Origin of the sequence: Halorubrum sp. 2020YC2 (genome assembly GCF_018623055.1) — an archaeon.
Classification (GTDB): domain Archaea; phylum Halobacteriota; class Halobacteria; order Halobacteriales; family Haloferacaceae; genus Halorubrum.
Genome location: NZ_CP076019.1, coordinates 1,745,210 through 1,800,766, shown reverse-complemented (window position 1 = coordinate 1,800,766; position 55,557 = coordinate 1,745,210). Strand labels below are relative to the sequence as shown.

At 66.5% G+C, this 55,557-nt stretch carries 53 protein-coding genes, 3 tRNA genes and 3 pseudogenes; 21 read left to right on the top strand and 38 right to left on the bottom strand.

The window, feature by feature from the left end; all coding sequences use genetic code 11:
* Positions 1–179 precede the first annotated feature (179 nt).
* Positions 180–563, bottom strand: coding sequence for a glycine cleavage system protein GcvH (gene gcvH / locus KI388_RS08910; RefSeq protein ID WP_215086306.1), 384 nt, complete (start codon positions 561–563; stop codon positions 180–182).
* Between the two features lie 267 nt (positions 564–830).
* Entirely contained in the window at positions 831–1,808 is a 978-nt protein-coding gene (fen, locus tag KI388_RS08905) for a flap endonuclease-1 (RefSeq protein ID WP_215086305.1), read from the bottom strand.
* 136 nt (positions 1,809–1,944) lie between these two features.
* On the opposite strand from fen, the gene fer reads away from it, so the two are divergent.
* On the top strand, positions 1,945–2,601 hold the full coding sequence (gene fer, locus KI388_RS08900) for a ferredoxin Fer (RefSeq protein WP_215086304.1): 657 nt from the start codon (positions 1,945–1,947) through the stop codon (positions 2,599–2,601).
* Positions 2,602–2,655: 54 nt separating this feature from the next.
* On the opposite strand, the gene KI388_RS08895 is transcribed toward fer, so the two are convergent.
* The 3 genes from KI388_RS08895 to KI388_RS08885 all read right to left on the bottom strand — a co-directional run bounded on the left by KI388_RS08895 (position 2,656) and on the right by KI388_RS08885 (position 6,293).
* Entirely contained in the window at positions 2,656–3,237 is a 582-nt protein-coding gene (locus KI388_RS08895; protein WP_215086303.1) for a DoxX family protein, read from the bottom strand.
* 171 nt (positions 3,238–3,408) lie between these two features.
* On the bottom strand, positions 3,409–5,607 hold the full coding sequence (locus KI388_RS08890) for an OB-fold nucleic acid binding domain-containing protein (protein ID WP_215086302.1): 2,199 nt from the start codon (positions 5,605–5,607) through the stop codon (positions 3,409–3,411).
* Between the two features lie 74 nt (positions 5,608–5,681).
* On the bottom strand, positions 5,682–6,293 hold the full coding sequence (locus tag KI388_RS08885; RefSeq protein ID WP_215088770.1) for a YIP1 family protein: 612 nt from the start codon (positions 6,291–6,293) through the stop codon (positions 5,682–5,684).
* A 173-nt stretch (positions 6,294–6,466) separates the two neighbouring features.
* Between KI388_RS08885 and KI388_RS08880 the strand changes: the two genes are divergently transcribed.
* On the top strand, positions 6,467–6,934 hold the full coding sequence (locus KI388_RS08880) for a type IV pilin (protein ID WP_215086301.1): 468 nt from the start codon (positions 6,467–6,469) through the stop codon (positions 6,932–6,934).
* 47 nt (positions 6,935–6,981) lie between these two features.
* Here the strand turns inward: KI388_RS08880 and KI388_RS08875 are convergent, their stop codons facing one another.
* Both KI388_RS08875 and KI388_RS08870 read right to left on the bottom strand, forming a co-directional pair.
* A complete protein-coding gene (locus KI388_RS08875; RefSeq protein WP_215086300.1) occupies positions 6,982–8,115 on the bottom strand; it encodes a Gfo/Idh/MocA family oxidoreductase in 1,134 nt (377 codons plus the stop codon).
* A gap of 24 nt (positions 8,116–8,139) precedes the next feature.
* Complete coding sequence (locus tag KI388_RS08870) at positions 8,140–9,111, bottom strand: sugar phosphate isomerase/epimerase (protein WP_215086299.1); 972 nt, start codon at positions 9,109–9,111, stop codon at positions 8,140–8,142.
* Between the two features lie 131 nt (positions 9,112–9,242).
* Here KI388_RS08870 and KI388_RS08865 point away from each other — a divergent pair, with 131 nt between their 5' ends.
* A complete protein-coding gene (locus tag KI388_RS08865) occupies positions 9,243–10,139 on the top strand; it encodes a PspA/IM30 family protein (protein ID WP_215086298.1) in 897 nt (298 codons plus the stop codon).
* Positions 10,140–10,213: 74 nt separating this feature from the next.
* On the opposite strand, the gene KI388_RS08860 is transcribed toward KI388_RS08865, so the two are convergent.
* The 3 genes from KI388_RS08860 to KI388_RS08850 all read right to left on the bottom strand — a co-directional run bounded on the left by KI388_RS08860 (position 10,214) and on the right by KI388_RS08850 (position 13,156).
* A complete protein-coding gene (locus tag KI388_RS08860) occupies positions 10,214–11,260 on the bottom strand; it encodes a dipeptide epimerase (protein ID WP_215086297.1) in 1,047 nt (348 codons plus the stop codon).
* Positions 11,257–12,315: a DUF1611 domain-containing protein gene (locus KI388_RS08855; protein WP_215086296.1), complete on the bottom strand. Its 1,059-nt coding sequence runs from the start codon at positions 12,313–12,315 to the stop codon at positions 11,257–11,259. The genes KI388_RS08860 and KI388_RS08855 overlap by 4 nt, the downstream gene beginning before the upstream one ends.
* A gap of 523 nt (positions 12,316–12,838) precedes the next feature.
* On the bottom strand, positions 12,839–13,156 hold the full coding sequence (locus tag KI388_RS08850; protein ID WP_215086295.1) for a DUF5785 family protein: 318 nt from the start codon (positions 13,154–13,156) through the stop codon (positions 12,839–12,841).
* Positions 13,157–13,355: 199 nt separating this feature from the next.
* On the opposite strand from KI388_RS08850, the gene KI388_RS08845 reads away from it, so the two are divergent.
* Entirely contained in the window at positions 13,356–15,761 is a 2,406-nt protein-coding gene (locus tag KI388_RS08845) for a methyl-accepting chemotaxis protein (RefSeq protein WP_215086294.1), read from the top strand.
* Positions 15,762–15,822: 61 nt separating this feature from the next.
* A complete protein-coding gene (locus KI388_RS08840) occupies positions 15,823–16,290 on the top strand; it encodes a hypothetical protein (RefSeq protein ID WP_215086293.1) in 468 nt (155 codons plus the stop codon).
* A gap of 444 nt (positions 16,291–16,734) precedes the next feature.
* On the opposite strand, the gene fdhF is transcribed toward KI388_RS08840, so the two are convergent.
* Complete coding sequence (gene fdhF, locus KI388_RS08835) at positions 16,735–18,876, bottom strand: formate dehydrogenase subunit alpha (protein WP_215086292.1); 2,142 nt, start codon at positions 18,874–18,876, stop codon at positions 16,735–16,737.
* A gap of 267 nt (positions 18,877–19,143) precedes the next feature.
* Here fdhF and KI388_RS08830 point away from each other — a divergent pair, with 267 nt between their 5' ends.
* Positions 19,144–20,313: a glutathione-independent formaldehyde dehydrogenase gene (locus tag KI388_RS08830; protein ID WP_215086291.1), complete on the top strand. Its 1,170-nt coding sequence runs from the start codon at positions 19,144–19,146 to the stop codon at positions 20,311–20,313.
* Between the two features lie 55 nt (positions 20,314–20,368).
* Here KI388_RS08830 and KI388_RS08825 read toward each other — a convergent pair whose 3' ends face one another.
* Positions 20,369–20,536: a hypothetical protein gene (locus tag KI388_RS08825; RefSeq protein ID WP_215086290.1), complete on the bottom strand. Its 168-nt coding sequence runs from the start codon at positions 20,534–20,536 to the stop codon at positions 20,369–20,371.
* Positions 20,537–20,673: 137 nt separating this feature from the next.
* Between KI388_RS08825 and KI388_RS08820 the strand changes: the two genes are divergently transcribed.
* Positions 20,674–20,826: a hypothetical protein gene (locus tag KI388_RS08820; protein WP_203229782.1), complete on the top strand. Its 153-nt coding sequence runs from the start codon at positions 20,674–20,676 to the stop codon at positions 20,824–20,826.
* A 10-nt stretch (positions 20,827–20,836) separates the two neighbouring features.
* Here the strand turns inward: KI388_RS08820 and KI388_RS08815 are convergent.
* Positions 20,837–21,963: pseudogene (locus KI388_RS08815) on the bottom strand (GTP-binding protein).
* A 90-nt stretch (positions 21,964–22,053) separates the two neighbouring features.
* Between KI388_RS08815 and KI388_RS08810 the strand changes: the two are divergent.
* Positions 22,054–22,668: a hypothetical protein gene (locus tag KI388_RS08810; RefSeq protein WP_215086289.1), complete on the top strand. Its 615-nt coding sequence runs from the start codon at positions 22,054–22,056 to the stop codon at positions 22,666–22,668.
* A gap of 2 nt (positions 22,669–22,670) precedes the next feature.
* Here KI388_RS08810 and yqeC read toward each other — a convergent pair whose 3' ends face one another.
* Positions 22,671–23,402 (bottom strand): selenium cofactor biosynthesis protein YqeC, encoded by a 732-nt coding sequence (gene yqeC / locus KI388_RS08805; RefSeq protein ID WP_215086288.1) that lies wholly within the window; start codon positions 23,400–23,402, stop codon positions 22,671–22,673.
* Between the two features lie 126 nt (positions 23,403–23,528).
* Between yqeC and KI388_RS08800 the strand changes: the two genes are divergently transcribed.
* Entirely contained in the window at positions 23,529–25,523 is a 1,995-nt protein-coding gene (locus KI388_RS08800) for an aldehyde ferredoxin oxidoreductase C-terminal domain-containing protein (RefSeq protein WP_215086287.1), read from the top strand.
* Positions 25,524–25,549: 26 nt separating this feature from the next.
* Here KI388_RS08800 and KI388_RS08795 read toward each other — a convergent pair whose 3' ends face one another.
* The 4 genes from KI388_RS08795 to mvk all read right to left on the bottom strand — a co-directional run bounded on the left by KI388_RS08795 (position 25,550) and on the right by mvk (position 28,865).
* Positions 25,550–25,900, bottom strand: coding sequence for a hypothetical protein (locus KI388_RS08795; protein WP_215086286.1), 351 nt, complete (start codon positions 25,898–25,900; stop codon positions 25,550–25,552).
* Entirely contained in the window at positions 25,897–26,940 is a 1,044-nt protein-coding gene (locus tag KI388_RS08790) for an Mrp/NBP35 family ATP-binding protein (RefSeq protein ID WP_215086285.1), read from the bottom strand. Before KI388_RS08790 ends, KI388_RS08795 begins: the two co-directional genes overlap by 4 nt.
* Positions 26,941–27,021: 81 nt before the next feature.
* Positions 27,022–27,744: an isopentenyl phosphate kinase gene (locus KI388_RS08785; RefSeq protein WP_251133260.1), complete on the bottom strand. Its 723-nt coding sequence runs from the start codon at positions 27,742–27,744 to the stop codon at positions 27,022–27,024.
* Positions 27,745–27,848: 104 nt separating this feature from the next.
* Positions 27,849–28,865, bottom strand: coding sequence for a mevalonate kinase (gene mvk / locus KI388_RS08780; RefSeq protein WP_215086283.1), 1,017 nt, complete (start codon positions 28,863–28,865; stop codon positions 27,849–27,851).
* Positions 28,866–28,991: 126 nt separating this feature from the next.
* Between mvk and KI388_RS08775 the strand changes: the two genes are divergently transcribed.
* Together KI388_RS08775 and KI388_RS08770 are read left to right on the top strand one after the other, a co-directional pair.
* Entirely contained in the window at positions 28,992–29,567 is a 576-nt protein-coding gene (locus tag KI388_RS08775; RefSeq protein ID WP_215086282.1) for a mechanosensitive ion channel domain-containing protein, read from the top strand.
* Positions 29,568–29,652: 85 nt separating this feature from the next.
* Complete coding sequence (locus KI388_RS08770) at positions 29,653–29,991, top strand: DUF4870 domain-containing protein (RefSeq protein WP_215086281.1); 339 nt, start codon at positions 29,653–29,655, stop codon at positions 29,989–29,991.
* 83 nt (positions 29,992–30,074) lie between these two features.
* Here the strand turns inward: KI388_RS08770 and rpsB are convergent, their stop codons facing one another.
* From rpsB to KI388_RS08705, 13 genes are all read right to left on the bottom strand, one after another.
* On the bottom strand, positions 30,075–30,896 hold the full coding sequence (gene rpsB / locus KI388_RS08765) for a 30S ribosomal protein S2 (protein WP_215086280.1): 822 nt from the start codon (positions 30,894–30,896) through the stop codon (positions 30,075–30,077).
* 16 nt (positions 30,897–30,912) lie between these two features.
* Entirely contained in the window at positions 30,913–32,115 is a 1,203-nt protein-coding gene (gene eno, locus KI388_RS08760) for a phosphopyruvate hydratase (RefSeq protein WP_215086279.1), read from the bottom strand.
* Positions 32,115–32,291 carry a DNA-directed RNA polymerase subunit K gene (locus KI388_RS08755; RefSeq protein WP_215086278.1) on the bottom strand — a complete coding sequence of 59 codons (177 nt, stop codon included), beginning with the start codon at positions 32,289–32,291 and terminating at the stop codon, positions 32,115–32,117. Before KI388_RS08755 ends, eno begins: the two co-directional genes overlap by 1 nt.
* A gap of 3 nt (positions 32,292–32,294) precedes the next feature.
* The gene (locus tag KI388_RS08750) at positions 32,295–32,489 is read right to left on the bottom strand and encodes a DNA-directed RNA polymerase subunit N (RefSeq protein WP_006628058.1); all 195 of its coding nucleotides are present in this window, start codon (positions 32,487–32,489) and stop codon (positions 32,295–32,297) included.
* 12 nt (positions 32,490–32,501) lie between these two features.
* The gene (locus tag KI388_RS08745) at positions 32,502–32,900 is read right to left on the bottom strand and encodes a 30S ribosomal protein S9 (protein ID WP_004595258.1); all 399 of its coding nucleotides are present in this window, start codon (positions 32,898–32,900) and stop codon (positions 32,502–32,504) included.
* Positions 32,894–33,343, bottom strand: a complete 450-nt coding sequence (locus tag KI388_RS08740) for a 50S ribosomal protein L13 (protein ID WP_006628060.1) — start codon at positions 33,341–33,343, stop codon at positions 32,894–32,896. Before KI388_RS08740 ends, KI388_RS08745 begins: the two co-directional genes overlap by 7 nt.
* Entirely contained in the window at positions 33,340–33,693 is a 354-nt protein-coding gene (locus KI388_RS08735) for a 50S ribosomal protein L18e (protein ID WP_004595256.1), read from the bottom strand. The genes KI388_RS08740 and KI388_RS08735 overlap by 4 nt, the downstream gene beginning before the upstream one ends.
* A 39-nt stretch (positions 33,694–33,732) precedes the next feature.
* Positions 33,733–33,817 (bottom strand) — tRNA-Leu (locus KI388_RS08730).
* A 149-nt stretch (positions 33,818–33,966) separates the two neighbouring features.
* Positions 33,967–34,719 (bottom strand): DNA-directed RNA polymerase subunit D, encoded by a 753-nt coding sequence (locus KI388_RS08725; protein ID WP_215086277.1) that lies wholly within the window; start codon positions 34,717–34,719, stop codon positions 33,967–33,969.
* Between the two features lies 1 nt (position 34,720).
* The gene (locus KI388_RS08720; RefSeq protein WP_004046448.1) at positions 34,721–35,110 is read right to left on the bottom strand and encodes a 30S ribosomal protein S11; all 390 of its coding nucleotides are present in this window, start codon (positions 35,108–35,110) and stop codon (positions 34,721–34,723) included.
* Positions 35,111–35,116: 6 nt separating this feature from the next.
* On the bottom strand, positions 35,117–35,644 hold the full coding sequence (locus KI388_RS08715; protein ID WP_215086276.1) for a 30S ribosomal protein S4: 528 nt from the start codon (positions 35,642–35,644) through the stop codon (positions 35,117–35,119).
* On the bottom strand, positions 35,641–36,162 hold the full coding sequence (locus tag KI388_RS08710; protein WP_215086275.1) for a 30S ribosomal protein S13: 522 nt from the start codon (positions 36,160–36,162) through the stop codon (positions 35,641–35,643). The genes KI388_RS08715 and KI388_RS08710 overlap by 4 nt, the downstream gene beginning before the upstream one ends.
* A 56-nt stretch (positions 36,163–36,218) precedes the next feature.
* Positions 36,219–36,304 (bottom strand) — tRNA-Ser (locus tag KI388_RS08705).
* A gap of 192 nt (positions 36,305–36,496) precedes the next feature.
* Here KI388_RS08705 and KI388_RS08700 point away from each other — a divergent pair.
* The 6 genes from KI388_RS08700 (at position 36,497) to KI388_RS08675 (ending at position 40,967) form a co-directional block, all read left to right on the top strand.
* Positions 36,497–37,537, top strand: coding sequence for a zinc-binding dehydrogenase (locus tag KI388_RS08700; RefSeq protein ID WP_215086274.1), 1,041 nt, complete (start codon positions 36,497–36,499; stop codon positions 37,535–37,537).
* Positions 37,527–37,922, top strand: a complete 396-nt coding sequence (locus tag KI388_RS08695; protein WP_215086273.1) for a hypothetical protein — start codon at positions 37,527–37,529, stop codon at positions 37,920–37,922. The genes KI388_RS08700 and KI388_RS08695 overlap by 11 nt, the downstream gene beginning before the upstream one ends.
* A gap of 99 nt (positions 37,923–38,021) precedes the next feature.
* A complete protein-coding gene (gene cmk / locus KI388_RS08690; RefSeq protein WP_215086272.1) occupies positions 38,022–38,600 on the top strand; it encodes a (d)CMP kinase in 579 nt (192 codons plus the stop codon).
* 17 nt (positions 38,601–38,617) lie between these two features.
* Positions 38,618–39,619 carry an RNA-guided pseudouridylation complex pseudouridine synthase subunit Cbf5 gene (locus tag KI388_RS08685; protein ID WP_215086271.1) on the top strand — a complete coding sequence of 334 codons (1,002 nt, stop codon included), beginning with the start codon at positions 38,618–38,620 and terminating at the stop codon, positions 39,617–39,619.
* Between the two features lie 22 nt (positions 39,620–39,641).
* The gene (locus KI388_RS08680; RefSeq protein WP_215086270.1) at positions 39,642–40,850 is read left to right on the top strand and encodes a succinylglutamate desuccinylase/aspartoacylase family protein; all 1,209 of its coding nucleotides are present in this window, start codon (positions 39,642–39,644) and stop codon (positions 40,848–40,850) included.
* Positions 40,851–40,896: 46 nt separating this feature from the next.
* Positions 40,897–40,967: transfer RNA gene (locus tag KI388_RS08675), tRNA-Pro, on the top strand.
* Between the two features lie 434 nt (positions 40,968–41,401).
* Here KI388_RS08675 and KI388_RS15640 read toward each other — a convergent pair.
* A pseudogene (locus KI388_RS15640) lies at positions 41,402–41,686 on the bottom strand (hypothetical protein); the annotation flags it as partial.
* 128 nt (positions 41,687–41,814) lie between these two features.
* Here KI388_RS15640 and KI388_RS08670 point away from each other — a divergent pair.
* Complete coding sequence (locus KI388_RS08670; RefSeq protein ID WP_215086269.1) at positions 41,815–43,713, top strand: methyl-accepting chemotaxis protein; 1,899 nt, start codon at positions 41,815–41,817, stop codon at positions 43,711–43,713.
* 391 nt (positions 43,714–44,104) lie between these two features.
* Here the strand turns inward: KI388_RS08670 and KI388_RS08665 are convergent, their stop codons facing one another.
* The 6 genes from KI388_RS08665 to sufB all read right to left on the bottom strand — a co-directional run bounded on the left by KI388_RS08665 (position 44,105) and on the right by sufB (position 52,164).
* Positions 44,105–44,992 (bottom strand): HAMP domain-containing sensor histidine kinase, encoded by an 888-nt coding sequence (locus tag KI388_RS08665; RefSeq protein ID WP_251133259.1) that lies wholly within the window; start codon positions 44,990–44,992, stop codon positions 44,105–44,107.
* Positions 44,917–45,933: a PAS domain S-box protein gene (locus KI388_RS08660; RefSeq protein ID WP_215086267.1), complete on the bottom strand. Its 1,017-nt coding sequence runs from the start codon at positions 45,931–45,933 to the stop codon at positions 44,917–44,919. The genes KI388_RS08665 and KI388_RS08660 overlap by 76 nt, the downstream gene beginning before the upstream one ends.
* Entirely contained in the window at positions 45,930–47,471 is a 1,542-nt protein-coding gene (locus KI388_RS08655) for an ATP-binding protein (protein ID WP_215086266.1), read from the bottom strand. Before KI388_RS08655 ends, KI388_RS08660 begins: the two co-directional genes overlap by 4 nt.
* A gap of 50 nt (positions 47,472–47,521) precedes the next feature.
* The gene (locus KI388_RS08650; RefSeq protein ID WP_215086265.1) at positions 47,522–49,000 is read right to left on the bottom strand and encodes an ATPase domain-containing protein; all 1,479 of its coding nucleotides are present in this window, start codon (positions 48,998–49,000) and stop codon (positions 47,522–47,524) included.
* A gap of 301 nt (positions 49,001–49,301) precedes the next feature.
* Positions 49,302–49,982 (bottom strand): hypothetical protein, encoded by a 681-nt coding sequence (locus KI388_RS08645; RefSeq protein ID WP_215086264.1) that lies wholly within the window; start codon positions 49,980–49,982, stop codon positions 49,302–49,304.
* A gap of 751 nt (positions 49,983–50,733) precedes the next feature.
* A complete protein-coding gene (sufB, locus tag KI388_RS08640) occupies positions 50,734–52,164 on the bottom strand; it encodes a Fe-S cluster assembly protein SufB (protein ID WP_215086263.1) in 1,431 nt (476 codons plus the stop codon).
* 651 nt (positions 52,165–52,815) lie between these two features.
* On the opposite strand from sufB, the gene KI388_RS08635 reads away from it, so the two are divergent.
* The 3 genes and pseudogenes from KI388_RS08635 (at position 52,816) to KI388_RS08625 (ending at position 55,483) form a co-directional block, all read left to right on the top strand.
* Positions 52,816–53,613: a sulfite exporter TauE/SafE family protein gene (locus KI388_RS08635; protein ID WP_215086262.1), complete on the top strand. Its 798-nt coding sequence runs from the start codon at positions 52,816–52,818 to the stop codon at positions 53,611–53,613.
* Positions 53,614–53,729: 116 nt separating this feature from the next.
* Positions 53,730–53,985, top strand: a pseudogene (locus KI388_RS08630) (hypothetical protein); the annotation flags it as partial.
* Between the two features lie 28 nt (positions 53,986–54,013).
* The gene (locus KI388_RS08625) at positions 54,014–55,483 is read left to right on the top strand and encodes an aldehyde dehydrogenase family protein (RefSeq protein ID WP_345777400.1); all 1,470 of its coding nucleotides are present in this window, start codon (positions 54,014–54,016) and stop codon (positions 55,481–55,483) included.
* Positions 55,484–55,557 lie beyond the last annotated feature (74 nt).

Here is a 55,557-nt window from a genome sequence, read left to right as displayed (position 1 = left end):
GTCCCCGAGCCGTCGCTCGGTCGTCGTTCGGTTCTCGGTTCGCGGCTCGTCGGTCGGAACGTGGCGTTGTCATGGTCGGGTCGGGCGGTCGAGTTCGGTGTCCGCAGTCGGTCGGACGGTCGGTGTCCGCAGTCGGTCGGACGGTCGCGGTCGGTATCGCGCCGGCCGCGTCCGCGCTGTCAGGCGATCTGGTCGTCGTACGCGTCGGCGTCGAGCAGCCCGTCGGCGTCGCCGCCCTCGACGGGTTCGACCTCGAGCATCCACCCGTCGCCGTACGGGTCCTCGTTGACCAGTTCCGGGCGGTCGAACAGCTCTTCGTTGACCGCGACGACCTCGCCAGAGACGGGCGCGTACAGGTCCGAGACGGCCTTGATCGACTCGACGACGCCGAACGCCTCCCCGGCGGTGACCTCGCCGCCGACCTCGGGGAGCTCGACGAACACCACGTCGCCAAGCTCGTCCTGCGCGAAGTCGGAGACGCCGATCCGGACGGCCTCGCCGCCGGTCGTCGCCCACTCGTGCGATTCCAAGTACCGTCTGTCGTCGGGAACGTCGAAGCTCATTGGTCAGGGTCGCCGCGGGCCGCCCGGGTCCCCGCCCGCGGGAGCCGCGCAGTCGGCGCCGGCAGCGGATCCGGCTCGCCGGGCGGCTGCGGGCGGCGTCTCCGGTCGAAAGGCGGTCCGCGACACGTGTGTTTCACCCTTTCCACGACGAGGAAATAAAAGGTGTGTTCGCGGCCGTTGCGCCGACGGACGCCCGGCGGAACCCGGTCGGTCGCGTCCGGTCAGGTCCGCCGGTCGTGGCCAGTCGGGTCCGGCGGTCCGCCCCCGTCAGGTCCACCGGTCCAGCCCGGTCTGGACCTGCGACTCCGCGACGCGCTCGAACCCCCGCTCGACCTCGTCGGCGGCGACCCCCCACTCGTCGACGACGTACTCGCGGGCGGCCTCGACGTCCGGGTTCACGTCGGCGTCGACCGCGACGTCCTCCGCGGGCGGGTCCATGAACAGCTCTCGGATCGCCGCCGCGTTCGGGATTTCGGCGTCTCGGGCTTCCAAGACGCTCCACAAATCACCGTGTTCCCGTACCTCCGTCACCGCGGTCTTCGGGCCGATCCCGCGGACGCCCTCGTTGAAATCGGTGCCGCAGAGCATCGCGACGTCGACGAGCCCCTGCCGGTCGAGGTCGAGGTCCGAAAGCGTCGCCGCGAGGTCCATCATTTCGGGGTCGCCCTTGCTCGTCAGCTGACGGAGCGTCGTCGTCGCGCCGAACAGGAGGGTGTCGTAGTCCTCGCTACCCGCGTGGTCGACGGTCCCGGTCGCGGCCATGTGCGCGCACTGGGCTTCCCCCTCCGCGGGCGCCTCGACGACCGGCACGTCGAGCAGTTCCAGCAGCTCGCGGGTCGTCTCCTGTATCGTGTCCGTGAGCCGCTGGGTCCGGGCCTCTAAGCGCGCGGCCTCGACCGCGTCGCCGCGATCCTCCGCGGCCGCCCGCCGCTCCTCGGCCGCCTCGCGCTTCTCGCGGCGCTCCGCCACCTCGTCGGCCTTCAGGTCGGTGACGGCGCCGTCGAACACCATCACGGGGATCAGGTCGTGCTCGAAGAACTTCGGGAGCCCCTGGACGACGCCGATCAGGTTCGCCACCTCGACGCCGTCGGCGGTGGTGTACTTCTCGTCCGAGGTCCACTTCACCGTCGTCGTGAGGTAGCGGTACAGCCAGTTGTGCGCGTCGACGGCGACGACGCTCCCCTCGATCTCCGCGAAGGAGACGTCGCGGATCGACGCGAGGTCGCGCAGGTCGGCGTTTCCCATTACCGGTCTCTGGGGCGCGGCGCTCTTAAACGCTGACCGGTCCGCGGCGGTCCGGCCGCCCGCCGGCTCGCCCCGTGATCCGCCTGCCGACTTCTGGGCAGTTTATGTGCCTCACGCGCGTACGGTAGGTAACCGGATGGTCTCCCCGTTCGAGGTGTTGGACGTCGACGAGGACGCCGACGACGACGCGGTCGAACGGGCCTACCGCGAGCGCGTGAAGCGCGCCCACCCCGACCAGGGGGGTTCGACCGAGGAGTTCCAGCTGGTCCGCCGCGCCTACCGAGAGCTGTCGGAGCGCGACGGAGACGGCGACGGGGGCGACGACGAGGTCGACCCGGCGGACGTCGACCTCTCTCAGGGGGGCGACGCGCGGGAGCCGCGCTCGACCCGCGTGGAGTTCCTCGACTACGAGGCCATCGTCGACTACGGCTGGTCGCTCGACGACGACGAGCTGTTCCGGAAGGCCGCCCACGCCGACCTCGGCCCCGACGCCCACGGTCGGCTGCTCGTCCACCCCGACGAGAGCCTGCTGGAGGCGGCCGAGCGCAGCGGCTTCGCGTGGCCCTTCTCGTGTCGCGGCGGCGCCTGCGCGAACTGCGCGGTGTACCTCGCGGAGGGGGAGCTCTCGCAGCCCACCGACCACATCATGCCCGACGACCTCGCGGAGCGGGGGTTCCGGCTCTCCTGTAACGGTTACCCCCTGACCGACGAGCTGTCGGTCGTGTTCAACGTGAAACAGCGACCCGAACTCGACGACCTCATCCTCCCGCCCGGACCGTTCACACGCCGGTGACTGGGCGGGCACCGACCGACGGCAAAAATCTCGCAGCGGGTCGCCGCCGACTCCTCACCCGAGCAGGAACCGCAGCCACGGGGCGTTCTCGACCAGTTCCGTCTCCTCTAGCGCTCGGTCGACCCCGACGATCCGGCCGGCGCCCCACGCGCCCAGCCCGAACAGGATCAGCATGTACACGAGCGAGCTGTCGACGAAGTAGCCGTGCGCGACCGGGAACCCGTCGGTGAGCCCGCCCTGCCAGGCCGCGGTCCAGAACATCGACATCATGATCGCGCCCATCAGCGCCGCGAACCGGAAGAGGACGCCGAAGAGCAGGGCCAGCCCGATCAGGATCTGTCCGAACACCACCATCGGGTCGATGATCGCGGCGAAGTCCGCGAAAAAGAGGAACAGCCCCTGAAGCGGGTTGGCGTCGGCGATCGCGTTCTGGAGGAACCCGACGGAACTCCACGCGAGGGGGTCGGCCAACCCCCCCTCGAACAGCTTCTCTAACCCGGCTTGGAGGAACACCCACGCCATCACGACTCGGAGGCCGAGCATCGAGTACGCGAGCCACGTCTCCGAGTAGCTGAAGTCCACGTTACGGCCGAGCAGCTCCGCGCGGAGCGTTCGTTCCGAGGGTCGTGTAGCCATCTTGTGACACCAGTCTGAGGGAGTGTCACACACCAGCAAGAATCCACCGGCCGGTTCGATTCCCGCCAGTTCTCAACCGCGAGTGAAATAAAACTACAGCGCATACCCTTGCGGAGCGGAGGAGAGGTCCGCTCGGGGTCGTCCCTCGAACTCCCGCGACGAGCGGCCGCCTCAGAACGCCTCTGCGACGGCGGCGACGACGGCGTCCTCGACGGCGTCGCGCTCGCCCGAGAGGAACTCGATCTTCCCCTCACGGACGCCCGCGATGGCGATGTCCGCCTTCGGCGCGATCTCGGCCGCGCGCTCGGCCACGTCGCGGACGGAGACGTCCGCGGTCGTTCGGACGTACAGTTCGTCGGTGCCGACCCCGACCGTCGCGAACGGCTCGCCGTCGGCGCGCCGGCGGTGGAGGTCGTCCAAGATGAGCGCCGTCGGCGGGAAGTCGTAGCGGTGCGTGTAGCCGTCGGTGTCGAGTAGCGCGAACTCGACGCCGTCGACCGCCTCGGTCACCACGTTCGCGTCCGCAGTCTCGATTTCGGTCTCCAGCTTCTCTCTGAACTGCTCGGAGACGTGCGCCGCGAGGTTCCCGTCGTCCGAGAACAGGAGATCCGCGATCAGTTCGCGTTTGTCCTGATACGACTGGTAGTACGCCTCCAGCGCGACCGCCTCGCGGAGCTCCGCGACGCGCTCGGCGTCGTAACCCGCGTCGCGCGCGAGGTCGACGTACCGCTCGGGGACGTCCGCCCAGTAGCTCACGGCCGGCAGGTGCCGGAGGTCGGCGCGGACCTCGTCGTTGATCGCGGACGCCAGCGAGGCGACGAGCGCGCCTGTCGAGAGCGTCTCGTCGCCGTCGCCGTCGGCCAGCTCCGGCGAGACGAGCGTGTCGACCGCGTCCCGGGCCTCTGGGTCCGCGACCGCGGCGTCGACGACGACCGCGTCGACCCCGTACACCGACAGCAGGTCGATGCCGTCGGCGGACTCGGTCGTCGAACCGGCGCCGACGAGCAGGAAGAGTGGGAGCTTCTCATCGTGGCGGTCCCGGTCTTGGAGCATCCGGGTCGCGTCGTTGGTGGCCGCGTCCATCCCGTACACCGGCTCGTCGAGCGGACGGCGGGTGAAGTAGTGGTACTCCGCGTCGCTCTTCGCGTGCTCGTCGCGGATCAGCGGGAGGACGGCGCGCTCGACCGCGGCGCCCGCGACGTAGCCGTCGGCCGTCGCCGGGTGACGGACGACGATCGGTCGCGACTCGAGGACCGCGCGGCGGACCGCCTCGGCCGCGTCGAGGAGGCCGTCCGCGAGCGCCGCGACCGTCTCGTCGCCGCCCAGCGGCTGAAGCCCCTCGGGGCGGGCCTCGTCGGTGAGCGCCTCCGCGATCCGGCGGCGGACCGTCTCGGCCCCCTCGCCGTCGAGGAGGACGAGCGCCTCTGACTCCACCTGAACGTCGCCGCGGTGGCTCTCGACCTCGCCGTCGACCCGTACCGCGTCGCCAACCTCGACGTCCGGGTGCGCTCGGACGCCCGGTTCGACGAACGCGGCCACGTCGACCGCGCCCGTCTCGTCGCTGACCTCGAACACCGTCGGCCCGCCGGTCTGGCGGACGCCGACGACCTCGCCCTCGATCCGGACCGACTCGCCTATCGCGTCTTCGAGGGTCGCGATCGACACGCGCTCGGGCTCCTCGTCGGAGCCGCCGACCGCGTCGTCGCCGGAGGCGGACGCCGCGTCGACGTCGCCGGGCTCCCCGTCGTCGTCGGTCGCCTCGGCCTCGCTTTCGTCGGCCTGCGCGACCTCGCCGGACATCGTCTCACCGCTCGGGTCGGGGTCGGCATCGGACTCGACGACGTTGTCGCCGGCGGGCGCCTCGGACTCGACCGCGTCGTCAGACCGCTCTTCGTCCCCGTCCTCTTCGGTCGATTCGTCGGGTTGAACCTCGTCTGTCGCCCCCTCGTCTGTCGCCTCCTCGGATTCGTCGCCCTCGCTCGCCTCCTCGTCCGGGAGGTGTTCGCCGGCGGACTCCTGCACGAGGACGCCGCGGAATTCGCGGTCGGCCTGTCGGATCGACCAGCCGAGGTCGACGTTGCCGTTGTCGCGGACGCCCTTCACCTGGACGAACACGTCGTCGCCCGGCTCCCAGTCGAGGCTGTCGAGGCGGCGGTCCAGCTCTGAGCGGTGGAGCAGTCCGGTGACGCCCGGCGCGAGGTCGACGAACACGCCGAACTCGGCGTACCCGTCGACGACGCCCCGGTAGAACCGGCTCGGAACTAGGTCGTCGGGGGAGTTGCCGCGGAAGTCGAACACGACGTCTTCCTGGTGCGAATCGCAGACGCGACCGCCCCCGACGTCGGTGCCACAGATGATACAGGATCCCATTTGAATACACCGAGAGTCTCGGGCCTAAAACGGTTGTCGAAAGCCCGCTGGGGCCGCGACGAGGCGCCGACGCGTCACGCGCCGAACAGCGTCCGCGCCGCGGCCACGGCGCGGTACCCCACGCCGTAGCCGAGCGCGGCCGGCGGGAGCGCGGCCACGACCGTTCGGACCGGTCCAAGTCCGTGGACCGCCCGGAGCCCGACGAACAGAAGCACCGCGGCGTACGCGCCGCAGACGACTCGCAACTCCGGAATCGCCGGGCCGGCCAGCGCCATCGGGGAACTGGCGTACGCGACGGCCTGAACGGTCTCGCTCACGCCCCCGCGGTCGCGCAGCGCGAAGCGTCCGTCCGCGACCTCGACGCTCGCGACCACGACCGAGACGGTCGCGACCGCGGCGGTCAGGTGGAGGCCGACCGGCAGCCCGACCACCACGACGACGACGAAGACGACGAGCGCCGTCAACGCCGGAGAGGAAGGGACGACGCCGGGGATCGCGGCGGGGTCCGTCGCGATCAGCCCGAGCGTGAACGCCGCGGCGACCGCGACCGCGAACGTCAGCGCGGGCGCCTGATCGCCGGGCGTGATGCCGTTCGCGAACGCCTGCCGCGGCCGAACGAGCACCGCCGCCCAGGTGCGCGCGATGCCGCGAAGCCCGCGGGGGCGCCCGCCCGTCGAACCGTCGATCCGGAACGTCACGGTCGGAGTTCGGTCGCGCGAAATAACCCGTTTCCGGTTCGGTCCGGGGGTCCGAGGCGGCGCCTCGGCCCGCGCGTCCGGTCCCCGGCGCTCTCGGATCTTATCAGCGCTGATACGCGGCGCGGAAAGACTTATATTGCCGCCGTCTGAGTGATGCTTGAATGGTCGCGTTCCGGAACGACGAGCGAGGGTTCACCCCGCTGGCGGGCACGGGACTGCTCGTCGGGATCGTCGTGCTGCTGCTGGCGATCGTCGGCGCGGCGGTGTTCGGGCTCATCGACGGCGTCGCCCCGCCGGACGCCGAGTTCGAGGGGCAACAGGAGAACGGCTCGCTCGTCGTCGTCGCGCTCGGTCCCGAACCGGTCCCCGCGGAGGAGCTGTACGTCCGCGGCGAGGACCCGGACGGCAACGTCCAGTTCGGCGCGTGGCCCGGCGAGGGCGTCGTCCGGCCGGGCGACCGGGTGCCCGTTCCCAACGCCACCGGCAACGAGAACTTCGAGGTCGTCTGGGAGCCGGTCGCGTTCGACACCCGCGAGACGCTCGGCAGCTACGACGGCGAGGACTCCGCCATCGAGGAGTGGAGTGAGGAGAACGGCGGCAGCACGCCGGGCGGCGGCGTCGGCGTCTGAAGCGGAGCGGGCGGGCGACCCGACTCACTCCCCTCCGCCGCGGGCGCTCACTCGACGGCGACCCGCTCGCCGCGCTCGTCCGCCTGTTCGATCGCCGCGAGCACGCGCTGGACCTCGTAGCCGTCCGCGAACGACGGCTCGAACGACCCCCCCTCCGCGACCGCCGAGAGGAACTCGTAGCCCTCGTGCACGAACGTGTGCTCCCAGCCGATCACGTGACCGGGCGGCCACCAGCGGTCGACGTAGGGATCCGTCTCCTCGGTGACTAACACCGTCTCGTAGCCGCGGTTCCCCTCGCGGAGCACCTCCAGTTCGTTGAGCCGCTCCAGAGAGAACGTCAGGCTCCCCCCCGTCCCGTGGACCGCGACCGTGTGGTCGTTCTTGTGCCCCTCCGCGACGCGACTGGCCTCGAAGCTCCCGGTCGCGCCCGACTCGTAGGCGACCTGCGCGGAGTAGGCGTCGTCGACCGTCACGTCGCGGTACTCCGCGACCTCTCCCTCGTCGTCGTAGACGGGGCGCTCGTCGACGAACGTCGTCAACTGCCCCGAGACGCGGTCGATCCCGCCGACGGCGTCCCCGACGAGGAAGTTCGCGAGGTCGATCGTGTGCGCGCCCAAGTCACCGAGGGCGCCGGAGCCGGCCATCTCGGCGTCCATCCGCCACGCCCACGGCGCCTCGGGGTCGACGAGCCAGTCTTGGAGGTACCGCCCGCGGACCTGCCGGATCTCGCCCAACTCGCCGTCCTCGATCAGCCCCTTCGCGTACCGGATCGCCGGGACGAACCGGTAGTTGAACGCGGTTCCGGCCGGCACGTCCGCCGCGGCCGCGGCGTCGCGCATGGCCGCGGCCTCCTCCAGCGTCGGCGCGAGCGGTTTCTCACAGAGGACGGGAATCCCCGCCTCGAGGGCCGCGATCGACGGCTCCGCGTGGACGTGGTTCGGTCCGAGGTTGTAGAAGACGTCCACCTCGTCGAGCGCGGCCTCCCAGTCCGTCGCGGCGTGCGCGAAGCCGAACCGCTCGGCCGCGTCCGCGAGGGCTTCCTCGTCGCGCCCGACGAGCGTGTGTCGCTCGATTTCGGGCGCGTCCGGGAAGAACATCGGGAGCCGCGCCATCGCGTTCGCGTGCGCCTTGCCCATGAATCGATACCCCAGCACGCCGATCTTCAGCGGTTCGTCGGTCATTGTCCGTGGTCCGCGGTCGTCATCTCATTCCGCCCAGTACGCGTCGCCCGGTTCCGTCTCGAAGACCGCGCGCTCCAGCACGTCGACGGCCTTCTCTAACCCCTCTCGCGCGGAGGTGAGCGAGTCCTCGTGTTCGATCGACAGCGCGCCCTCGTAGCCGACCATCCGGAGCGTCGAGACCACGTCCTTCCAGTGCTCTTCGCCGTGGCCGTAGCCGATCGAACGGAACAGCCACGAGCGGTCGGCCTCCTCGGCGTAGCCCGTCGTGTCGAGGACGCCCTTCACCCGGGCGTTCGCCTCGTACACCCTCGTGTCCTTGGCGTGGACGTGGTGGATCGCGTCTTGCTCGCCCAGGAAGCGGATCGCCTCGGTCACGTCGATCCCCTGCCAGTAGAGGTGCGAGGGGTCGAAGTTGGCGCCGATCCGGTCGTTCGTCGCCTCGCGGAGCGCGAGTAGCCCGGTCGGCTCGTACACCAGCATGTTCGGGTGCATCTCGATCGCCACGTCGACGCCGTGACGCTCGGCGTGGGCCGCCAGCTCCGTCCAGTACGGGACCGCGACCTCGTCCCACTGGTAGTCGAGCGCGTCGGCGTGTTCGGCCGGCCACGGCGCCGTGACCCAGTTCGGCGTCGAGTCGCCGGGCGCGCCCGCGGGAAGCCCGGAGAAGCAAGTCACGGCGTCGACGCCGAGCAGGTCGGCCAACTCGATCGCCTCGCGCAGTTCGCGGTCGGCCGCGGCGGCCCGCTCCTCGTCGGGATGAAGCGGATTGTTGTGCGTCGCCAGCGCGGAGATCCGCAGGCCGTGGTCGTCGAGCAGCGCTCGGAGGGTTTCGCGCGCGCCCTCGTCGTTGAGGAGCGTCTCGCGGTCGACGTGGTCCTCGTCGGGCCACCCACCGACGCCGAGTTCGACGGCGTCGACGCCGAGACCGTCGAGGTACGCGGCCGCGTCGTCGATCGCTTCGCCGCCTAAGGGAACTGTTAGCACGCCGATATCCATGCGCGGTCGTACGGCCACACCGCGAATAAGTGTTCAGGAAGCGCCGCCGCGGCCCTCGCTCCCGCCGCGAACCGCCCGTTCCGCCGACGAACCGCATGAGGTTTTAACGGGTGGAACGCGTACGACGTGGTATGGGAATCCTCTCGCGCGCCTCCTACGTCATCCGTTCGAAGGTGAACGCCCTCCTCAACCGGGCGGAAGACCCGACCGAATCGCTCGACTACTCGTACGAACAGATGCGCGACGAGCTTCAGGACGTCAAACAGGGGATCGCCGACCTGACGACCCAGAAGAAGCGTCTGGAGATCCAGAAGCGCAAGCTCGAAGAGAACGTCGAGAAGCACAACCGGCAGGCCCGCGAGGCGGTCCAGCAGGACCGCGACGACCTCGCGCGGAAGGCGCTCGAAAAGAAGAAGTCGAAGATGACCCAGATCGAGGAGTTGGAGGGTCAGATAGCGAAGCTGAACGACACGCAGGACCAGCTCGTCGAGAAGAAGAACAAGCTCCAGAACCGCATCGAGGAGTTCCGCACGAAGAAGGAGACGATGAAGGCCCGCTACGAGGCCGCGGAGGCGTCCACTCGCGTCTCGGAGGCGATGACCGGCGTCGGCGACGAGATGGAGGACGTGAGCCGCTCGATCGAACGCGCCGAGGAGCGGACCGAGGAGATGGAGGCGCGCTCGGAGGCGATGGACGAGCTGGAAGACTCCGGCGCCTTCGAGGACGCGCTCTCCGACAAGGACAGCATCGACCGCGAGCTGGAGGGGCTGTCGACGAACAGCGAGGTCGACGCCGAGCTGGAGACGCTCAAAGGCGAACTCGGCAAAGGCGAGTCGTCGAGCGGCGACGCCGACGTCAGCGACGAGGAAGTCGACGACGAGCTTGCCGACATCGAGGCGGAGATAGACGGCGCCGACCTGGAGGCCGACCTCGACGGCAACGGCGGCTCCGGGGACGCCGACCTCGACGAGGAGCTCGACGTCGAGTTAGAGGAGTCGGAGTCCGAGGCCGACGAACCGCGGAACTGAGCCCCGTCCCGGTCCGGGTTCGGTCCCCGCGGTCCCCACCGCCTCCACGTGTCCCCACCCCCGACCCCGACCGCTCACTCCGACGCCGGGCGCGCGCCGGTCCCCGCGAGGTCCTGCTCGTCGAGTCGTATCGCTCCGTCCGTGAGGTCGACGCCCTCGTACGGGTCCTCCGCGAGCAGCAGCGAGCCGTCGATGTCGGCGTAGTCCAACAGGGGCGCGAGCTGCGCGGCCGCCGCGATGGAGGCGTTCGACTCGACCATACAGCCGCACATCACCTCCAGCCCGTGCGCCCGCGCGGCGGCGATCAGCCGCCGCGCCTCCAGCAGGCCGCCGGTCTTCATCAGCTTCAGGTTCGCGACGTCACAGCGGTCGGCTATCGCCGGCACGTCCGCCGCGGTCACGCAGGACTCGTCGGCGGCGATCGGTAGCTCGGAGCGCTCGTAGACGTATCGGAGCCCCTCCGGATCGTCGGCGGAGACGGGCTGTTCGACGAACTCCACGTCGCGGTCGGCCAGCCACGCGCTCTTCGCCACCGCCTCCTTCGGCGTCCACGCCTCGTTGGCGTCGACGCGGAGCCGCGCGTCGGGCGCGGCGTCGCGGACCGCGTCGATCAGCTCTCGGTCGCGGTCGGTCCCGAGCTTGATCTTCAGCACGGAGTGGCCCGCCTCGACGGCGTCGACCGCCTTCTCCCGCACGCGGTCCGTCTCGTCGAGGCCGACCGTGAACGACGTCTTCGGCGCGTCGCTCGGGTCGAGTCCCCACAGGCGGTAGAGGGGGACACCGAGCCGCTTGGCCGCGAGGTCGTGGACGGCGACCGAGACGGCACAGCGGGCGGCGGGGTTGCCGTTCACGACCCCTCGTAGCTCGGCCTCGACCGCGTGGAGCGCGTGGGGGTCACCGACGCGCTCGACCGCGTCGAGCAGGTCCGGCAGCACCGCCTCGACGGTGTCGGCCGTCTCGCCGTAGTGCGCCGAGGGGGCCGCGCCCCCGACCCCGGTCATCCCCGCGTCGTCGGTCACGCGGACGACCACGTTCTCGGCCGCCGTCTGGGTCCCCCGCGAGATGGTGAACGGGTTCGCCAGCGGCAGCGAGACCCGTTCGAACCCGGTTTCGAGGCTCATTCGCCGCCGAGCCCCGCGTCGACGATTCCGTCCACGATCCGGTCCGCGCCGTCCCGGACCGGGTCGGCGGCCGGGGCTCCGATCTCGCTGCCGAAGTCGGCCACGGCGTCCGCGGCGGCCGCGTCGTCGGCCACGTCCTTCGTGTTGAGCGCGCCGGCGACGACGCCCGTCTCGTGGACCGCCCCCGCGAGTCCCTCGTAGAGGTCGACGTAGTCGTCGAGGGGCGGGAGGTCGAACGACTCGTAGCCGTGAACGACCTCGCGGCCCGCGGCGTGACAGAGGACGAGACCGTCCGCCATCGAGCCGTGGAGGATGCCGCAGGTGACCGCGGAGTAGGCGGGGTGGACGATGCTCCCCTGCCCCTCGACGACGAGGAGGTCGCGGTCGTCGCCGGCCTCGACGAGCATCTCCTCGACCGCGCCCGCGGCGAAGTCGGAGACGACGCGGTCGATCGGGTTCCCCCAGCCGGCGATCATGATCCCGGTCTGTCCCGTCGGGACGAACGCGGCGTCGATCCCGCGTTCGCGGGCGGCCGCGACGACCTCCAGCGAGGCGGTCATCTTCCCGACCGAGCAGTCGGTGCCGACCGTACACACTACGTCGGCGTCGACGTCGCCGGACGCCCCGGTCGCGACCGTGAGGTCGTCGTCGGGCTTGCGGACATCGACGAGGTCGACGCCGTGCTCGTCGGCCAGCGCGGCCAGCGTCTCGTCCTCGTTCAAGAAGTAGTGGAGGCCACTCACCACGTCGCAGCCGGCCTCGACCGCGGCCTCGACGTCCGACCGCCACGACTCGTCGAAGCCGCCGCCGATCGGCGCGATCCCGACGTAGAGCGCGTCGAGGTCGCCGTCGGCGGCCGCGTGCGCGTCCGCGAACGACGCGACGATCGGCGCGTCCGCGATGTCCGGGACGTGGTCGCTCACTCGGTCGCCGGCGCGGTCGCGGTCGAGGACGGCCCGGACGTCTTGGTCGCCGTAGCGCATCACGCCGAGCGCGGTCTTCGCGCGGTCGGGGAACTTCTCGTGGGCGAGGACGGCGATCCGCTCGTGGTCCATGGTGGGTCGCTCGCTCCGGGAGTTCTTAAAAGAGTCGAGGGCTGGTCGAGGGGTCGGCTCGACCGTACCGATTCCATCTGACGAGACCCCGACCATCGCTGCGGCATTTATAAATAAACGCTGTGCGGTGGCGCGTGCCTGCGAGCGCCCATCGGGCGCGAGACAGCACGCGCGAGGGAGTCAGCCGGCCGGAGCGAAGCGGAGGCCGGCTGACGAGGCTGGGGAGGCGTGAGGTGCGGTGCGGTCGCTGTGCGGGGCGGGACTCAAAGGGGCAGCCGGGAGGCGGGCGCAGGCGACGTAAGCACCGCAGGAACGAGCGAAGCGAGTGACGAGGAGCGCAGCGAGCGTGCGCCCGCCTCCCGGCTGGGGCTTTGGAGGAAGTCACCGCCGATCCACGGTCAGTCATTTATAAGTAAGCGGCTGGGGCTTTGGCGGTGCTTGCCGTCGATCTGTCAGCAGCCATTTATAAGTGATCGGCTAGAGCTTCGTCTAAAAGAACCACACCGAACTCAAAAAACGCGTATCAAGCGCTGCCGTCGACGAACTGGTCGGCGCCCTCGTAGAACCAGTAGCCGTTCTCGCGCATCGCCCGGCCGAGTTCCTGATGGAACTCGACGAAGTCCGCGAACTCCTCCTGTTCGACGTGCTCGAAGATCTCCTCGACGGAGACGACCGTCTCGTAGTCGATCCGGATCGGGTGGTCGCCGTACTGCTCGACGTACTCCGCCGCCGTGAGCGGGAAGTCCTCCTCCTCGTCGATCTTCTTCGCGAGCACGGCGTGGCCGTACTGCCGCATGCCCTCGCTCCCCTGCTCGCCGTCGGGGTCGTGTGGCCAGTCCATATCGAACGATCCGCCGGATCGGGGATAGTGGTTTCGGATGGGGCGGTCGGGCGGGGTCGCGGGTCGATCCTCCCGACCGTCCAGTTCGACCGCGCGCACCCGGGGTCGAACGCGACGCCCGTTCGGCGTTCCGACCTCAAATTATCAATATCGATGTCTAATCACCGACGTTTATTAACGGCTATGTGAAGAGCGAATCATGCCCGCTGACGACCGACGCAACGTCTTTCGACGTCTCTCCGATCGACTTCGTAGTCGCTATCTGTTCAAAATCGCGACCGCGGTCATCGTCGTGTCCGCCGTGCTGCTCGGCACCGGCGCGCTCGCCGTCGATCAGGTTCAGGGGAGCGTCGAGTCGGACGCCCAAGAGACGATGCTGAGCGCCGCCGAACGAGAGGCCGAGGGGATCGACGGGTTCATCGACGACATGAACGGGTACGCGCTCCGCGTCTCGTCGTCGTCCGGCGTCCAGTCGTCCAGCGAGGGGCGGATCCGCGACGAGCTTCGGCGGAACGCCGACATGCTCCCGGAGTACGTGGTCGACGTTCACTACTACGACACCGTGTCGAACGAGGTCACCGTGAGCACCTCTCCGATGGCCGAGGGAACGACGTTCTCCGAGGACGAGCGACCGTGGGCGGTCGGACCGGCGGCGTTCGCCGGTCCGGACGAGGTCCGCTCGTTCGAGCCGTACAAGGCGGACGGCGAGAACCGACTGGGCTTCGTCAGCCCGATCAACGGCGTCTCCGACCGCGCGGTCGTGATCACCGTCGACCTGTCGGAGCGGGGCTCGCTCCTGACCGCCCCCGTCGACGGCGGCGACATGCAGGTCGTCTCCACCGGCACCGGGCAGGTCGCGCTGGCGTCGGACAGCGACGTTATCCTGGACGACTACTTCCTGATCGAGGAGCTGTCGCACCTGAGAACCGACGTCAGCGAGCCGGTCGCGGTCGACGTCACCGACGACGAACAGACCGTCGTGAACGGGTCGGCGGTCGCCACGGCGACCGCGCCCATCGAGGGGAAGTCCTGGGCGGTCGTCGTCGCGGCCCCGGAAGACGCGGTGTACGGCACCGTCGGTGACGTGACCCGGACCGTGCTGCTTTTGATCGCCATCTCGGTCGTCGGCCTGCTCGCGGTGGGCGCGTTCGTCGTCCGCGACGTGAACGGGTCCGTCGACGACCTCCGGGAGTACGCCGAGGCGATCGAAGCCGGCGAGTTGGACATCGACATCGAGCACGAGCGCGCCGACGAGTTCGGCCAGCTCTCGGCGCTGTTCGACCGCATCCGCGAGACGATGCGCGAGCAGATCGAGGCGGTCGAGGCGTCCGCCGACGAGGCCGCCGCGGCGCGCGAGGAGGCGGAGTCGCTCTCCGAGCACTTAGAGGCGAAGGCCGACGAGTACGAGACCGACATCGACGCCGTCGCGGAGGGGGACCTCACCCGCCGGCTCGACCCGGAGAGCGAGAGCGAGGCGATGACCGCCATCGCGGAGTCGCTCAACGAGACGCTCGACCGGCTGGAGGCGCTCGTCGTCGCGATCCAGGACGCCGCCGAGACGGTCGGGGAACAGAGCGACGAGGTGACCTCCGCCGCCGCGGAGGTCGAGTCGACGAGCGTCGACGTCGCGGAGAGCGTCGAGGAGATATCGGTCGGCACGGAGCGACAGGAGGAGACGCTCGCGACCGCGGCCGCCGAGCTGGACGACCTCTCGGCCACCGTCGAGGAGATAGCCTCCTCCACGGACGAGCTCGCGGAGCGGTCGGCCGCGACCGCCGAAGCGGGCGAGGCGGGCCGCGAGGAGGCCGGCGAGGCGATCGACCGCATGGACCGGATCGACGACGAGGTCGGCCAGACCGTCGACGAGATGCGCGACCTGCGCGACGAGGTCGAGCGCATCGGCGAGGTGGTCGAGCTGATCGACGACATCGCGGAGCAGACGAACATCCTCGCGCTCAACGCCTCCATCGAGGCGGCCCGCGCGGGCGAGGCCGGGGAGGGGTTCGCCGTCGTCGCCCGCGAGGTGAAGGACTTGGCGGAGGAGACGGCCGAGGCGACCACCGAGGTCGAGGAGCTGATCGCCGGCGTCGAGGGGTCCACCGAGTCGGTCGCGGACGGCCTGTTCTCGATGGAGGACGACGTCGAGGCCGGCCGAGCGGTCGTCGAGGAGACCGTCGCGACGCTCGAATCGATCGTCGAGGACGTCGAGGACGCCAACGCGGGAGTCCAGTCGATCAACGACGCTACCGACCAGCAGGCCGAGTCGACTCAGGAGGCCGTCTCGATGATCGACGAGGTCGCGGAGGTGAGCGTCGAGACCGCGAGCGAGGCGCAGAACGTCTCCGCCGCCGCCGAGGAGCAGACCGCGGCGATTGGACAGATCTCCGCGAGCGCGGAGTCGCTGTCGTCGCGCGCCGACGACCTCCGGACGCTCGCGGACGAGTTCGAGGCGCGCGAGGAGGCCGCCGCCGAGGCGGACGCCGTCGACCTCGGAGGCGTCGAGACCGGGGACGCTCCCGACGAACCGCCGGAGGCGGACACCGAGACCACCGAGTTCGAGTTCGGTGCGGACGGCGACGGCGAGGCCGCGCCCGGCGACGACTGATCCGCGGCGCTCCCCGGCCGGCCACAGAAGACACTTCACGGCGCTCCGCGTGGCTCGCGACATGCGCCGCAGAGCCCTCCTCGCGTCCGTGGCCGCTCTCTCGACCGCCTCGCTCGCTGGCTGTCCGACTCCGTCGCGGACCGACGACCCGACGGCGATCGACGGCGCCGAGGTGACGTTCCGGCGAGAGTACGACGGCGACCGACCGGGTCCCGATCACGGTCCCGTCGACGCCGCCGAGCTACGCGGCGACCTCGACGCGGATCCGCCCGGACTAGTCGTCGCGGGGCGGATCCTCGAGGGCGCGCGGGAGTGTTACCGGCCCGCCCTGATCGACGCCGCGCTTGACGAGGGAACGCTGACGCTCCGCGTCGAGACCAGAAACGACCCGGAGTGGGAAGGGGAGGCCTGCCCGGACGTGGCACAGGAGCACCCGTACTCGGTCGCCGTCGCGTTCACCGAGGCGAGTGTCCCGAACCGCGTCGCCGTCCGGCACGGCGACGAGACGACACTGGAAGAAACCGTGTGACCTCCTCCCCGTCGTAAACGACGAGGCTTCCCACGGTACCGCACCGCTGAGTTGGGATATTTGCTGGTTGACGACTCGTCGGCATGACGAGCCGATGGCGTTCACGAGAACGCTGTTCTCGTGCAGCCCATCAGAAATCTTCGATTTCTGAGGACGGGGCCACACCGCCGTTACTCCTATCCCCCGGCAGGGGGGACTCGGAGTTATCTTGACCGAGACACCACAGCGGTTCGAGAGGGTGTCTCGAACGTTCTGATTCTCGGAGTCCCGATATTGTGTATTTAGGTGGCGGTGAAACCGCCTCGGTGTACGTCATGCTCCGACGTGACGCTACATAAATATCCGCATCAGCGTCAGAACGTGGTCTGTAGAGGGCTTGTCGGATTCACTCCCGCCGTAAACGGCGGGATTCTCTCCTCGAAGAAAGATAGCGACCGCCGCCGATCAGTCGTCGGCGGACGCCGCGTCGTCGCCCGCAGTCTCGATGTCGACCTCGATCTCGGCGGAGGCGGCCTTGTACTCGGGGATCTTGGCGCGCTCGTCGAGCACGTCGTTGGTGAGGCGGTTCGCGGAGGCGGCCGCGAAGTGCGGCGTGGTCCAGACGACGCCCTCCTTGATGTCCTCGGTCACGTCGGCGCGGACGGTGATCTCGCCGCGTCTGGACTTCAACACCACGTCCTCGCCGTCCTCGATGCCGTACCGCTCGGCGTCGTTCGGGTGAACGTCGACGAAGTTCTCGGGGTGCTGCTTCGAGAGCGTGGGCGACCGGCGGCTCATCGTCCCGGTGTTGTAGTGCTCTTCGAGCCGCGCCGTGGTCAACACGAGCGGGTACTCATCGTCGGGGACCTCCTTCGGCTCCTGATGGACGACGCCCTCGATGCGGCCGAGACCGTCCTCGGTCTCGAACTCATCCTCGTAGAGGAACGGGTCACCCTCGTCGCCCTCCTCGTAGCAGGGCCAGTGCAGCCCCGTCTCCCCGAGCGCGTCGTAGGTCATCCCGTGCATGATCGGGCAGACCTCGCGCAGCTCCTCGAACACGTCCTCGGGACCGTCGAACGCGAACTCGTCACCGCCGAACAGCCGCGTCCCCACCTCACAGAGGATGTCGAGGTCGTGACGCGTGTTCTCGTGGACCTTGTGGACGCCGCGCATTCGCTGGACGCGGCGGTCGGTGTTGGTGACGGTGCCGTCGCGTTCGGCCCACGTCGTCGCGGGGAGGACCACGTCCGCCAGCTCGGCGGTCTCGGTCATGAAGATGTCTTGGACCACCATGAAATCGAGGTCCTCGCGGAACCGCTCCTCGGTCCGGTTGCCGTCCGGCTCGCTCATGATCGGGTTCTCGCCCATGACGTAGAGCCCGTGGACGGTGTCGCCGATCGCGTGGGATATCTCGACGTTCGTCAGCCCCGGCTCCGAGGGGATATCGAAGCCCCACACGTCCTCGACGGACTCGCGGGCCTCGTCGTCGTCGACGAGCTGGTACCCCGGGAGGACGTTCGGCATCGCGCCCACGTCGCAGGTGCCCTGGACGTTGTTCTGCCCGCGCAGGGGGTTGACGCCGGTACCCGGGCGACCGAGGTTCCCCGTGATCAGCGCGAGGTTGATCTCGTTTTGGACGTTGTCGACCCCGCAGGTGTGCTGGCTCATCCCCATTCCGGTGAAGATGGCCGCGTCGTTCGCCATCGCGTACTTCTCGGCGGCGAGTTCGATGTCCTCCAGCGGGACGCCGCACTCCTCGGCGGCCGCCTCCACGTCGAAGTCCGCGAGGGTCTCTTTCAGGTGGTCGATACCCTTCGTGCGCTCCGCGACGAACGCCTCGTCGATCCAGCCCGCGTCCGGCTCCTCCTCGTGGCGCTCCAGTATCGTCTTGAGGACGATGTTAAGCAGGGGAATATCGGTGCCGGGCTTCAGCTGGAGGTGCATGTGCCGGTCGGTGTCGTCTATCTCGAACGACCGGGTGGTCTTGTTCGCGTGCGGGTCGACCTGGATGACGGTCGCGCCCTCCAAGACGGCCTGCCGGAAGTACTGGCTGTTGGCGATCGGGTGCTGCTCGCCCGGGTTCGCGCCCTGGATCCACAGCACGTCCGCGGAGTCCTCTAGGTCGGCCATGCTGTTCGTCATCGCGCCCATCCCGAGGCTGGTCCGGAGCGCCCAGACGGTGGAGGCGTGACACATCCGCGTACAGTTGTCGACCTGGTTGGTGCCGTACCGCCGCGCGAGCTTCTGGATGAGGTAGTTCTCTTCGTTGAACGTCTTCGAGGAGCCGAAAAAGCCCATCCCGTCCGGACCGTGCTCCTCGCGGATCGACTCCATCTCGTCGACGACGCGGTCGAGCGCCTCTCCCCAGGTCGCCTCGCGGAACTCGCCGTCCTCCTTGATCAGCGGCTCCGTCAGCCGGTCCTCGTGGTCGACGACCTGCGTCGCCGCGCCGCCCTTGATGCAGACGCTCCCCTCGTTCACCGGCGCGTCGCCCCACGGCATGAAGCGCATCTCGCCGGGCTCGTCCCCCTCGAGGACGCGGATCCCGCAGCCGACGCCGCAGTACGGGCAGATCGTCTTCGTCGCGTCGTCCGGCTCACTGGACATCGGTCTCACCGCCCCTCTGTGTGCTCATACCACATGATCTATCGTCGCAGTCAATGAGTGTATCGGTGACCCTCGCGGATCCGTCTGTTATCCGATACCGGGCGTTTCGAAGCCGCTAAACGCAACTTTCGGGTATCTACTCCCCTCGTCCGAGCGACGTTTTCACGATCCCGTACCGTTAACATGTTGCTGATAAGTGTTATTAAACGTAAATATAATGGAAAAACATTTACTACGGTTTGGTAACTCCTTACAATCGGAATCAACATGAGAGCAGTTGTCTATCAAGGCCCGTACGACGTGGCCGTCGAGGACGTGGACGAACCGGAGATAGAACACCCGAACGACGTCGTCGTCGACATCACGACCTCGTGTATCTGCGGCTCCGACCTCCACATGTACGAAGGGCGGACCGCGGCCGAGGAGGGGATCGTCTTCGGCCACGAGAACATGGGGATCGTCAGCGAGGTCGGCGAGGCGGTCTCGACGCTGGAGGAGGGCGACCGCGTGGTCATGCCCTTCAACGTCTCCTGCGGCTTCTGTCAGAACTGCGAGGAGGGGTACACCGGCTTCTGTACCAACGTCAACCCCGGCTTCGCGGGCGGCGCGTACGGCTACGTCGCCATGGGCCCGTATCCGGGCGGACAGGCCGAGAAACTGCGCGTCCCGTACGCCGACCACAACGCGCTGAAGCTGCCGGAGGGCCGGGAACACGAGGACGCGTTCTCGCTGCTCGCGGACATCTTCCCGACGGGCTGGCACGGCACCGAACTGGCGAACCTCCAGCCGGGCGAGTCGGTCGCCATCTTCGGCGCGGGGCCGGTCGGGCTGATGGCCGCCTACAGCGCGAAGATCAAAGGCGCCGCCGAGATCTACGTCGTCGACCAGGTGCCGAGCCGGCTCGAACTGGCCGAGGAGCACTGCGACGCCCACCCGATCGACTTCTCCGAGGGCGACCCGGTCGACCAGATCATCGAGGAGCACGGCGGGATGGTCGACAAGGGCGTCGACGCGGTCGGCTACCAGGCGACCGACCCCGACGACGTCGACACCGAGACCGAGGACTACTCCTACCAGCCGGCCAAGGAGAACCCGGCGGTCGTGATCAACAACCTCATCCGCGTGGTCCGACCGACCGGCGAACTCGGAATTCCCGGCCTCTACGTCCCCGAGGACCCCGGCGCGCCCGACGACATGGCCGCACAGGGGCGGCTCGGCATCGACTTCGGGAAGTTCTTCGAGAAGGGACTCAAGTGCGGGACCGGCCAGTGCAACGTCAAGGAGTACAACCGGTACCTGCGCGACATGATCATCGAGGGGCGCGCCGACCCGACGTGGGTCGTCTCGCACCGCGTGGACTTAGAGGAGGCCCCCGAGATGTACGAGGCGTTCGACGCCCGCGAGGAGGGCGTCACGAAGGTCCTGCTGGAGCCCTGACCCGCCGAGGAATCGCCACGCGGCCGTTCCGGCTTTTTGCGGCGCGCAGCGTGCGTCAGACCCTGAGCCACGCCTTCGGGTGTTCCGCGCGGAGGTGCGACTGGTACCGCGAGACGAGCTCCGGATACCCGTCGGCCACGCAGTGCCACTCGCAGTGGTCGCAGGTGCGCTCGACCGCCTCGTCGTCGCCGTGAACGTGTCCGCCGCGTCTGTATGTGACCATGGGGTTCCCGCCGCGGCCGACCCGCGTCGATAGGTACCGTACAGCACGGACTCGGTTCACTCTGTCGGCCGCCGCGGGGCTCTCACCTCATCGCGCCCGCCGAAACCGGTATGTCGATCCCCCGCGTGGTGACCCGTATGTGTAAGTACTGTAACTGGGCGTTCCACGACGAGTGGGGCCAGCTGCTGAAGTACGACGACGTCTACCAGTCGGCGGTCGGCGCCGAGACCGAGTCCACCCACGGGTTCCACGAGGACTGGGACGATCTACAGGCTGAACTCGGGATCTGACCCGCCGGCCTCAAAGCGGGAAGGCGTCGGCCGCCGCCTCCTCGACGGCCGCCGTCTCCCCGCTCCCGGTCGCCAGATCGTCGAGTTCGCCGCGAACCTTCGCCTCGTCCATCTCGCTGCCGATGAACACGAGCCGCGTCCGGCGGTCGTCGTCCGGGTCCCACTCGCCGATTGACCCCGCCTGTACCGAGGGGCCGGCCTGACTCACGCCGATGACCTCGTCGGTGCCCGCGACGTTCGCCACGCCCTTCGCCCGCACGATCGCCCCGTCCCAGTCGTCGAGCCACGCCGCGAACGGCTCCGGGTCGAGCGCCTCGGCCGAGCGGTAGACGAACGAGTCGACGCCGTGGGCCGCGGCGGCCCCCTCGGCGTGGTCGTGGTCGTGCGCGTGGCCGTCCCCCCCTCGTCGCCCTCGCTCTCGGCTATCGCCCGCTTCCACCCCGGCGACCGCTTGGCCGTCTCGAAGTCGAACCGGCCGGTGTCGAGCACGTCGCCGGGGTCGACCTCGGAGTAGCTCGTCCGGATCCGCTTCGCCCGCGGGCCGAGCCGGTCCGCGACCGACTCGATCTCGTCGAGCACGCCGTCCGGGACCATGTCCGTCTTGTTCATCACGAGCACGTCGCAGAACTCGATCCCCTCGACGAGCACGTCCGCGAGGGGGCGGTCGGCCGCCGGCTCCCCGTCGCCCGGGATGTCCTCGCCCGCGTCGAACTCCTTCCAGAACCCGTAGGTGTCGAGGACGGTCACCAATGTGTCGAGCCGGAAGCGCTCCGTCGGGTTGACGTCGCTGTCCTCGGTCCCCTCGGTGAACGCCCGCGCGATCGGGACCGGCTCGGAGATGCCCGACGACTCGACGAGCAGGTAGTCGAACTCCCGGGACGCCGCGAGCGACGCCGCCTCCGAGAGGAGGTCGTCCTGGAGCCGACAGCAGATACAGCCGTTCGAGAGGTCGACGACGCCCTCCTCGTCGTTCTCGCGGGCGACGAGCTCCGCGTCGACGTTCACCTCGCCCATGTCGTTCAGGATGACCGCGATCCGCCTGTCGCCCGGGTTCGCGAGCAGGTGGTTCACCAACGTCGTCTTCCCGGCGCCGAGGTAGCCGCTGAGGACGGTGACCGGGATCCGGTCGTCTGTCATGTGTGCTATCACCCGCCACGACAGTATGAAACGATCGATCGGGACGATCGAGACGAACGTTCATCCGTCCCACCGCCGTACCGCGAGGCGATGGACCTGAGCGAGTCGACCGTCCGGGACCGGGCGCGGGCGTACGCGGAGTCGGAACCGCTGTACGACGTGGAGCGCCAGCACGTCGAGACCGTCCCGCAGACGTTCGCCGGCGACGAGTACGGCCGCCGGGACGCCCAGTGGATCGTCCGGTGGTACTTCCGGCGGTACCTCGGGGAGTACCCGGACCGCGAGCGGCGCGAGCGCGAGGAGTCGTTCCGCGACAACGGGTTCGACGACGTGATAGCCGCCATCGAGGCCGCCGTCGAGGCGGTGGGCGCCGGGGAGAGCGAGGGGGCCGACGCCGAGGAGGCGGACGTCACCGCCGCCCTCGACGCGCTCACCGCGCTCGACGGGGTCGACGTCGCGGTCGCGTCCGGCTTCTGTCAGTTCCTCGCGCCGTCGCGGTTCGTCGCGATCGACCGCCGGACCTGGACAGTCTTGGTCGCGGCCGGCGAACTCGACGGCGACTACCCGGACCCGCCGTCGCCCGCCGACTACCGTCGGTTCGACGACGCCTGTCGGACCGTGACCGACCGGACCGGCGTCGACGCGTGGACGCTGTACCGGGCGCTGTGGCGCTCGTTCGCGGAGCTTCCGGGCGACTCTTCGTAGCGTTATTCGACGACCTCGACGACCGGGTCGTCCGCGATCAGGCGCGTGAGGAGGACGCGCGGCACGTTCGCGCGGAAGCGGATCTCCCTCGCGACCGCCCGGGCCGCGGCGGCGTCCGCCTCGTCGTCGACCTTGTTCACGACCGGGATGGCGGTCGCGCCGCTCGGGACGCCCTTCAGCCCGCCCGCGGGGCTGGCGAGGACGGTCGCGACGTCGACGGGGCGGATCTCCGACCCGACCTCCCGGCCCGTGATCGCGGCGACCTCCTCCGGCCGGTGGACGAGGTCCTCGGTGAGCGGCTCCCCGACGACGTGCGCGCTCACGATCGGAACGACGACGTCCGCGTTCGGCGGGATCTGCGGCTCGTGGTCGCCCGGCGCCTTGAACTCCCGGAGGCGCGCCCCGTCCGCCTTCACGAGCGTCGCGCCGGGCGCCGCGTCGGAGATATCGGCCACGGTGTCCGCGTCGTACCCGAGGTACCGGTCCGACCGCTCGCGCTCAGGGACCAGCCCGAGCGGCCAGTCGCCGTCGCCCGCCTCGTCGAGCGCGGTCACCGGGTCCTCGGTCACGCGCACCGCGGCGACCCGGTCGTCGAAGATCGGTATCCGGACGCTCGCGGTCACGACCGACCGGGCGAGTTGGTCGGCGAGCGCGAACAGCGTCGACTTCTTGCCGCCGGCGCCGACGACGCAGACGGTCGCGTCGCGGGCGTCGAGCGCGGTCGTCAGGTCCATGTCCGGTCGTTCGACCGCGGACGGCGTCACTCTGGCGGTCACTCGGCGGGGGCCGGGACCGTCAGCCGGGCGACCCGATCTCGGTGCCGAACAGATTGATACGTCTCCGCCGCGCACGTCAGTTGAATGGCTCGGAGTCGCACCCGCGTCCTCCGCGTCGACCTCTCGACGGGCGAGACCGCCCGCGAGCGCGTCCCGCGCGGTTGGCAGCGCGACTACGTCGGCGGGAAGGGGCTCGGGGCGCGCTACCTCTACGAGGAGCTGTCGCCCGGGACGGACCCGACCGGCCCGGCGAACCTCCTCGCGTTCCTCGTCGGCCCGCTCGCGGGCTCCCTCCCGGGCGAGACGCGCTACGCCGCGGTGACGAAGTCGCCGCTCACCGGCGGCTTCCTCGACTCGTACGCCGGCGGCGCCTTCGCCGACCGGCTGGCGGGGTCGCTCGACGACTGCCTCGGGCTGCTCGTGACCGGCGCCGCCGACCGACCGGTCCGGATCGAGGTCGAGGGCGGCCGCGCCCGGATCGAACCGAGCGACACGTGGGGCGCCGACGCCGCCGAGACCGCGGCGCGGTTCCCGGACGCCGGGGTCGCCTGCGTCGGCCCGGCCGGCGAGCGCGAGGCGGCGTACGCGACGATAGCGAGCGACGGCGGCGACCACCACGCGGGGCGCGGCGGCGCCGGCGCGGTGATGGGCGCGAAGGGGCTGAAGGCCGTCGTCGCCCGCGACCCGGCGCCGACGGTCCCGGACGACCTCGCGGCCCTCCGCGACCGCGATGCCGCGGCCTACAGGCGGGATTCGACCGGCGAGTGGCAGGCAGCCGGCGGCACGGTCGAGACGGTCGACTACGCGAACGAGGTCGGGATCCTCGCGGCGGAGGGGTGGACGGGGACCGGCTTCGACGGCACCGACGACATCGGCGTCGAGGCCGCGTTAGCGCGCGCGACGGGGCGTGAGGGAGTTGACGACGAGGCGGCGGACGGTGACCGGGGGGAGACCGCGGACGGCGACGCCGGAGAGACCGCGGACGGCGACCCCGGAGAGACGGACCCGGCCCGCTCCGACGGCTTCCGGATCGACACCTCGGAGGGGGAGGTGGTCCCGCGCGGCGCGGCGCCGATCACGCTCGGGGCCGGGCTCGGCGTCGACGACTTCGACCGCGTCGTCGAGCTCTGCGGGGTCTGCGACCGCCTCGGCCTCGACGTGATCGGCGCGGGCAACGCGGTCGCGTGGGCGGTCCGCGCCGGGGAGGCAGGCGTCGTCGACTGCCCGGTCGCGTTCGGTGACGCCGACGGCGCCGAGCGCCTGCTGGAGGCGATCGCGGCGCGCGAGGCCCCCGCCGACCTCGACGTCCACCCCGACCTGCCGGACGCGCTCGCGGACGGGATCGACGCCGCGGTCGCCCGGTTCGGCGGCGCGGAACTCGTGCCCACGGTGAAGTCGATGGCGCTGCCCGGCTTCGACCCGCGCGCGGCGGTCGGCGTCGCGCTCGCGTACGCCACGAGCGACCGCGGGGCCTGCCACCGACGCGCGCGGCCGCAGGACCGCGAACCCCTCGCCAGCCCGGACCGCTCGCCCGTCGACCGGGTGCGCGACGTGGTCGGTGAGCAGAACGCCCGGTCCGTGCTGTGGAGCCTCGTCGTCGACGACTTCGTGGGCGAGGCCGTCTGGACCGACCTCGGCGCGGAGTGGCTCGCGGCGGTCGACCATCCGGCCGTGGACGACATCGACCGCGGTGCCGATGTCGACCGCGACGCCGACGTCAACGTCGACCGCGGCGACTCCCCGGACGACTCGCGGGACCCCGTCGCGGCGCTCGCGACGACGGGCGAGCGGATCTGGACGCTCACCCGGCTGTTCAACGCCCGCGAGGGGTTCGACCGCGCGGACGACGCGCTCCCCGAGCCGCTCCGCTCGGCCGCGGCCGACGGGACGCCGGGCGTCGACGCCGACGCGTTCGACCGCCTGCTCGACCGGTACTACGCGGCGCGCGGCTGGGGGGACCGCGGCCTTCCGACGCCGGACACCCTCGATCGGCTCGGCCTCGCGGGCGTCGTCGACGACGCGACCCCGTTGGACGGGCACGCGATCGACCCCGCCGCAGCGACCGAGTCGGACGATTGAAGGAAGAGATTCCGCGTTCGGTCGACTCAGCGGCGCAGCCCGCCCTCGGCTTTGATCCGCATGATGTGCCGGACGTTGAGGTATATCTCCTCCGGCGACGTCTCCTCCGTCTCGTCGTACAGGTCCGAGACGCGGTAGAGGACCGCCGAGAGCTGCTTGCTCTCCGAACTGTCCCCCCGAACGTCCTCGGCCACGTCTCGGAGGAACTCTCGCACCTCCGCGTCCGCGGGGAACTCCGCGTCAGACGCCTCGTCCGGCACGACCGGGTCGACGCCCGCGGCCGCGAGAGGGTCCTCGCTGTCGTCGCCGCTCGCCGTTCCGTCTGACTCACTCCGGCCCTCGGTTCTCCCGCCGTCGCCTTCCGACGCGTCGGTCATCGCCCGTCGCTCACCCCGCGGCGGCGGACGACGCCGGCGTTGTTCGCGACGTTCTCGACTATCACCTTGAACGCGTCCGCGGTCTCGCCGTCCTCCAAGACGACCGGCTCGCCGTCGTCGCCGCCGGTGCGTACGGAGGGGTCGAGCGGGATCCCGCCGAGGAACGGGAGGTCGTGCTCCTGTGCGAGCGCCTTCCCGCCGCCGGAGCCGAATATCTCGTGGAACCCGCCGCAGTCGGGACACCGGAACCCGGCCATGTTCTCCGCGATGCCGAGGACGTTCGTGTCGTGTTTGCCGAACATGCGGAGTCCCTTCACCGCGTCGTCGAGCGCCACGTCCTGCGGCGTCGTGACGATGACGGCGCCCGTCAAGGGGAGCGTCTGGAGGATGGTGAGCTGGGTGTCGCCGGTGCCCGGCGGGAGGTCCATTACGAGGTAGTCGAGTTCGCCCCACTCCACGTCCTCGACGAGCTGGGTGATGATCTTGTGGACCATCGGGCCGCGCCAGATGACGGGGTCGTCCTCGCCGGTGAGGAAGTCCATGCTCATCAGCTTCACGCCGAACCGCTCGGGGGGAACGATCGTCTCGCCGTCGGTCTCCGGCCGCTGTTCGGCCGACACCATCCGCGGCACGTTCGGGCCGTACACGTCGGCGTCGAACAGGCCGACGCGGGCGCCCAGCTCCGAGAGGCCGGCGGCGAGGTTCACCGCGACGGTCGACTTCCCGACGCCTCCCTTGCCAGAGGCGACCGCGATCACGTTCTGGACGCCCGGGAGCACCTGCTCGTCCGCCGAGAGGTCGTCCGGGATGGCGGCTGACAGCTCCACGTCGAGACCGGTGTCCGCGAGCGCCTCCCGCACGTCGTCGGCGATCTCCGACTCGTTGGGCGAGAAGGGCGCGCCGAGCGCGAGCGACACGCTGACGGTCCCGGCAGCCTCGTCGACCTCGACGTCGTTCACCAGCCCGAGCGAGACGATGTCGCCGCCGAGGTCCGGGTCCCGCACGTCCGCGAGCCGCTCCCGCACGTCCGATTCGTTCATAATCGCTGGGAGGGCCGTGGGTCGAATAAGGGTTCTGTACCCGGGCGCGCCGCCGTTCGCGACGCGCCCGCGGCCACCCGCTCAGTCGATCCGGGTCCCGGCGTCCTCGCCGCGGAGGAACGGCGCCAGACCGCCCGCGCCGAACACGTACGCGGGCGCGTCGAGCGCGAGCAGCTCCCGCACCTTCGCGGCCATCCCGCCCGAGACGTCGGTGACGTCGCTCGCGCCGAGCGCGTCCGCGACCGACGCGAAGTCGTCGATTTCGTCGATCACGTCGCCGTCGCCGTCGAAGACCCCGGGGACCGTCGAGCAGACGCCCACGCGGCGCGCGCCCAGGCCGGCGGCGAGTTCGACGACCAGTTCGTCGCCCGAGACGACGGTGACGCCGTCGCCGGCGGTCGCCACCCCGTCGCCGTGGAGGACCGGAACGAACCCCTCGCCCAGCAGCGTCGCCGTCGACCCGAGCGGGAGGTCGAGCGGGCCGTCGGTCCCCTCGGCCCGCGCCGCGAGCGACAGCGGGTGAACCGGGACCGCGGGCACGCCGCGCTCGCGGAGCCGCCCTAACACGCGCGCGTTCAGCCGCTTCATCGCCCCGTGGACCGCGGCCACCGCGTCGGCGTCGCGCGTTCCGTCCGTCGTCGACACCCCGTGCTCGCTGGCGTGGTGGTGGCCGAAGCTCCCGCCGCCGTGGACGACGACGAGCCGGCCGACCTCGCCGGCCGCGAGCGCGTCCGCGACCGCGTCGCAGGCGTCGTCGAGCGCCGCGTCGTCGAGCGTCTCGGGGCGGTCCTTCTCCGTGATCAGGCTCCCGCCGAGCTTGAGGACGACGGGGGGCGCGGCGCCGTCGGGAACGTCCTCCCCGGAAGCTGCGGCCTCCTCCCCGGACGCGCCCGTCGGATCGCGCTCCGTCACGGCTCCACCACCCGGACGCCCTCGGTCGCAAGCTCGGCGCGGAACGCCTCCTCGCAGCCCTGCGTGAACGAGAGCGCGGTCTCCGTGGCGTCGCTCTCGTCGAGCGCGACGATACAGCCGCCGCCGCCCGCGCCGGTGAGCTTCGCGCCGTGCGCGCCCGCGTCGCGTGCTGCCCACACCATCGCGTCGAGCGACCGGGCGGAGACGCCGAGCGCCGCGAGCAGCCCGTGGTTGAAGTCCATCAGCTCTCCCAGTTCCGCGAGCAGCGCCGGCTCCGGGTCCGCGTCGGCCGGGGCCTCGGCCAGCAGCTCCTCGCCCGTCCGGACGACGTCACCGATCGACTCGACGGTGTCCGCGGCGAACCCGTGCTCCTCGCGAAGCTCCCGGACGCCGGCGACCAGTTCGCCCGTGTCCCCCGCGCCGCCGTCGAACCCGACGACGAACGGGAGGTTCGGGGCGTCGATCAGCTCGCAGTCGTCGCCCTCGACGCGGACCGCGCCCCCCATCGTCGAGCAGAAGGTGTCGGCTCTGGAGGCCTGTCCGTCTTGGACCTCGAACTCGGCTTGGTACGCGCGGTCGGCCAGCTCCCGGCGGTCGAGCGGCTCGCCCAGCGCGCGGGTCGCGGCGTCGATGCCGGCCACGACGACGGCCGCCGACGACCCCAGCCCCGCCCCCAGCGGGATGTCGCTCTCGACGGTGATGTCGAAGCCGGCGTCGGGCGCGTCGGCCGCCTCCCGCGCCTGCTCGACGGCCGCGTCGACGTAGCCCATCGCGGCCTCGACGAGCGGCGTCGGCACGTCGACGTCGGGTCGGTCGCCGGTGCCGCCCGAGTACTCGACCGTGAACCCGTCGAGGGAGAGGTCCTCGGCCTCGACGCGCACGTGGTCGTCCTCGCGCGGCTCGGCGGTCACCGCGGCCCGGCGCTCGATCGCCGCCGGCACGGCGGGTTCGCCGTAGACGACGGCGTGTTCGCCGAAGAGGTACACCTTCCCCGGCGCTTCGCAGACGGTCATACGAATACCCTCTCCCCCCGCGCTTACAGGCGTTGCGCTTGTGGGCGGGGCGAGCGAACGGCCCGACGGAACGGCGATCTCCTCGCCCCCGTCAGCTTTTCACCGGCGGCCGGCGTCGTGCGCGTCATGACCGCGATCCCGTCGGTTCTGACCCGTTCGCTCACCGACTTCGTCGAGGGGCTCGCCGTCGCGATTCCCCGGCTGCTCTCGGGGCTGGTCTTCCTCGCCTTAGCGTACGTGACGGTCCGGGTCGTCCTCTCGCTCGTCCGCACGTCGATCGAGCGGATGTACGTCGGCGACCGCGAACTGGTGGGCGATCTCATCGTCACGCTCGTCTCCATCTTCCTGTGGTTCGGCGTCGCGCTCACGTTCCTGAAGGTGCTCGGCATGGGCGACATCGCGGCGAGTTTAGGCACCGCCGTCGGCTTCATCGCCTTAGGGGTCTCGTACGCGCTCTCCGAGATGATCGAAGACACCGTGGCGGGCGTCTACCTCCTGCGTGACCCCGACTTCAACGTCGGCTACCGCGTCGAGGCGAAGGGCATGACCGGCACCGTCGCCGCCATCGAACTTCGGAAGACGCGGATCGACGCGGACAACGGCGACCGCGTCGTCGTGGCGAACCGGGAGATCGAGCCGCGCTGGACGCACGACGTGCCGGAGGCGGAGCCCGCCGACGAGGGGCCGTCGACCGCCGACTGACCGGCGCTGACGCCGGACTGGCGCGGGACCGAACCGAGTTTCTCTCCCAAAGCTTATCAGCTAGCTCCGAAACCCCACTTTCGTCATGTCATCAGTATCCTCCGAGCGCGTCGAGGGCGACACGACGCTCGCGGCGCTGTCGCACGCGTCGGCCCTCTTCGCGTCGTTCCTCGGCCCGATCCTGTTCTTGCTCCTCGCGGACGACGACGACGAGCTCGTCAAACAGAACGCCAAGAACTCGCTGAACTTCCAGATCGTCGTCTTCGTCGCCCTCATGATCGCCGCCGTCCTGAGCTTCGTGTTCATCGGGCTCCTGCTGTTCCCGGTCATCGCGGTCGTCGACCTGATCCTGGTCCTCGTCGCCACGGTGAAGGCCAACTACGGGCAGGTCTATTCGTGCCCCTTCACGCCGGACATCGTCTGAGCGCGCCGCGCTCCCGAGCGATTTGCCGGAAGCTCGCGGGTCGTGAACGAACGAAACGAAAGTAGACTCGAAAACCGACCGCCTTAGAGTTCGTCCTCGAAGTCCTCGAGGGCGAACACGGTGTCGGCGCCGCGGCGGTCGAGCGTCTCGTTGGCGAGGAGCCAGTAGACGACCGACAGCGCGCGGCGACCCTTGTTGTTCGTCGGGATGACGAGGTCGACGTTCGACAGCTGGTTGTTGGAGTCGCACATCGCGATCACCGGGATGCCGACGGTGATGGCCTCCTTGACAGCCTGCGCGTCACCGATCGGGTCGGTCACCACGACGACGTCCGGCTCGATGTAGCCTGCGTAGTCGGGGTTCGTCAGCGTGCCCGGGATGAACCGTCCCGTGCGGGCGCGGGCGCCGATGGCGTCCGCGAACTTCTCGGCCGGGAACCGGCCGTACTGCCGCGAGGACGTGACGAGGATCTGCTCGGGGTTGTAGTTCGCGAGGAAGTCCGCGGCCGTGCGGATCCGCTGGTCCGTCAGGCTCACGTCGAGGACGTACAGCCCGTCGTCGCGGACGCGGTGGATGAACCGCTCCATGTCCTTCGTCTTCTGCTGGGTCCCGATGTGGACACCGGCGGAGAGGTAGTCCTCGACGGGGATCAGCAGGTCGACGTCGTCGTCCGGCATGACGTCGTCGTCGAACGGGGAGGCGTCCTCCTCCTCGTCGGCCTCGGCGGCCGCCTCGTCGGTCTCGGCGTCGGCGGATGCCCCTGATTCGGCGTCGGCGGACGCCCCTTCGGCAGCCGCGTCAGCGGTCGGTTCCTCGGTCGTGTCGGCCTCCTCCTCGACCGCCGCGTCGACCGCCTCGGTCTCCGCGTCGTCGTCGAGTTCGACCGCGTCGTTGTCTTCGCTCATGCGTGGTGTCGGTCCGTCATACCGCGTCGTCCGCGATGCGGACCAGTTCGTTCAGCTTGGCCGTTCGCTCGCCGCCGACCGTGCCGGTCTTGATGTAGCCGGCGTCGGTCGCCACGGCGAGGTGTGCGATGGTCGTGTCCTCGGTCTCGCCCGAACGGTGGGAGATGACAGTCTCGTACCCGTTGCGAGCGGCGAGTTCGACCGCGTCGAACGCGTCCGACAGCGTCCCGATCTGGTTCGGCTTGATCAGGATGCTGTTGGCCGCGCCCGCGTCGATTCCGTCTTCGAGCCGCTCGACGTTGGTGACGAACAGGTCGTCGCCGCAGATCAGCGTCCGGTCGCCCACCCGGTCGGTCAGCTCCGCGAACGCCTCGTAGTCGTTCTCGTCGAGCGGGTCCTCGACGTACGCGAGGTCGTACTCGTCGACGAGCCCGGCGACGTACTCGATCTGTTCGTCGGCCGACTTCGTCTCGTCGCCGTACACGTACGCCTCGGCGTCGTCGTCGTACAGCTCCGCGGCCGCCATGTCGAGGCCGAAGCGGATCTCGAACCCGACCTCCTCGGAGACGCGGTCGACCGCCTCGTCGACGACCTCGAACGCGTCCGCGTCCGAGATGGGGGGCGCCCACGCGCCCTCGTCGCCCTTCGCCGCGGGCACGCCGCGCTCGTCGAGCACGTCCGCGACCGCCGCGTGGACCGCGGCGTTCGCGAAGACGGCCTCCGAGACGCTGGGCGCGCCCACGGGCGCCGCGAGGAACTCCTGGATGTGGGTCGCCTCCTTGGCGTGCTCCCCGCCGCCGACGACGTTGCCGAGCGGAACGGGGAAGTTCTCGCCGCGGAACGCGCCGCCGAGGTGCTGGTACAGCGGCGCGCCCAGCACGTCGGCGGCCGCCTTCGCCGCCGCCATCGAGATGGCGACCGCGCTGTTGGCGCCGATGGCGGAGAAGTCGTCCGTCCCGTCGGCGGCGCGTAAGGCGTTGTCGACCGCGCGCTGGTCGCCCGCGTAGACGCCTTCGAGGCGCGGCACCGCGTGTTCGCGGGCCTTCGCGATGGACTCGCTGGCGGGCAGTTCGATCGCCTCGTACTCGCCCGTCGAGGCCCCGCTTGGGGCCGCGCCGCGGCCGAAGCCGCCGGACTCGGTGAGCACGTCGGCCTCAACGGTGGGGTTTCCGCGCGAGTCGAGCACGCGTCGTAGCGAAACGCTCGTGATTCGGGTCATTAGTTGTCCCTCCGGACCGTGAACGGGAGCACGCCCGCATCGTACTCCTCCGCGGCGACGAGGATCGGCTCCGTCTGGTCCGTCTCGATCAGCACGGGCGCCCCGTAGGACACCTGCAGCGCTCGCGCGCCGAGGATTCGTGCCTTCTCGTATCGGTTGTATCGCTGTTCTGACATGGTTTACTGGTACGGCGAGACGACGTCGACGAGGTCGCGGTGGCTCACCAGCATGCGCCGGCAGCAGTGCCGGTCGACCCCGAGGTCGTCAAGCACCTCGCCGGGGTCCTCGTCGCCCTCGCGAGCCCGCTCTTTGAACTCCTCCCAGTGTTCACCCACGACGTTGCCGCACGTGAAACACCGGACGGGGATCATCATGACTGGATCACCTCAGCGGTAGGACTTCTGGTAGCGAGCGCGCGCGCCGGGTCCGCCCCACTTCTTGGGTTCGGACTGGCGCACGTCGTTGACCAGCAGGGTGCGGTCGAAGTTCATGTACGCGTCCCGCAGCTCGGCGTCACCGAGGTGCTGGACGAGACCGCGCGCGATGGCGGTCCGCGTCGCGTCCGCCTGCCCGCTGAAGCCGCCGCCCTCGACGTCGATGTCGATGTCGACGCCGTCGCGGAGCTCCTCGCCCGCGATGCGGAACGGCTCCAGCATCTTGAGCCGCGCCTGCTCCGGTTCGACCAGCTCGACTGGCTGGGAGTTGATGCGCACGCGGCCCTCGCCCTCGCGCACGGTGGCGCGGGCGACGGCCGTCTTCTTCTTGCCTGAGGTGTTCGTTACCATGTGACGTTGGCTCCCAGAGACTCGGAGATCGACCCGAGCGTGGTGAATTTGATGTTCGAGAGGCGGTCGAGCGAGGTGCCGTCGAGGACGACGCTCTCGACGTCCTCGTCGCGCTCGTAGGGGTTCCCGACGTACACGCGCACGTTCGAGAACGCCTCGCGGCCGTCCTCCGACTTGTACGGCAGCATGCCGCGGATGGCGCGCTTGAAGATTCGATCGGGGCGCTTGGGGTAGTACGGCCCGCTGTCCGAGCCGAGCTCCGCGCGCTTGTGGTACGTCTCCATCGTCGCCTCCTCGTTGCCGGTGATGACGGCGCGCTCGGCGTTGACGACGGCGACGGTCTCCCCGGCGAGGGCGCGCTGTGCGACCTCAGAGGAGACGCGACCGAGGATACAGTCGCGGGCGTCGACGACGACGTCCGCGTCTATCTTCGCGAGGCTCATCGGATCACCCGCACGTTGCTTCCTTCGGGGTTCTGTTCGACGTACTGTTCAAGCGTCACCGCTTCGCCGGCCTGGTCGATCTTCGTCCGGGCGGTCCCGGAGAAGTCGACGGCGGCGACGGTGACGTTCGTTTCGAGCACACCGCTGCCCAGCACCTTGCCGGGGACGACGACCGTCTCGTCTTCCTGCGCGTATCGTTCGATACGGCCCAGGTTGACCTCAGCGTGCGTGCGCCGTGGCTTCTCCAGTCGGTCAGCGACATCCTGCCACACGTTGGCACCGGAGTCGCGCGAGACCGACTTCAGATCGGCAATGAGGTTCTGTAGTTTCGGGTTCGTCTTGCTACTCATAGCTGTCCCTCCTGAACGGAGAGTTCGTGGAAAACGGAGTGCAGGGAGCAGGATTTGAACCTGCGGACCTCTACAGGACAGCGCCCTGAACGCTGCGCCGTTGGCCTGACTTGGCTATCCCTGCGTGCACTCCATCGTATTCCGGCTCCCTTCAAACCACTTTCGGTCCCGCCGTCCGCCGAACCCGCCGCGGGCGCTCCGACTGTCGGGGCGGGGCCGCGGCTGGCGGCGGGGGCGACGGTCAGGGCGTTGGTTCGAAGGGCCGTCATTTCCTTATACTGCGACTTTCGTCTGTAGTTCGTCCGCGCGCTCCTCGATGGAGTCGATGGCGCGGAGCAGCAGTTCCTCGACGTCGAACGAGCCGTCCGTCTCGATGTGGAAGACGAACGCGCCCGGCACGTCCTCGACCGCGACCTCCTTCCCGGGGAACCGCTCCGAGAGGTCGTTGTCGAAGTCGTCGGTGAGTTCGATCTCTCCGTCCGGCGTCTCGATGACCCCGCGGAGGATGTTCGGCTCGTCGTCGTCGAACTCGCCGCGGTCGCCCTCGACCGAGACGCGCTGGAGGTGGCGGTAGCCGACGGAGACGCCGCCCTGGTGTTTGGCGTGCTCCTTGCCGGTGTCGAGGACCGCGTCGGCCTCGAACTCCAACCGCTGTCCCTCCTTCAGTTCGATGATCGGGACGTTGTCGTCCGCGACCTCGACGAGCGGATCGCTGCTCTCGATGTCGCCGGAGTAGGCCGTCGCCGGTCCCTCGACGTCGAGCGCGAGGGTGACCTCGTCGCCGACCTCGAAGTCGTCGAGCGGCGTCGTCAGGGGGATGAGCCCCAGACGCAGTCCGATCATCTCGTCGAACATGACCGAGGAGTTCTCGACGAACCGAACGGTGTCGATCGAGAACGTCGGGACGTCGGCGATCATCGCCCGGCGGATGCCGTTGGCGAACGCCGGCGTGAGCCCGCGGATCAGCACCCGCGCGCTGCGTTCGTCCCGTTCGACGTACTGGACGTCGAATTCGTCTTCGGTCATGTCAGACTCGCTTGTTCTTCGGCGCCTTCGTCCCGTCGTGCGGGATGGGCGTGACGTCCTCGATCCGGCCGATCTCGACGCCCGCGCGTGAGAGCGCGCGGATCGTCGCCTGCGCACCGGGACCGGTGGACTTGTTGAGGTTGCCGCCGGGACCGCGCACGCGAACGTGCACGCCCTCCAAGCCGGCGTCCTTGACGCGCTCGGCGACGACCTCCGCCATCTGCATGGCGGCGTACGGCGACGCCTCGTCGCGGTTCTGCTTCACCACGGTGCCGCCGGACGACTTGGCGATCGTCTCGGCGCCCGTCTCGTCGGTGACCGTGATGAGCGTGTTGTTGAACGACGCGTACACGTGGGCGATGCCCCACTTTCCGTCCTCGGATTCACTCATGTATGCTTACTCCTGTGACTCCGCGCGCTCGGGGTGGAGATCGTCCGCGAGCGGGCTCGTCTCGTCGAAGGCGATGGCGCCCTCGTCGTCGACGTCCACCTTCACCGACGGGCGCGTGACGCGAGCGCCGTTGACGGTGATGTGGCCGTGGACGATGAACTGGCGGGCCTGCTGGGTCGATGAGGCGAAGCCCTGTCGGTAGACGACCGTCTGGAGCCGGCGCTCCAGCAGGTCCGTCACGTCGAGCGACAGGACCGTCGAGATGTCGTCGTTGTCGCCGAGGATGCCGATGCGGCGGAGCCGCGCGACGAACTCCGCGCCGGCGTCCTGGGCGGCGTCGACGTCGCCCTGCGCCTCGCCGAGCAGCCGTCGAGCCTCTCGACGCATGTTGCGCAGTTCGGACTGGGCGCGCCAGAACTCCTCTTTATTCTTCAGACCGTACCGCGAGAGGAGGTCGGACTCCTCGGCGATCCGCTCGCCCTGGTACGGGTGGTTCGGCGTCTCGTAGCCCTTGGTGTTTTTCCCGGTGCTCATTCGTCGTCACCGCCCTCGTCGTCTTCCATCTCCTCGCGGATCTCCTCGACGTTGACCCCGATGGTCCCCTCCGAGCGACCCGTGGACTTGGTGCGCTGCCCGCGGACCTTCTGCCCGCGCTTGTGGCGCACGCCCTTGTACGATTCGATGATCTTCATCCGGTTGATGTCGTGGCGGCGCTTCTCGTTGACGTCCGTGCCGACGAGGTGCGTCGTCTCTCCGGAGAAGAAGTCGTTCTGTCGGTTCGTCATCCACGACGGGACGTGGTCTTCGAGGTTCTCCGCGATGTCGACCACCGCGTCGATGTCATCCTCGTCGAGGAGCCCGAACGTGGCGTTTCGGTCCACGTCGGCCTTCTCGGCGACCAGCCGCGCCGTGCGCGTGCCGATGCCGTCGAGTTCGGACAGGCTTCGCTCGACCGTCTTCGTCCCGTCGAGGTCCGCGCCCCCGATCCGAACGAAGTACTGGAGGTCTTCCTCCTCCTCCGGCGAGTCGTCCTGTGATTCTTCCGTGCTCATGTGTTGGTTGTGGTGAGTCCTACCGGCGCGATTCCGGCGGTACTCGTCCGTTCGAGCGTTGCGGCGGGGATTCGAACCCCGGAGGCAGTGACGCCACAGAGTTAGCAACCCTGCGCCTTGGGCCAAGCTTGGCTACCGCAACCCGCGTTGTATCATCGCCCTCTCGGACTCGGGGCCCGACGCCCCTACAGTTCGTGCGTTCGTTACCTCCCGCTTTCGGTACTTAAACATCACGAAACGGACGGGTCGCTGTGGGGGTCTCGCACGGTCGCCACACGCGCCGCCCGTTTCCGTGAGGCGTACTGTTTAGTGGGTTCACTCGGAGTGTCCGGGTATGCAAGCCGTTCAGTTCTCCGAGCACGGCGACCGCGACGTGATCGAGTACGGCGAGTTCCCCGACCCCGAGCCGGACCGCGGCGAGGTCCTGGTCGACGTCAAGGCCGGCGCGCTCAACCACCTCGACATCTGGACGCGACGCGGGATGCCCGGCATCGACCTGGAGATGCCGCACATTCCGGGCAGCGATGCGGCGGGCGTCGTCGAGGCCGTCGGAGAGGGAGTGACGCGCTTCGAGCCCGGGGATCACGTCGCCGTGAGCGCGGGCGTCTCGTGCGGGAACTGCGAGTTCTGCCGCAACGGGCAGGAGTCGCTGTGCGTCTCCTTCCACATCATCGGGGAACACGTCCGCGGCGTCCACGGGGAGAAGGCGACGGTCCCGGCGGCGAACCTCGTCCCGGTCCCGGACGGCGTCGACTGGGAGGTCGCCGGCTCCGCCTCGCTGGTCTTCCAGACCGCGTGGCGCATGCTCCACACGCGCGCCGAGATAGAGGCGAGCGAGAAGGTGCTCGTCTTGGGCGCCTCCGGCGGCGTCGGCCACGCGGCGGTCCAGATCGCGGACCACGCGGGCTGTGAAGTGTTCGCGACCGCGTCCACGGAGGAAAAGCTCTCGCACGCCGAGGACTGTGGCGCCGACCACGTCATCGACTACGAGGCGAACGACTTCGCGGACGAGATCAGCGAGATCACGGGCAAGCGCGGCGTCGACGTCGTCGTCGACCACGTCGGTGAGGCCACCTATCCGGACTCCCTCAAGTCGATGGCGAAGGGCGGCCGGCTCGTCACCTGCGGCGCCACGACGGGCGGGAACCCGGGCGCCGGACTCAACCGCATCTTCTGGAACCAGCTGTCGGTGCTCGGCTCGACGATGGCGACGCCCGGCGAGGTCGACGACGTGCTGGAGTTGGTTTGGGACGGCACCTTCGAACCTCGCGTGCGCGAGGTCCTCCCGATGAGCGAGGCCGCGCGCGCACACGAGATGATAGAAAACCGTGAGGGCTTTGGCAAAGTGGTGGTTAAACCGAATAGTGAGCTCTGAGACCGACGCCGACGCGGACGAGACCGCCGGCGGCACCACCGACGGCGGCTACGTCCACGTCCCCGGAACCGAGGGCGACGCCGACGGCGCGAGCGACGGCGGCACCCCGGCCGGCGACGACGGCGGCGACTCGCGGGGACCGACGGCGGCCGCCGGCGAACCGACCGCCGACGGCTTCGGCCGCAAGGGGTGGGCGCTGACGGCCGTCCTGTTCACCTGCGTGCTGGTCATCCCGGGGATCATCTACGCCTACCCGTACGCGGCGGGCGCGTTCGGTCTCACCTTCTTCGCGACGTACCTCGCGCTCCCGCTCGTCCCCGCGCTCCTGCTCGGGCTCGTCGCGGTCTGGTCGATGACGGCCGCGACCGCGGACGGCGAGGCGTGAACGGGCCCGCGCTCCGTCGCCGGCTCGCCCGCCGTCGCCGGCCCGTCCCCCCCGGCGTCGAACGACAACGGTTTTGAACGGCACCCGCGGAGTGGAGATATGTTGATCACCGTCTCCGGCCCGCCAGGGAGCGGGAAGAGCACGAACGCAGTCCAGCTCGCGGACGCGCTCGGACTCGGGCACGTCTCCGGCGGCGACATCTTCCGCGAGATGGCGGCCGAACGCGACATGACGCCCGTCGAGTTCAACGAGTTCGCGGAGGAGGACCCGCAGATCGACCGCGACCTCGACCGCCGGCTCCGAGAGATCGCCGTCGACCGCGACGACGTCGTCCTCGAATCGCGGCTCGCCGGGTGGCTCGCGGCCGACCACGCCGACTTCCGCTTCTGGTTCGACGCGCCGCTCGGCGTCCGCGCGGAGCGGATCGCGGAGCGCGAGGCGAAGCCGGTCGACCGCGCCCGAGCCGAGACGGAGCGCCGCGAGGCCTCCGAGCGCAAGCGGTACCGGGAGTACTACAACATCGACATCGAGGACCTTTCGATCTACGACGCCGCGTACAACACCGCCCGCTGGGGACCCGAACCGTTCCTCGACGTCCTCGTCGCGACCGTCGAGGCGTACGACCCCGCGGACGACGAGGGGAAAGCCCCCGTCGAAGGCGTCGTGTACGACTTCTGAGAATCGACTAGCCCCGCATGACAGACGCTTCCGATACCGACGCCGACGCCCCCGTCGACGGCGATGACCCCCTCAGATCCCCGCCCGGAGAGCGCTCGGTGCCCGAGCTGCTCCGGTTCGGCGTCGTCAACCTCGACAAGCCCGCCGGCCCCTCCTCGCATCAGGTGTCGGCGTGGGTGCGCGACGCGATAGACGAGACGCTCGCGGCCCTCGACCCCGAGGGGCCTCCCACCGGCGGCGTCGCCCACTCGGGCACGCTCGACCCGAAGGTCACCGGTTGTCTCCCCACGCTGACCGGCGACGCGACGCGCATGGCGCAGGTGTTCCTCGAAGGCGCCAAGGAGTACGTCGCGGTGTTGGAGCTCCACGCGTCCCCTCCGGCCGACTTCCGCGAGGTGGTCGCTGCGTTCGAGGACGAAATCTACCAGAAGCCGCCCCGGAAAAGCGCCGTGAGCCGCCGGCTCCGCACGCGGACGGTTCACGACCTCGACGTGCTGACGGTCGAGGACCGGAAGGCCCTCCTCCGGATCCGCTGCGAGTCGGGGACGTACGTCCGGAAGCTGTGTCACGACGTCGGACTCGCGACCGGCGTCGGCGCGCACATGGGTCACCTCCGGCGCAGCGCCACCGACCCGTTCGACGACCGCGACCTCCACACGCTCCAGGACCTCGTGGACGCGCTCGCGTGGGCCGAAGACGGGGATGACGCGCTCCTCCGCGAGGTCGTCCGCCCGGCGGAGGACGCCCTGACGCACCTCCCCGCGGTGACGGTCGCTCGGTCGGCCGCGCGCAACGTCGCGACCGGCGCGCCCGTGTACGCGCCCGGCGTGATCGACGTCGACGACGACGCCGTCTCGGCGGCGAGCGACGGCGCGGAAACGGACGGAGACGCCGACCCCGATCCGCCGCTCGTCGCGTGTCTCACGCCCGACGGCACGGCGGTCTGTCTCGGTCGCGTGGTCGGTGACCCGGACGGCGAGAGCGGAACGGTCGTCGACTTGGAGCGCGTTCTTTTATAGCTCGCCGCGACCGGATCCGACCATGGACGAGCCGGACGCGGACGGGGACGAGGGCGGACGGATAGCGATCGGGAGCGCGAGCGCGGCGCCGGGAACGCTCGGCCGCGGCCGGCTCCCGGTGGCGGACCTCCCGACCGGCGGCTCGGAGCGGCTCCCGGTCGCCGTCGCGAACGGCGCCGAAGCCGGGCCGACGCTCTGGCTCACGGGGGGCGTCCACGGCGATGAAGCGACCGGCGTCGCGGTCGTTCAGGACGCGGTCGCGGCCTTTTCCGACCGCCTCGACCGCCTCGCCGGCGCGGTCGTCGCGGTCCCCGTCGTCTCCCCGGCGGGGCTGCGTCGGAACGCGCGGGAGACGTACTACGCAGACAAGGACCCGAACCGCCACTTCCCGGACGCGGACGCGGAGTCCGCCCGCCCGCCGAAGCTCCAGGAGCGGATCGACGCCCGGCTGTACGCCGCGATCACGGGCGAGGTACCGGACGACGCGGGCGAGTGCGCGGACGGATCGAGTGAGTTCCCCGTCGAGACCGTCGGCTCGAACGCCGCCGCGGACGCGCTGATCGACTGTCACACCGCGGGGGTCGGCAGCGTCCCCTTCGCCATCCGCGACCGCGTCCTCTACGGCGACCGCCGGAGCGAGGCGGACGCCGCCGCGCTCTCCGCGGACCTCGGCCGCCTCGTCGACGCGTTCGGCCTCCCGGCCGTCCGGGAGTACCCCGCCGCCGAGTACGTCGAGGAGAGCCTCCAGCGATCGACCGCCGGCGCCGTGCTCAACGAGGCGGGCATCCCGGCGTTCACCGCGGAGCTAGGCGCCCACAGCGTCGTCGACGACGACCTGCTCGCCGCGGGCGTCGCGGGCGCGTTCGGCGTCGCGGTCGAACTGGGGCTTCTGGCGAGCGAGGACGTCCCCGAGTCGGTCGGCGCGCCCGGCGTCGGCGTCGACCCGGCGCCCGTCGAGTTCCCCGTGCGGCGCTTCCGCGGTCCGACGACAGACACCCCCGGACTCGCTCGGCACCGCGTCGCCGCCGGGGACGCGTTCGACGCGGGCGACGTCCTCGCTCGCGTGGTCGACGCCGGGGGCGAAGAGCGCGCGACGGTCACCGCCGAGCGCGACGGGTACGTCCTCGGCCGGTCCGAGGGGCTGGCCGTCTACGAGGGCGATCCGATCGGGAGCCTCGCGGTGTGGGACGACGGCGACCTCGTGGTCCCGCGGGACGCCGACGAGGAGTGAAACGAAGTCCTTAATTACCGGACCGTCGTTTTTCAGCGTGTAGTCAGGGACCGTGGGGTAGTGGTATCCTATGCGGATGGGGTCCGTATGACCTGAGTTCGACTCTCAGCGGTCCCATACGAATTCTTACTAGATCTCATCATCGGCAGTCTTAGCGCCGTTTAACGCCTGAGAACCGCATTTGGGGACGTGTTGTAAATCGGCAAATTGGCGGTTTCGACGAGGCGGGCGGCTTCGTGAACTTCCGTGAGACGCCGACGAAGACGAACTCGCTGATCGACCGACTGAAGAAGATTACCGGCGAGTCTGGCGTCCGTTTTCGGGAGTTAATCTTCTCGCTCCTGTTCGAGCTTGGCTAATTCTCTGTGTGCTTCGTCAACGATCTCGCTCACGGTAGGGCCGTCACGGATTCGCGCACCGTAATCCGGCTCTGGAAGGGTAACAATCCGGTCCTCGTTACGTATTGGATCAAGCCATTGAGCTCCTCCTCCGCGTGAACGCGGAGGAATCCCACCAAGGGATTTCAGGCCGAGTGTAGCGGCCTGTTGGTTTCAAGACGCATACGTTCCAAGCGTCGTCTGCTGGTTTTCAGCATCGGCTTGGCTGCCTTGTGGCCCGGTCAAAGAGGTCGTTCGAAAATCGAAGATTTTCGTGATCACGAGAGACTCCGTCTCTCGGACGGCCCCATCCGTAGCCGAGTCATCGTTACCGGCCTTCTGCCCGGAAGTCCGGTCGCTTCGGCGGTTGCCCTCTCCACTACGGTAGCGGTCTGTAATGTTTATCGCCCCGTTCGCGTCGGCTCGATACTCACCGACCCAACAGCCGTCGTTCCTACAGCCTACAATCTCGAACGATCGCTCAACCGGTGACCCCGATGCCGTCATCGGGTTCAACAAAGCGAAATATTCTCAAAAACGAGAACTCGGTGCGAGGTACTATATATGGTATCACACAGCAGAAGTATATGCAATTAGGAGATGTAGAATCGCCAGTTCAGCGGTACATAGAGAACACGCCGAACGGAAAAGAGATTCCGGATGAGACGTTCAGACGGCGGCACATCGGTGTGTTGGCGTTCACGCTCGCGTTGCTTCCGTTTGTCTTCGGAGTGAGTCGGATGGTGGGCGCGGAGTCGATCACTGGTGCGGAATTGCCGGTCATCCCAATGCTACACTCCGTGGTCGGCACTGGGATCGTGTTGGGATTGGTAGTAATAGCTGCAATTCCGGTACTTCCCCGCCGAATTAGAGCGGCGACAGGCGCGGTCGCGTTCATGGTACAGGGGTCGGTGTTAGCGTACTTTACTGGCGGATTCATCGAGGCACATTTTATCTACTTTGTTGGAGTCGGGGTTGTCGCACTCTATGAGGATTGGGTACCGTTCGCGATCACGATTGGGTACGTTGCCCTCCAACACAGTGTCTTCGGGCTCATAGAGTGGTTCACAGTCTATAACCATCCGGCTGCGATGGCTAACCCGGTCGTCTGGGGTGGAATACACGCTGTTGGGGTGCTGATGCTCGCGGGGACAATCACGTTCCTCTGGCAGTCTCTCGCAATTCAGCGACAACAGGCTCGCGAGAAGGTCCAAGAGAAACTGGAAGAAGCAGAGGAAGCGAGAGATCGTGCCAAAGAGAAGGAGATAGAGGCGGCCGAACAGCGCGAGGAAATGCAAGAACTCAACGCGGAACTTGAGCAGGCCGCTGCCGACTACCAGTCGGTAATGGTTGAGTGTGCGGCCGGTGACTTCACCCGCCGACTTGATACCGATGTAAGCAACGAGGCGATGGCCGAAATAGCCACCACGTTCAACGAAATGGTGGAGGATCTCGAGCTGACGTTCGCGCAGATTCAAGCCTTCGCTGATGAGGTCGCTTCTGCGAGTGAAGATGTGAGTGCATCGACGGCAGAGACGCAGCGTGCGAGCGAGCAAGTTGCGGACTCTATCCAAGCTATTGCGGCAGACGCGGATACACAGCACGGACAGAGCCGAGAGGCATCGAACGAGATGCAGAATCTCTCTGGGACAGTCGAAGAAGTTGCGTCCTCAGCAGACGAAGTTGCTACAGCCTCTCAGAATGCTGTTAAACTCAGTAATAACGGGCAAGAAGCCGCGTCAGAGGCAATTGATGAGATGGAAGAGATCGAGTCCCAGTCTGAACAGACAGTCGATCAGGTCAACACGCTCGCAAGTGAGCTTGATGAAATCGGAGAAGTTGTGGAGTTGATCGAGGATATTGCTGAGCAGACGAATTTGCTTGCGCTGAATGCCTCGATAGAAGCGGCTCGCGCTGGTGAGGCGGGATCCGGGTTCGCCGTGGTGGCGGACGAAGTGAAGGGGCTTGCAGAGGAGACTGCGGAGGCTGCTGATGATGTTACCGAGCGGATAGAGCGTGTTCAGTCCAACTCCGATGAGACCGTTGAAGATATGGAGTCTATGCAAGACCGGGTTCGTTCGGGCGCTGACACGGTTGAGTCGGCCCTCGCTGCTCTCGATGAGATCACGACCACCGTCGAAGGGGTGAATGATGGTATCCAAGAGATCAGCGACGCAACAGACAGTCAAGCCGCCTCTACAGAGGAAGTCGTAAGCATCGTCGAGGAGGTCGCCAACGCGGCAAATGAAGTGAACAGCGAGTCCGATAATGTCTCAGCAGCAGCCGAAGAACAAACCTCATCACTTGCGGAAGTCTCTCAGAACGCAGACAATCTCAAAGAGCGAGCAGGGAAGCTTCAAAACCGCCTCAGCGGGTTCACCATTGATGCAGAGCCTGACCGGCTCGGAGGTGTAAGGGGTGACAATGCCGGCCCTCAAGCTAGTAGCTCGGTCAGGACAGTAGGTGACGGCGGCAATACAGAGTGAGATCCTCCTTACTGGCTCTGAAGGCTTGACGGGAACGGAGCTACCCTAGGAGAGCGTGAAACAAGAGATGGGGCGGAAGAGACCGACTTGGATTTCGTGCCATTGAGCACGTTCTGTTGAAGTTTAATTCTGTAACGTATTCTCACCTGAAACAGCCGGTCGATGAGAGCCGCGTTTCGAGTGTATATTTGATATCTATAGTGATAATTATAGGCGGGGTTATTTTACATACCATTCTAAATGAGCATATGTCAGAGCGATCTGAGGGGTATCGAGTCCATCTTGAGAAAGCGCTCGCAGCCGATGGTCTCGAAAAGAAAACGTTCATTTTCGACAGGCTCTCCAGGTCGCTGAGTCTACGATGAGCCGAAATAATTAATCCACAAACCTGCTACCCACCAGTTTCCAGCGGAAACCAGATTGTAATCTCGGTGCCGCGTGGCTCACGCTCATCGACGTTGATCTTCCCTCCAGAATGGTTTACTGTCCAGTAGACCAGCCACAACCCCAGTCCACTACCGTGTGAGAGTGTCTCGATAGCCCCTCCCGATTCGAGGACATCTCTGTCAAATTCTGGGATACCCGGACCGTTGTCCCGCACGCTAAGAGTGCCCCATGATCCCTCGACAGCAAGGTTGACACGCACACAGGGCTTTTCGCTGTCGTTGTGGATCACAGCGTTGGTCAACAGCTCTTCAATTGCGGCAGTAATCGATTCGGCGGCAGAGACGACGAGCTGCGTTGGGCCCGTAACGTCGACATCTGCGTTGGGCCACTCGTCGGCCGTCTCTTTGGCAAGAACCCGAACCACCTGCCCGATATCTACAGAGGTTGGCCCCTGTGAATCACTGAGAACAGTCGTAATCTCCCGCGACTTCTCACTCGTCGTCAACAGGGTTTCGGCCCGGTCAACGATGGTGCCGGCAGCGGCTTTGGGTTCGCCCTCAAGATTCCTTTGAAGCTGCTCGCCTCGACCGTGGATCACGTTCAGCTCGTTGCGGATATTGTGCCGCAGGATGTTATCAAGTACGTGGAGCTGTCGGGTCCGTTCTTCGAGATCAGTCACGTTCCGGCAGATCGCCAGCGTCCCCGCGAGCTCTCCGTCCTCGTAGTAGGGGTACCGACTCGTATAGAAGATCGCCTCTCTGTCGCTGTGCTTGAAGGTCGGCTCAACGCTGTATTCGACCGGCTGTTCAGTCTCGATCACGCGCTGTTTCTGTCGGGCGATCGTCGTGGCAGTTTCTTCATCGATAAACGCGTATTCGCCGCCGCCGAGCAGTTCATCTCTCGACAGCCCGGCGAACGAACACAGCGCGTCATTAACCAGCCGAAACTCCCCTCACAGGTCTGGATCATGATCGGATCCTCAAGCCGTTCGATGATATCGCGGTACAACGAGAGCCGACCTTCGAGTTCTTTGCGTTCGGTAATATCGGTCTGGACGGCGACGAACGCTCTCGGCTCCCCGTCTTCGACGATGGGTGCGATCGTCTGATCGGCGACGTACTGCGAGCCGTCGCTGCGTTGGTTGGTAATCTCCTCGTGCCACGTATCACCAGCGGTAATCGTCTCCCAGAGGTCGCTGTAGAAGTCGTCGTCCATCTCTCCGGAGTTGAGAAGATTCGGTGACTCGCCAACGGCCTCATCTCGGCTGTAGCCCGTGATCGATTCGAACGCCGAATTGACGTAGTTGATCGTTCCGTCCGTATCGGATATCCAGATGGCGTGACCGGAGGCTTCGACGGCCTGCTTGAACAGTTCCAGCGTCTCCGTCCGTTCTTTGAGGCGCTGCGACTGGGTCCGCAGCCTGACGAGCGCCTGTGTCCGCCACTCCAGTTCAGCCTTTTTAATCGGCATCGAGACCACCTCGTCGGCGGTTTCGAACACGACGCTGTCGGCAATTTCCCCGCTGTCAGTTTCAATGAGTGAAAGGTCCGCCTCCGGTATGAGGAGAAGACACGGCAACAGAGCCGGCTTCGCCTCGCGTTTTCGGGCTCGAAGCGTCTCAGCGTGTGTCTGCAGCATCTCCCCGTCGAGGATACAGCAGTCGAACGTCGCCGTTTCGACCGGCTGGTCCGGATCGACCAGCGTATAGCGGTCATGAGCTTGGATCCACTCAACCACCAACCGTTGATTCCCCTCCCCAGAGAGCAACGGGAACAAAGCTGCCTGCCCAGCGCCATCATCGGGTGAATCGTCCGTAGGGTACGCGTCGTTCATTCACGTCCTCCATCGATTTTGTCCTGTTTCGCCGTCGTCCGTAACTCGACGATAAAAACTGCGCCGGCTGGATCCGCTTCGTCAGGAGTATCGAACAATTCGCTCTCCACTCTGTCCTCGATCCAGACATTTCCGCCGTAACTCTCAACAAGACTGTCGACGAGAAACAGGCCCATTCCGGTTCCCCCGCTTTCAAGCCCTTTCTTACCCTCTCGGAACAGACTCTCTTTCACATCGTCTGAGATTCCTGGCCCGTTATCGGCCACTCTGATGCGGACTGACTCGTCAGCTTCCTCAACAGAAATCATTACATTTGGTTGAGCTGTATGGTTGTGCTGGACGGCGTTGTTGACGAGGTTCCGAAACACCGACGAGAGCAACTCGTTCGCCAGCACGTGTGTCCTCTGATCGGGTGGATCTGCCATCGTGATCTCGGCATTTGCGAACGTTTCCCGGCGCTTTTCGAGTTCCTCACTGAGGAGCTGTCGAAGCGGGATTGGGCTAAGCTCCGGCGTCCCGTCACCGTGAATGATTTCTGAGAGGTCTCGGGCGACATTCGTGAGTTCGACGACGTGCCGCCCCGCCCGGAGAATCCTGTCGAGTTTCTCCTGTCCAGTCGGCGTTACCTCGTCTTCAAGCATTTCGCCCCACGCGACAACAACGTTCATATCGTTCCGGATGTCGTGTCGGAGAACTCGGTTCAACACGTCGAGTTGCTCGCGTTGCTGGCGGAGACTCTCTTCTAGTTCTCTAAGCTCAGTAATTTCGTGGTTGACGGCGATGAACTGCGTAATATCTCCATCAGGGCCTTCTACCGGAGCGATCGTCTGTTCGATAACATACCGATCCCCATCTTTTCGACTGTTGATGACAGTCCCGTCCCAGACGTCACCCGCTACGATGGTGTTCCACAACTCCTCATAGAACGCCTCATCGTGTTCACCTGATTTGAGAATGCGCGGGGTGGTACCGACAACTTCCTCGCTCGTATAGCCTGACTGAGATTCAAATCCTTCGTTCACGTACTCGATTGTTCCGTCTGTGTCGGTGACTAACACTCCGTGACCGGCGTGTTGATCCCGGATCTGCCGGAGCTGTGCTCGCTGATTGTATGCGGCGATCGACTGATCCCGAAGGCGGAGAAACGTCTCTAGCTGTTCACTGAGTTGACTTTCTGCGAGTGGCATGTCGATCAACCCGTCAATCGCATCCCACAGTTCCGGATGTTCATCCCGGAGACGATTGCGGATCTCTCGATGTCTTGACTCCTGAACCAACAAGAGATACGGGAGAATAATCTGCTCGCTTTCTTTTCGGTTCAGGAGTTTCGACCGGTGTTCGTCCAACTGCTTTCTATCGAGCAGACAGCAGTCGAATGTAGCCTCGGCGATATCCGGGGTTTCGACGAGCGTGTACTGATCGTGTGCGGTTAGCCACTCTTCGAGGACACGCTGATTTCCCGGGTCAGTGACCAAAGTGAGCACGCGCTTGGATTCGTCGACTGCTTCTCGATTCGTATGCTGTTCGTTCGTGGGCATGATGTTCGGATCGGCGACTCCTATGACTGGTCTCTCATCTCGTGCGACAGTTACGTCTGTTCGTCGTTGTCAACGTCGTGTTTGCTGGCAGTATCCGTATCGTTCCACTCCGGCGTCCCGGTGAGAATACCCCGAAGCTGCGGAAGAGGTTCTCCGACACGGATCCCGTCCGCCGTAATTTCGAGTTCCCTGAGGCTACGTTCGAAGTCGCTCGTCCGCATCTTCAGCGTCCCGATGACCTTCCGCACCTTCCCGCGATACTCAACGTGACGCAAGAACATGATGTTGTCCGCGAGATTGCTCGTCCGCTCTTCGGTCGCATGGAAGTCTCCAGTGATATTGTGAACTTCATTGACGAGGATCGTGGAGACGCCAGCGGCCCGCAAGAATCGGCCGATCCGCAACAACGCACCCGTCGTGTTGTCAAGCCCACGGAGATTCTCCTGAAACCCTTGTGAGCCATCGATCATCACCACTTCGGTACCGTCGGTGACCGCCTCGCGGACGAGATCCTCGAATTCGCCGACCGTATACTCTTCCGGATCGATTCCGACGATGGAGAGCTGTCCGCTGTCCAGCGCATCCTGTAGCGGGAGGCCGATCGCGTCGGCTCGTTTGCGGATGGTCCACTCCGCCTCTTCGAACTGGAATAGAATGCTCTGTTTACCCTCAAGAGCCGCCTGAATGAGAAACTGGAGACCGGTCGTGGTCTTGCCGACGCCAGTCGGACCGCTGAGTATCGTTACGGTTCCCTGATCTAAGCCACCGTGGAGCAACTCGTCGAGTTCCGCCACGCCCGAAGAGAGCGTCCCCGATTCGACCTCTCGCTCATGTTCGCCGGGAACGAGTGTCGGCCAGACCGTCAGTCCATCGTCAGTAATATCGTAGGAGTGATTTCCGCGTCGGAACGACGACCCTCGGAACTTGGAGACGTTGACTGCCCTGCTTTCGGGAGTCACATCAAGTGAGATGACAGCGTCGACGAGGAACTGAATATCGTCGTCCGTGATCGAACCGCCAGCCTGCGAAGTGAGCATCACCGTCGCGCCAACCTCTTTGAGATAGTCGAGGAGGCCAAGAACACCGGAGCGGAATTGCCGTTCGTCGGTGGTAAGATATCGAAACTCTGTGATCGGGTCAAGCAACACACGATCTGGTTGGATTTTGTCGACTTCGTCGCGTAGGTCTTCGATAAAATCCGGTTGTTCGACTTCAGCTGATTCGAAGACGCTGTAGGAGTTGCGCTCCGAGAACTGCTCTTGGGTCGGCGAGAGGTTATGAAATTGTATCTGCTCAGTATTGAGACCGAACGCGTCGGCTGTTTCTTCGACGTACGCCTGCGGCTCACCCATATTAATGTACAAAGCGGTCTCTTCGGCATCTATCCCTGCCGAAAGGAAGTGTAATCCGAAGATTGTCTTCCCCGAACCCGGCGACCCACGGACGAGAACATTTCGGCCCGGAATGAGACCACCGTCCAGAACCTCATCCAAACCACTAACGCCCGTTGATATCCGTTCAACTGACATGATCTAGTTTTATTCTTAGTCTACAAGTATCTTCTTTGTGGAGAACGCATCCGTTTGTTCTAGCGCGAGTACGCGTTCACAATCACAGAGTGTCGATGTGCGATACGCGCGCTCTATACAGCATGTCATCAACAAATTCCCCGACAGTTGTCAATAGCGAAATGACCGATACAGAGGGTGTATTCAGCACGAGGACAGTATTAATCCTCTCCTCGGATCTACCGCACCACCCTGCTACTCTGTGTCTGGTGACAGCAACCCGAATTATCGCTCTCGTACGTATTTACGAATTATGACCATTTTACCCTTTCAGTGGCTCGAAATCTTTCAGTATAATCCACACGGTAGCAGCTAGGAGGAAACTGATCGGTAGTAGCGTGCGGAGACCAACGAGTGTGTATAGCCCGATGGCAGTAGTAATACCAGAAACGACTGTGACTGGAATTCTAAAGTTTCTGTATCGGTAGCTAAAACCAGCCAGTGTGGCGAGCCCGATAGCTATCGGGATCCCCACGATGGGCAGTACGTGGAGTAGAATCCCATAGTGAAGACCTCCCCTAGAGGAACCAACTAATGAGTAGCAGTCTGATTCATATATAATGTAATTTTGCGCACCCACGTCGGTTGAGAGTTCGTATTCGTCTGGGTGGACAGTTGTGGTATATTCCTCGTCTGACTGGAGTGTTGAGAGAAACACGTCTTGAGCCTCTGTTGATAAGCTGTCAAATTTAGTGACTTGCTCATCAGCGGTCGCATTACAGCTCCCTTGCTGAGATGTAACTCGGTAATCGATTCTCTCAGCGTCGGTCCGTATCAGCTCAGCCCCGACAGGGATCATCAGTCCACTAGTTAGCGCAAACAGCGCTAACATAATCACAGGGATATGATAGCGTGTCAGATCAGATCGGAGGAACGCCATCACGGCAGCAATAAGAAAAATAGCGACTGGGATACCAAATTGAAACGCGGATATAGGTATCATACAGTTCTCTGATTACTAATTTGTTATATGTTTTGTGTGGTTTGACCAAGTATCGAATTTAACCAGACTGTTCCGCCTACTATAGGATGTCTAATGATAAGAAACGAATACGACAACTGCGAGGTATGCGCCCTGTATTCAGCACGTCTCCAAAAACATATCATCTGCTGAGAATTTCGACAGAGCCGTGGCGTAGTCTCTGAGCCGGTCAAACACTCATTCTACTACTCTTTATGAGCTTTGAGCCGGCGTCGAGTCGCTGATCCTGATACCATGCGCGGTAACTCTCGTAGCAACCGCAGATGGAACGGACCACACCGTCTCGGTGGGTACGGTCACTCCATCGATCGCGAGACAGACGAGTTTCCCTCGTCCCCGCCGCGCCGCAACAACAAATTCAAACCGACGTGACCGGTCGTCAGTCGCTGTCACGTGGATCGTCGAGAGTCCGTTCGCGCTCTCCCACGTCTCCGTGTCGACAATACCGAGTTCGCCTGCGGGAGTGACAGCGGTCGAGCCACACGCTGGACAGGATCCCTCGTGTGGGCCTGTCCCAAGGTACCCATAGTCGGTCTCGCACGCAAAGCAGTGTTCCATAGTCTGTGACTAGTATCGATCCACGATCGTCTCTGCGATATGTGCCCGACCGGAACACGCCGGGCAGGCAACTACGTCGCCACCGTCTAACCCGAACACGATCACGAACTGTCGTGAGACGTGTGCTCCGCAGTGGGCGCACTCCGGCATCGAATTACCCCAGCGAGCCCTCCATCTCGAGTTCGACGAGCCGGTTGAGCTCGACGGCGTACTCGATGGGCAGCTCCTCCGTGATCGGCTCGATGAAGCCGGAGACGATCATCTGTTTCGCGTCGTCGTCGTCCAGCCCGCGCGACTGGAGGTAGAAGATGTCCTCGTCGCCGATCTTGCCGACGGTCGCCTCGTGGGCGACGTCGACCTTCGACTCGTTGATCTCCATGTACGGCATCGTGTCCGACGTCGACTCGTTGTCGAACATCAGCGCATCGCACTCGACGGCCGTCGAGGAGTTTTCCGCGCCGTCCGCGATGTGGACGAGCCCGCGGTAGTTCGTGCGGCCGCCGTCCTTCGCGATCGACTTCGACTCGACGGTCGACTTCGTTTCCGGCGCGTTGTGGTACACCTTCGCACCGGTGTCGATGTCCTGACCCTCGCCCGCGAAGGCGATGGTGATGTGGTTGTCGGAGGCGCCGCGGCCCTTGAGGATCGTCGACGGGTACAGCATCGTCGCCTTCGACCCCATCGAGCCGGAGATCCACTCCATGCGCCCGCCCTTCTCCGCGATGGCGCGCTTGGTGTTCAGGTTGTACGTGTTCTTCGACCAGTTCTGCACCGTCGAGTACTGGACGTGGGCGTCCTCGCCCACGAACACTTCGACGCCGCCACAGTGAAGATTGAACTTCGAATACTTCGGGGCGGAACAGCCCTCGATGTAGTGGACCTCGGAGCCCTCCTCCGCGATGATGAGCGTGTGCTCGAACTGGCCCATCCCCTCGGAGTTCATCCGGAAGTACGCCTGAACCGGCATGTCGACGGTAGTGTCTTCGGGAATATAGACGAACGAGCCGCCGGACCAGATGGCGCCGTGAAGCGCGGCGAACTTGTTGTCGCTCGGGGGGACGCAGTTCGTCATGAAGTGCTCGCGGACGAGTTCCTCGTGCTCTTGGACCGCCTCGTCCATGTTACAGAAGATGACGCCCTTCTCTTCCCACCGCTCCTGCATGTTCTGGTAGACGACCTCCGATTCGTACTGCGCACCGACGCCCGAGAGCGCGTTCTTCTCGGCCTCCGGGATGCCCAGCTTGTCGAACGTGTCCTTGATGTCGTCCGGGAGCTCCGTCCAGTCGTCGACGCCGGCGCGGACATCGACATCCGGCCGGATATAGGGGACGATCTCGTCGACGTCGACTTCCGAGAGGTCCGGCTGGCCGGGCCAGTCGGTCGGCATCGGCATCTCCTGGAACTGCTCTAACGCGCGCAGGCGGCGCTCCAGCATCCACTCCGGTTCGTCCTTGTCCTCCGAGATGACGCGGACCGTCTCCTCGGTGAGACCCTTCTCGCTTTTGAAGGCGGACTTCTCCTCCTTCTTGAACTCGAAGCGGGCCTCGGTGTTCGTCTCCTTAAGATCGTCTTGTTTTGAACTCATCAAAGTACTCTTCAGAGACTACGAACATAAGTGTGGTGCGCTAGAACACTCGTTAGTAACTCATACTAGTTTCTTTAATAGAAATGAATAACTTTTTGTAGTTTAATTAGGTATATCTATTTAGTGTAATTTAATTCGCAGCGAGAGGGCTATTCCGTACGAACAGAATCATCGTCACTCGTTAGCAAGAACGATACGACAACACTCGATCGCTGCTTCGATGCGGCGGTCGGCGACCGCATCGCCCGTTTCGTCAGCCGACTCAAGCAGTGTCGCAACTTGCCGAACCCGTTTCCGCCTGGTTTGCGTGTCGAGATCGTCACTAGTAGCATCACGGGCGACGGCTTCGGCCTCTCCGAGCCATCGGTTCGTCGCTGGCGGTACTGGGCGATCTGCGGTCGCAGTTAGATGAGTCGCTAGTGCGTCGACCGCAGCCCGCGGCTCGGTTGGGATGTCTATTTCGTCCGTCATCGTTGGCGTATCGGCATCTACCGTGAAGAATTGTTCCCTCAAGTTACGCGCCGGATACTTGCGAAGTCTCCAGCCGAGCGCGACCCCTCGCTATCCTCCGTAATACGTCCCTGATACCTGTCCGGGACCGTTCGAGAGACACACCAGACGACGCAAACCCGTACACAGCCGAGAACGACTATGATAGAGTCGCTCCTCCGGATTGACGTCGCGCTCTTCGTCCTCATCGGGGTGTTCGACGGCGCACACTGTATCGGGATGTGCGGGCCGCTAGTGACGATGTACTCGAAGTGGATGACGCCGCAGTCTGACGGTGGAACAGTAACAGCCGATAGAGGACGTGCCGGCCGTCTCACGACCTACGAGGTTCGTCAGCACTTCTTGTTCAACCTCGGGCGGGCGACGACGTACGCGATTCTCGGGGCGGTCTTCGGCGCGCTCGGAAGCGTCGTGTTCGTCACCGCTGATCAACTGACACCGATCGCCGACCTCCTGCGAGGTGTTGTCGGTCTTGCGGTCGGAGGGTTCATTGTAGCGACCGGCGTTCGGTATGTCAGTGGGGGAAGCGGAGGCGATATTCGAATACCCGGCGTCCAGCGCGTCACGTCGTGGCTCGCGGCGAGAGTTCACCGACACGTGAACAGCTCGAGTATTGTCGGCCTCGGCGCCGTCAACGCGTTTCTTCCTTGCCCGATGCTGTATCCCGCGTCTCTGTTCGCCTTCGCGAGCGGCTCCCCGACCACCGGGGGAATCGCTCTCGGTGCCCTCGGTATCGGGACGATTCAGGCCGTCTTCCTCTACGGGACGATTATCCAGTCGATCGACGTTGCCCACCGGCGTCGCGTTCATCGGCTGCTCGGCGTGGTGTTCGTCGTGTTAGGGTACGTGCTGTTCGCGCACGGGCTGATGGCGCTCGGTGTCCACCTTCCACACCCGATGTTCCCGCATTATCAGCCTCTCGGTGGGATGGGGCATTGACCGATCTCTGTATGCTCTCGCTACCGCCGCGATCCCGCATACAGCCGTTCAGGTCCCACTGTGGTACATTGCCAAGGCGAAAAATTCACCCTCGTCGGGTATCTCGTCGACGTTCGCTCCGTGACGGTGCGGTTTCACTCCACCGAACCTGTGAAAACACGGCCTCGAGTTTAGATATGAACGGCACGGAAATCGGAACAGCGCCAAACGTGTCTTTCGTGAGGTGAAACGCGGAACGACTAGCTTCTCGAACCGTTTCAGCAACGCCGAAGCAGAAACTGATGGCAGAGACAACTCGCTTTCGCATGGAATCAGCTTCTCTGCGCACGACCGTCTTTACCCTTGTTCGAACACCGGCTACCAAAGCGATAACACTCCGTGGCGCCGTATACGGCGTACTGTGTCGCAACCTGATAACCAGACGGCGTGGAGCCGACTGTACATTGACGGAAAGTGGCGCGACGCCGGAGCGTCGGATACGGTTCCGGTGACGAACCCCGCGACAGGCGAGGAGATCGCGGCAGTACCCGCTGGGACGGAGGGGGATGTCAACGACGCTTATCAGGCCGCCGACGCGGCCCAGTCCGACTGGGCGGCGCTGTCACGCGAGGAACGCAACGAGTACGTCCGGTCGATGATCGGGGTGATGCGGGACCGACTCGACGAAATCGTCGAACTGCTTGCGGTGGAGTCCGGCAGCGTACAGGCCAAAGCGACTGCCGAGGCCAACTTCTCTCTGGCTGACTTCCAGAGCGCGCTAGAGATGGTCCCGCCGGAAGAAGAGGTCCGCGACTCGATGTATCACGATGACAAAGACCATCACATCGTCCGCGAGCCCGCTGGTGTCGTCGGGATTATCTCGCCGTGGAACTTTCCGCTACACCTCACGACGCGAGCGCTTGGCCCCGCGCTTGCGCTGGGGAACACTGTCGTTATCAAACCTGCGACGGACACACCGATTACCGGCGGGCTCCTGCTGGCCGACATTGCCGAGGAGGCCGGTCTCCCGGACGGCGTCGTCAACGTCGTCACGGGCCACGGCTCCGACATTGGCGACCGGATGGCCGGTCACCCGACTGCGCGCGTGATGTCGTTTACCGGGTCGACGGCGGTCGGCAGGTCCGTGGCCAGTCAGGCCGGAGACGCGCTCGCGCTCCCAGCACTTGAGCTGGGTGGAAACGGGCCGTTTGTGGTCACCGAGGACGCCGACATCGAAGCAGCCGCAAAGGCCGGCTCGGTCGGCGCGTTCGGTCATCAGGGGCAGGTGTGTATCTCAATTAACCGCCACCTCGTCCACGAGGACGTCTACGATGAGTATGTCGAGACGCTCGTCGAGCACGCGGAGTCGCTGACTATCGGGAATCCGCTTGACGAGGACGTGGAGTTCGGTCCGATTATCAACGAGAGCCAGATCGAGCAGCTCACCTCGTTCATCGAGCAGACCGTCGACGCCGGCGCGACGCTGGAAACTGGCGGCGAGGTCGATGACCTGTTCCTCGAACCGACCGTCCTCTCGGAGTGTACCAACGATATGTCCGCGGCCTGTAACGAGCACTTCGGCCCCGTCGCTCCGGTTATCCCGTTTGAGTCCGACGAAGAGGCTGTCGAACTCGCCAACGACACCGAGTACGGCCTCGCCGCGGGCGTCTACAGCGGTGATGTCGAACACGGTCGGTCCATCGCCGATCAGATCGACGCCGGGATGGTCCACGTCAACGACCACCCGATTCAGGACGAACCCAACGCCCCGTTCGGCGGGATGAAGAACTCCGGCCTCGGCCGGTACAACGGCGAGTGGATTATGGACGAACTGACCGAGACCAAGTGGATCTCCGTCCAGCACGAAGAGCGCGACTACCAGTTGCTCTGAGCGGTCGATAGCGCCGGCGGCGGCGTCACAGAGTTGACGTCCGTCCCCGCCTGAAGGTGGAGAACTCCCGAGCG

Bases quoted from the DNA above. Each gene is read 5' to 3' on its own strand.
- gcvH (WP_215086306.1), bottom strand. From the start codon at position 563: ATGAGCTTCGACGTTCCCGACGACAGACGGTACTTGGAATCGCACGAG.
- fen (WP_215086305.1), bottom strand. From the start codon at position 1,808: ATGGGAAACGCCGACCTGCGCGACCTCGCGTCGATCCGCGACGTCTCC.
- fer (WP_215086304.1), top strand. From the start codon at position 1,945: ATGGTCTCCCCGTTCGAGGTGTTGGACGTCGACGAGGACGCCGACGAC.
- KI388_RS08895 (WP_215086303.1), bottom strand. From the start codon at position 3,237: ATGGCTACACGACCCTCGGAACGAACGCTCCGCGCGGAGCTGCTCGGC.
- KI388_RS08890 (WP_215086302.1), bottom strand. From the start codon at position 5,607: ATGGGATCCTGTATCATCTGTGGCACCGACGTCGGGGGCGGTCGCGTC.
- KI388_RS08880 (WP_215086301.1), top strand. From the start codon at position 6,467: ATGGTCGCGTTCCGGAACGACGAGCGAGGGTTCACCCCGCTGGCGGGC.
- KI388_RS08875 (WP_215086300.1), bottom strand. From the start codon at position 8,115: ATGACCGACGAACCGCTGAAGATCGGCGTGCTGGGGTATCGATTCATG.
- KI388_RS08870 (WP_215086299.1), bottom strand. From the start codon at position 9,111: ATGGATATCGGCGTGCTAACAGTTCCCTTAGGCGGCGAAGCGATCGAC.
- KI388_RS08865 (WP_215086298.1), top strand. From the start codon at position 9,243: ATGGGAATCCTCTCGCGCGCCTCCTACGTCATCCGTTCGAAGGTGAAC.
- KI388_RS08860 (WP_215086297.1), bottom strand. From the start codon at position 11,260: ATGAGCCTCGAAACCGGGTTCGAACGGGTCTCGCTGCCGCTGGCGAAC.
- KI388_RS08855 (WP_215086296.1), bottom strand. From the start codon at position 12,315: ATGGACCACGAGCGGATCGCCGTCCTCGCCCACGAGAAGTTCCCCGAC.
- KI388_RS08850 (WP_215086295.1), bottom strand. From the start codon at position 13,156: ATGGACTGGCCACACGACCCCGACGGCGAGCAGGGGAGCGAGGGCATG.
- KI388_RS08845 (WP_215086294.1), top strand. From the start codon at position 13,356: ATGCCCGCTGACGACCGACGCAACGTCTTTCGACGTCTCTCCGATCGA.
- KI388_RS08840 (WP_215086293.1), top strand. From the start codon at position 15,823: ATGCGCCGCAGAGCCCTCCTCGCGTCCGTGGCCGCTCTCTCGACCGCC.
- fdhF (WP_215086292.1), bottom strand. From the start codon at position 18,876: ATGTCCAGTGAGCCGGACGACGCGACGAAGACGATCTGCCCGTACTGC.
- KI388_RS08830 (WP_215086291.1), top strand. From the start codon at position 19,144: ATGAGAGCAGTTGTCTATCAAGGCCCGTACGACGTGGCCGTCGAGGAC.
- KI388_RS08825 (WP_215086290.1), bottom strand. From the start codon at position 20,536: ATGGTCACATACAGACGCGGCGGACACGTTCACGGCGACGACGAGGCG.
- KI388_RS08820 (WP_203229782.1), top strand. From the start codon at position 20,674: ATGTGTAAGTACTGTAACTGGGCGTTCCACGACGAGTGGGGCCAGCTG.
- KI388_RS08810 (WP_215086289.1), top strand. From the start codon at position 22,054: ATGGACCTGAGCGAGTCGACCGTCCGGGACCGGGCGCGGGCGTACGCG.
- yqeC (WP_215086288.1), bottom strand. From the start codon at position 23,402: ATGGACCTGACGACCGCGCTCGACGCCCGCGACGCGACCGTCTGCGTC.
- KI388_RS08800 (WP_215086287.1), top strand. From the start codon at position 23,529: ATGGCTCGGAGTCGCACCCGCGTCCTCCGCGTCGACCTCTCGACGGGC.
- KI388_RS08795 (WP_215086286.1), bottom strand. From the start codon at position 25,900: ATGACCGACGCGTCGGAAGGCGACGGCGGGAGAACCGAGGGCCGGAGT.
- KI388_RS08790 (WP_215086285.1), bottom strand. From the start codon at position 26,940: ATGAACGAATCGGACGTGCGGGAGCGGCTCGCGGACGTGCGGGACCCG.
- mvk (WP_215086283.1), bottom strand. From the start codon at position 28,865: ATGACCGTCTGCGAAGCGCCGGGGAAGGTGTACCTCTTCGGCGAACAC.
- KI388_RS08775 (WP_215086282.1), top strand. From the start codon at position 28,992: ATGACCGCGATCCCGTCGGTTCTGACCCGTTCGCTCACCGACTTCGTC.
- KI388_RS08770 (WP_215086281.1), top strand. From the start codon at position 29,653: ATGTCATCAGTATCCTCCGAGCGCGTCGAGGGCGACACGACGCTCGCG.
- rpsB (WP_215086280.1), bottom strand. From the start codon at position 30,896: ATGAGCGAAGACAACGACGCGGTCGAACTCGACGACGACGCGGAGACC.
- eno (WP_215086279.1), bottom strand. From the start codon at position 32,115: ATGACCCGAATCACGAGCGTTTCGCTACGACGCGTGCTCGACTCGCGC.
- KI388_RS08755 (WP_215086278.1), bottom strand. From the start codon at position 32,291: ATGTCAGAACAGCGATACAACCGATACGAGAAGGCACGAATCCTCGGC.
- KI388_RS08750 (WP_006628058.1), bottom strand. From the start codon at position 32,489: ATGATGATCCCCGTCCGGTGTTTCACGTGCGGCAACGTCGTGGGTGAA.
- KI388_RS08745 (WP_004595258.1), bottom strand. From the start codon at position 32,900: ATGGTAACGAACACCTCAGGCAAGAAGAAGACGGCCGTCGCCCGCGCC.
- KI388_RS08740 (WP_006628060.1), bottom strand. From the start codon at position 33,343: ATGAGCCTCGCGAAGATAGACGCGGACGTCGTCGTCGACGCCCGCGAC.
- KI388_RS08735 (WP_004595256.1), bottom strand. From the start codon at position 33,693: ATGAGTAGCAAGACGAACCCGAAACTACAGAACCTCATTGCCGATCTG.
- KI388_RS08725 (WP_215086277.1), bottom strand. From the start codon at position 34,719: ATGACCGAAGACGAATTCGACGTCCAGTACGTCGAACGGGACGAACGC.
- KI388_RS08720 (WP_004046448.1), bottom strand. From the start codon at position 35,110: ATGAGTGAATCCGAGGACGGAAAGTGGGGCATCGCCCACGTGTACGCG.
- KI388_RS08715 (WP_215086276.1), bottom strand. From the start codon at position 35,644: ATGAGCACCGGGAAAAACACCAAGGGCTACGAGACGCCGAACCACCCG.
- KI388_RS08710 (WP_215086275.1), bottom strand. From the start codon at position 36,162: ATGAGCACGGAAGAATCACAGGACGACTCGCCGGAGGAGGAGGAAGAC.
- KI388_RS08700 (WP_215086274.1), top strand. From the start codon at position 36,497: ATGCAAGCCGTTCAGTTCTCCGAGCACGGCGACCGCGACGTGATCGAG.
- cmk (WP_215086272.1), top strand. From the start codon at position 38,022: ATGTTGATCACCGTCTCCGGCCCGCCAGGGAGCGGGAAGAGCACGAAC.
- KI388_RS08685 (WP_215086271.1), top strand. From the start codon at position 38,618: ATGACAGACGCTTCCGATACCGACGCCGACGCCCCCGTCGACGGCGAT.
- KI388_RS08680 (WP_215086270.1), top strand. From the start codon at position 39,642: ATGGACGAGCCGGACGCGGACGGGGACGAGGGCGGACGGATAGCGATC.
- KI388_RS08670 (WP_215086269.1), top strand. From the start codon at position 41,815: ATGCAATTAGGAGATGTAGAATCGCCAGTTCAGCGGTACATAGAGAAC.
- KI388_RS08660 (WP_215086267.1), bottom strand. From the start codon at position 45,933: ATGAACGACGCGTACCCTACGGACGATTCACCCGATGATGGCGCTGGG.
- KI388_RS08655 (WP_215086266.1), bottom strand. From the start codon at position 47,471: ATGCCCACGAACGAACAGCATACGAATCGAGAAGCAGTCGACGAATCC.
- KI388_RS08650 (WP_215086265.1), bottom strand. From the start codon at position 49,000: ATGTCAGTTGAACGGATATCAACGGGCGTTAGTGGTTTGGATGAGGTT.
- KI388_RS08645 (WP_215086264.1), bottom strand. From the start codon at position 49,982: ATGATACCTATATCCGCGTTTCAATTTGGTATCCCAGTCGCTATTTTT.
- sufB (WP_215086263.1), bottom strand. From the start codon at position 52,164: ATGAGTTCAAAACAAGACGATCTTAAGGAGACGAACACCGAGGCCCGC.
- KI388_RS08635 (WP_215086262.1), top strand. From the start codon at position 52,816: ATGATAGAGTCGCTCCTCCGGATTGACGTCGCGCTCTTCGTCCTCATC.